General features: G+C 55.0%; 54 protein-coding genes and 6 pseudogenes. 31 read left to right on the plus strand and 29 right to left on the minus strand.

Annotated elements, in window-relative coordinates:
• The first annotated feature begins 978 nt into the window (after positions 1 to 978).
• Positions 979 to 1167: a hypothetical protein gene (locus AC2GXZ_RS30125; RefSeq protein WP_483762946.1), complete on the plus strand. Its 189-nt coding sequence runs from the start codon at positions 979 to 981 to the stop codon at positions 1165 to 1167.
• 601 nt (positions 1168 to 1768) lie between these two features.
• Here AC2GXZ_RS30125 and AC2GXZ_RS30130 read toward each other — a convergent pair.
• Positions 1769 to 2257: an acyltransferase family protein gene (locus AC2GXZ_RS30130; protein WP_483762947.1), complete on the minus strand. Its 489-nt coding sequence runs from the start codon at positions 2255 to 2257 to the stop codon at positions 1769 to 1771.
• A gap of 285 nt (positions 2258 to 2542) precedes the next feature.
• On the minus strand, positions 2543 to 3409 hold the full coding sequence (locus AC2GXZ_RS30135; RefSeq protein WP_483762948.1) for a hypothetical protein: 867 nt from the start codon (positions 3407 to 3409) through the stop codon (positions 2543 to 2545).
• Between the two features lie 284 nt (positions 3410 to 3693).
• On the opposite strand from AC2GXZ_RS30135, the gene AC2GXZ_RS30140 reads away from it, so the two are divergent.
• Together AC2GXZ_RS30140 and AC2GXZ_RS30145 are read left to right on the plus strand one after the other, a co-directional pair.
• Complete coding sequence (locus AC2GXZ_RS30140) at positions 3694 to 3888, plus strand: DDE-type integrase/transposase/recombinase (RefSeq protein WP_483762949.1); 195 nt, start codon at positions 3694 to 3696, stop codon at positions 3886 to 3888.
• Between the two features lie 144 nt (positions 3889 to 4032).
• A complete protein-coding gene (locus tag AC2GXZ_RS30145; protein ID WP_483762950.1) occupies positions 4033 to 4221 on the plus strand; it encodes an IS3 family transposase in 189 nt (62 codons plus the stop codon).
• 271 nt (positions 4222 to 4492) lie between these two features.
• On the opposite strand, the gene AC2GXZ_RS30150 is transcribed toward AC2GXZ_RS30145, so the two are convergent.
• Complete coding sequence (locus tag AC2GXZ_RS30150) at positions 4493 to 5044, minus strand: BA14K family protein (protein ID WP_483762951.1); 552 nt, start codon at positions 5042 to 5044, stop codon at positions 4493 to 4495.
• A 1183-nt stretch (positions 5045 to 6227) separates the two neighbouring features.
• On the opposite strand from AC2GXZ_RS30150, the gene AC2GXZ_RS30155 reads away from it, so the two are divergent.
• Positions 6228 to 6422, plus strand: a complete 195-nt coding sequence (locus AC2GXZ_RS30155; protein WP_483762952.1) for a hypothetical protein — start codon at positions 6228 to 6230, stop codon at positions 6420 to 6422.
• Between the two features lie 1209 nt (positions 6423 to 7631).
• Here the strand turns inward: AC2GXZ_RS30155 and AC2GXZ_RS30160 are convergent.
• From AC2GXZ_RS30160 to AC2GXZ_RS30170, 3 genes are all read right to left on the minus strand, one after another.
• Positions 7632 to 8702: an acyltransferase family protein gene (locus AC2GXZ_RS30160; RefSeq protein WP_483762953.1), complete on the minus strand. Its 1071-nt coding sequence runs from the start codon at positions 8700 to 8702 to the stop codon at positions 7632 to 7634.
• 496 nt (positions 8703 to 9198) lie between these two features.
• Positions 9199 to 9438, minus strand: a complete 240-nt coding sequence (locus AC2GXZ_RS30165) for a hypothetical protein (RefSeq protein WP_483762954.1) — start codon at positions 9436 to 9438, stop codon at positions 9199 to 9201.
• 335 nt (positions 9439 to 9773) lie between these two features.
• The gene (locus tag AC2GXZ_RS30170; RefSeq protein WP_483762955.1) at positions 9774 to 11063 is read right to left on the minus strand and encodes a TadE/TadG family type IV pilus assembly protein; all 1290 of its coding nucleotides are present in this window, start codon (positions 11061 to 11063) and stop codon (positions 9774 to 9776) included.
• Between the two features lie 234 nt (positions 11064 to 11297).
• On the opposite strand from AC2GXZ_RS30170, the gene AC2GXZ_RS30175 reads away from it, so the two are divergent.
• Entirely contained in the window at positions 11298 to 11429 is a 132-nt protein-coding gene (locus tag AC2GXZ_RS30175; RefSeq protein ID WP_483762956.1) for a hypothetical protein, read from the plus strand.
• Between the two features lie 172 nt (positions 11430 to 11601).
• Here AC2GXZ_RS30175 and AC2GXZ_RS30180 read toward each other — a convergent pair whose 3' ends face one another.
• Together AC2GXZ_RS30180 and AC2GXZ_RS30185 are read right to left on the minus strand one after the other, a co-directional pair.
• Positions 11602 to 12297, minus strand: a complete 696-nt coding sequence (locus AC2GXZ_RS30180; RefSeq protein WP_483762957.1) for a Crp/Fnr family transcriptional regulator — start codon at positions 12295 to 12297, stop codon at positions 11602 to 11604.
• Between the two features lie 196 nt (positions 12298 to 12493).
• Positions 12494 to 12670, minus strand: a complete 177-nt coding sequence (locus AC2GXZ_RS30185) for a hypothetical protein (RefSeq protein ID WP_483762958.1) — start codon at positions 12668 to 12670, stop codon at positions 12494 to 12496.
• A gap of 143 nt (positions 12671 to 12813) precedes the next feature.
• Between AC2GXZ_RS30185 and AC2GXZ_RS30190 the strand changes: the two genes are divergently transcribed.
• From AC2GXZ_RS30190 to AC2GXZ_RS30205, 4 genes are all read left to right on the plus strand, one after another.
• Positions 12814 to 13104 carry a hypothetical protein gene (locus AC2GXZ_RS30190; RefSeq protein WP_483762959.1) on the plus strand — a complete coding sequence of 97 codons (291 nt, stop codon included), beginning with the start codon at positions 12814 to 12816 and terminating at the stop codon, positions 13102 to 13104.
• A gap of 224 nt (positions 13105 to 13328) precedes the next feature.
• The gene (locus tag AC2GXZ_RS30195; RefSeq protein ID WP_483762960.1) at positions 13329 to 13538 is read left to right on the plus strand and encodes a hypothetical protein; all 210 of its coding nucleotides are present in this window, start codon (positions 13329 to 13331) and stop codon (positions 13536 to 13538) included.
• Between the two features lie 51 nt (positions 13539 to 13589).
• Positions 13590 to 13868 carry an ArsR/SmtB family transcription factor gene (locus AC2GXZ_RS30200; RefSeq protein ID WP_483762961.1) on the plus strand — a complete coding sequence of 93 codons (279 nt, stop codon included), beginning with the start codon at positions 13590 to 13592 and terminating at the stop codon, positions 13866 to 13868.
• An 889-nt stretch (positions 13869 to 14757) separates the two neighbouring features.
• Entirely contained in the window at positions 14758 to 15078 is a 321-nt protein-coding gene (locus tag AC2GXZ_RS30205; RefSeq protein WP_483762962.1) for a hypothetical protein, read from the plus strand.
• Positions 15079 to 15660: 582 nt separating this feature from the next.
• Here the strand turns inward: AC2GXZ_RS30205 and AC2GXZ_RS30210 are convergent.
• The 3 genes and pseudogenes from AC2GXZ_RS30210 to AC2GXZ_RS30220 all read right to left on the minus strand — a co-directional run.
• Positions 15661 to 16136, minus strand: a pseudogene (locus tag AC2GXZ_RS30210) (cupin); the annotation flags it as partial.
• A 257-nt stretch (positions 16137 to 16393) separates the two neighbouring features.
• Positions 16394 to 16762: pseudogene (locus AC2GXZ_RS30215) on the minus strand (GFA family protein); the annotation flags it as partial.
• Between the two features lie 107 nt (positions 16763 to 16869).
• Complete coding sequence (locus tag AC2GXZ_RS30220) at positions 16870 to 17115, minus strand: hypothetical protein (protein ID WP_483762963.1); 246 nt, start codon at positions 17113 to 17115, stop codon at positions 16870 to 16872.
• Positions 17116 to 17734: 619 nt separating this feature from the next.
• Between AC2GXZ_RS30220 and AC2GXZ_RS30225 the strand changes: the two are divergent.
• Positions 17735 to 18284 (plus strand): annotated as a pseudogene (locus tag AC2GXZ_RS30225) (ImuA family protein); the annotation flags it as partial.
• Positions 18285 to 18400: 116 nt separating this feature from the next.
• Here AC2GXZ_RS30225 and AC2GXZ_RS30230 read toward each other — a convergent pair.
• From AC2GXZ_RS30230 to AC2GXZ_RS30245, 4 genes and pseudogenes are all read right to left on the minus strand, one after another.
• Positions 18401 to 21115 carry an EAL domain-containing protein gene (locus AC2GXZ_RS30230; RefSeq protein WP_483762964.1) on the minus strand — a complete coding sequence of 905 codons (2715 nt, stop codon included), beginning with the start codon at positions 21113 to 21115 and terminating at the stop codon, positions 18401 to 18403.
• Positions 21116 to 22277: 1162 nt separating this feature from the next.
• Positions 22278 to 22581, minus strand: a pseudogene (locus AC2GXZ_RS30235) (pyruvate kinase); the annotation flags it as partial.
• A gap of 227 nt (positions 22582 to 22808) precedes the next feature.
• Positions 22809 to 23012: a hypothetical protein gene (locus AC2GXZ_RS30240; protein WP_483762965.1), complete on the minus strand. Its 204-nt coding sequence runs from the start codon at positions 23010 to 23012 to the stop codon at positions 22809 to 22811.
• Between the two features lie 64 nt (positions 23013 to 23076).
• Positions 23077 to 23652, minus strand: coding sequence for an ArsR/SmtB family transcription factor (locus tag AC2GXZ_RS30245; RefSeq protein ID WP_483762966.1), 576 nt, complete (start codon positions 23650 to 23652; stop codon positions 23077 to 23079).
• Between the two features lie 676 nt (positions 23653 to 24328).
• On the opposite strand from AC2GXZ_RS30245, the gene AC2GXZ_RS30250 reads away from it, so the two are divergent.
• From AC2GXZ_RS30250 to AC2GXZ_RS30285, 8 genes are all read left to right on the plus strand, one after another.
• On the plus strand, positions 24329 to 24547 hold the full coding sequence (locus tag AC2GXZ_RS30250) for a hypothetical protein (protein WP_483762967.1): 219 nt from the start codon (positions 24329 to 24331) through the stop codon (positions 24545 to 24547).
• A gap of 339 nt (positions 24548 to 24886) precedes the next feature.
• Positions 24887 to 25180, plus strand: a complete 294-nt coding sequence (locus AC2GXZ_RS30255) for a hypothetical protein (RefSeq protein WP_483762968.1) — start codon at positions 24887 to 24889, stop codon at positions 25178 to 25180.
• A 678-nt stretch (positions 25181 to 25858) separates the two neighbouring features.
• Positions 25859 to 26035: a hypothetical protein gene (locus tag AC2GXZ_RS30260; protein ID WP_483762969.1), complete on the plus strand. Its 177-nt coding sequence runs from the start codon at positions 25859 to 25861 to the stop codon at positions 26033 to 26035.
• Positions 26036 to 26084: 49 nt separating this feature from the next.
• A complete protein-coding gene (locus AC2GXZ_RS30265; RefSeq protein ID WP_483762970.1) occupies positions 26085 to 26354 on the plus strand; it encodes a hypothetical protein in 270 nt (89 codons plus the stop codon).
• Between the two features lie 79 nt (positions 26355 to 26433).
• Positions 26434 to 26589 carry a hypothetical protein gene (locus AC2GXZ_RS30270; protein WP_483762971.1) on the plus strand — a complete coding sequence of 52 codons (156 nt, stop codon included), beginning with the start codon at positions 26434 to 26436 and terminating at the stop codon, positions 26587 to 26589.
• Positions 26590 to 27020: 431 nt separating this feature from the next.
• A complete protein-coding gene (locus AC2GXZ_RS30275; protein WP_483762972.1) occupies positions 27021 to 27227 on the plus strand; it encodes a response regulator in 207 nt (68 codons plus the stop codon).
• A 485-nt stretch (positions 27228 to 27712) separates the two neighbouring features.
• Entirely contained in the window at positions 27713 to 27910 is a 198-nt protein-coding gene (locus AC2GXZ_RS30280; RefSeq protein ID WP_483762973.1) for a hypothetical protein, read from the plus strand.
• Between the two features lie 207 nt (positions 27911 to 28117).
• Positions 28118 to 28663, plus strand: coding sequence for a GGDEF domain-containing protein (locus AC2GXZ_RS30285; RefSeq protein ID WP_483762974.1), 546 nt, complete (start codon positions 28118 to 28120; stop codon positions 28661 to 28663).
• 170 nt (positions 28664 to 28833) lie between these two features.
• Here AC2GXZ_RS30285 and AC2GXZ_RS30290 read toward each other — a convergent pair whose 3' ends face one another.
• Positions 28834 to 29172, minus strand: a complete 339-nt coding sequence (locus AC2GXZ_RS30290) for a sensor histidine kinase (protein WP_483762975.1) — start codon at positions 29170 to 29172, stop codon at positions 28834 to 28836.
• Positions 29169 to 30077: a histidine kinase dimerization/phospho-acceptor domain-containing protein gene (locus AC2GXZ_RS30295; protein ID WP_483762976.1), complete on the minus strand. Its 909-nt coding sequence runs from the start codon at positions 30075 to 30077 to the stop codon at positions 29169 to 29171. The genes AC2GXZ_RS30290 and AC2GXZ_RS30295 overlap by 4 nt, the downstream gene beginning before the upstream one ends.
• A 112-nt stretch (positions 30078 to 30189) precedes the next feature.
• Between AC2GXZ_RS30295 and AC2GXZ_RS30300 the strand changes: the two genes are divergently transcribed.
• Positions 30190 to 31002 carry an IS5 family transposase gene (locus AC2GXZ_RS30300; RefSeq protein ID WP_483763001.1) on the plus strand — a complete coding sequence of 271 codons (813 nt, stop codon included), beginning with the start codon at positions 30190 to 30192 and terminating at the stop codon, positions 31000 to 31002.
• 113 nt (positions 31003 to 31115) lie between these two features.
• A pseudogene (locus AC2GXZ_RS30305) lies at positions 31116 to 32132 on the plus strand (IS110 family RNA-guided transposase).
• Between the two features lie 329 nt (positions 32133 to 32461).
• Here AC2GXZ_RS30305 and AC2GXZ_RS30310 read toward each other — a convergent pair.
• Entirely contained in the window at positions 32462 to 33049 is a 588-nt protein-coding gene (locus AC2GXZ_RS30310; protein WP_483762977.1) for a BA14K family protein, read from the minus strand.
• Between the two features lie 200 nt (positions 33050 to 33249).
• Between AC2GXZ_RS30310 and AC2GXZ_RS30315 the strand changes: the two genes are divergently transcribed.
• The 6 genes from AC2GXZ_RS30315 to AC2GXZ_RS30340 all read left to right on the plus strand — a co-directional run bounded on the left by AC2GXZ_RS30315 (position 33250) and on the right by AC2GXZ_RS30340 (position 38796).
• A complete protein-coding gene (locus AC2GXZ_RS30315) occupies positions 33250 to 33645 on the plus strand; it encodes a DUF1236 domain-containing protein (protein WP_483763002.1) in 396 nt (131 codons plus the stop codon).
• 109 nt (positions 33646 to 33754) lie between these two features.
• A complete protein-coding gene (locus tag AC2GXZ_RS30320; RefSeq protein ID WP_483762978.1) occupies positions 33755 to 33985 on the plus strand; it encodes a MurR/RpiR family transcriptional regulator in 231 nt (76 codons plus the stop codon).
• Positions 33986 to 34141: 156 nt separating this feature from the next.
• On the plus strand, positions 34142 to 35968 hold the full coding sequence (locus tag AC2GXZ_RS30325; protein WP_483762979.1) for a methyl-accepting chemotaxis protein: 1827 nt from the start codon (positions 34142 to 34144) through the stop codon (positions 35966 to 35968).
• Between the two features lie 29 nt (positions 35969 to 35997).
• On the plus strand, positions 35998 to 37725 hold the full coding sequence (locus AC2GXZ_RS30330) for a methyl-accepting chemotaxis protein (protein WP_483762980.1): 1728 nt from the start codon (positions 35998 to 36000) through the stop codon (positions 37723 to 37725).
• Between the two features lie 269 nt (positions 37726 to 37994).
• The gene (locus AC2GXZ_RS30335) at positions 37995 to 38300 is read left to right on the plus strand and encodes a response regulator (RefSeq protein WP_483763003.1); all 306 of its coding nucleotides are present in this window, start codon (positions 37995 to 37997) and stop codon (positions 38298 to 38300) included.
• Between the two features lie 115 nt (positions 38301 to 38415).
• Positions 38416 to 38796 (plus strand): response regulator, encoded by a 381-nt coding sequence (locus AC2GXZ_RS30340; RefSeq protein WP_483762981.1) that lies wholly within the window; start codon positions 38416 to 38418, stop codon positions 38794 to 38796.
• A gap of 10 nt (positions 38797 to 38806) precedes the next feature.
• Here AC2GXZ_RS30340 and cheD read toward each other — a convergent pair whose 3' ends face one another.
• The 4 genes from cheD to AC2GXZ_RS30360 all read right to left on the minus strand — a co-directional run bounded on the left by cheD (position 38807) and on the right by AC2GXZ_RS30360 (position 43539).
• Positions 38807 to 39361, minus strand: coding sequence for a chemoreceptor glutamine deamidase CheD (gene cheD / locus AC2GXZ_RS30345; RefSeq protein ID WP_483762982.1), 555 nt, complete (start codon positions 39359 to 39361; stop codon positions 38807 to 38809).
• A gap of 11 nt (positions 39362 to 39372) precedes the next feature.
• Positions 39373 to 41409 (minus strand): diguanylate cyclase, encoded by a 2037-nt coding sequence (locus AC2GXZ_RS30350; protein ID WP_483762983.1) that lies wholly within the window; start codon positions 41407 to 41409, stop codon positions 39373 to 39375.
• 97 nt (positions 41410 to 41506) lie between these two features.
• The gene (locus AC2GXZ_RS30355; RefSeq protein WP_483762984.1) at positions 41507 to 41854 is read right to left on the minus strand and encodes an ArsR/SmtB family transcription factor; all 348 of its coding nucleotides are present in this window, start codon (positions 41852 to 41854) and stop codon (positions 41507 to 41509) included.
• The gene (locus AC2GXZ_RS30360; protein WP_483763004.1) at positions 41854 to 43539 is read right to left on the minus strand and encodes a sensor domain-containing phosphodiesterase; all 1686 of its coding nucleotides are present in this window, start codon (positions 43537 to 43539) and stop codon (positions 41854 to 41856) included. Before AC2GXZ_RS30360 ends, AC2GXZ_RS30355 begins: the two co-directional genes overlap by 1 nt.
• On the opposite strand from AC2GXZ_RS30360, the gene AC2GXZ_RS30365 reads away from it, so the two are divergent.
• Positions 43477 to 43677, plus strand: coding sequence for a hypothetical protein (locus AC2GXZ_RS30365; protein ID WP_483763006.1), 201 nt, complete (start codon positions 43477 to 43479; stop codon positions 43675 to 43677). The two genes, AC2GXZ_RS30360 and AC2GXZ_RS30365, sit on opposite strands and share 63 nt — an antisense overlap.
• Before the next feature lie 45 nt (positions 43678 to 43722).
• On the opposite strand, the gene AC2GXZ_RS30370 is transcribed toward AC2GXZ_RS30365, so the two are convergent.
• The 5 genes from AC2GXZ_RS30370 to AC2GXZ_RS30390 form a co-directional block, all read right to left on the minus strand.
• Entirely contained in the window at positions 43723 to 44010 is a 288-nt protein-coding gene (locus AC2GXZ_RS30370) for a hypothetical protein (protein WP_483762985.1), read from the minus strand.
• Positions 44011 to 44715: 705 nt separating this feature from the next.
• Positions 44716 to 45402 (minus strand): helix-turn-helix transcriptional regulator, encoded by a 687-nt coding sequence (locus AC2GXZ_RS30375; protein WP_483762986.1) that lies wholly within the window; start codon positions 45400 to 45402, stop codon positions 44716 to 44718.
• Between the two features lie 68 nt (positions 45403 to 45470).
• Positions 45471 to 47420, minus strand: a complete 1950-nt coding sequence (locus tag AC2GXZ_RS30380) for a putative bifunctional diguanylate cyclase/phosphodiesterase (protein WP_483762987.1) — start codon at positions 47418 to 47420, stop codon at positions 45471 to 45473.
• Positions 47421 to 49370: 1950 nt separating this feature from the next.
• Positions 49371 to 50132, minus strand: coding sequence for an EAL domain-containing protein (locus tag AC2GXZ_RS30385; RefSeq protein WP_483762988.1), 762 nt, complete (start codon positions 50130 to 50132; stop codon positions 49371 to 49373).
• The gene (locus tag AC2GXZ_RS30390) at positions 50104 to 51081 is read right to left on the minus strand and encodes a GAF domain-containing protein (protein ID WP_483762989.1); all 978 of its coding nucleotides are present in this window, start codon (positions 51079 to 51081) and stop codon (positions 50104 to 50106) included. Before AC2GXZ_RS30390 ends, AC2GXZ_RS30385 begins: the two co-directional genes overlap by 29 nt.
• Before the next feature lie 169 nt (positions 51082 to 51250).
• Between AC2GXZ_RS30390 and AC2GXZ_RS30395 the strand changes: the two genes are divergently transcribed.
• Together AC2GXZ_RS30395 and AC2GXZ_RS30400 are read left to right on the plus strand one after the other, a co-directional pair.
• Positions 51251 to 52765 (plus strand): putative bifunctional diguanylate cyclase/phosphodiesterase, encoded by a 1515-nt coding sequence (locus tag AC2GXZ_RS30395; protein WP_483762990.1) that lies wholly within the window; start codon positions 51251 to 51253, stop codon positions 52763 to 52765.
• A 305-nt stretch (positions 52766 to 53070) separates the two neighbouring features.
• Complete coding sequence (locus AC2GXZ_RS30400; protein ID WP_483762991.1) at positions 53071 to 54999, plus strand: methyl-accepting chemotaxis protein; 1929 nt, start codon at positions 53071 to 53073, stop codon at positions 54997 to 54999.
• A gap of 127 nt (positions 55000 to 55126) precedes the next feature.
• On the opposite strand, the gene AC2GXZ_RS30405 is transcribed toward AC2GXZ_RS30400, so the two are convergent.
• Entirely contained in the window at positions 55127 to 55288 is a 162-nt protein-coding gene (locus tag AC2GXZ_RS30405; RefSeq protein WP_483763007.1) for an outer membrane protein, read from the minus strand.
• A gap of 4 nt (positions 55289 to 55292) precedes the next feature.
• Positions 55293 to 55718 (minus strand): annotated as a pseudogene (locus tag AC2GXZ_RS30410) (transposase); the annotation flags it as partial.
• A 179-nt stretch (positions 55719 to 55897) separates the two neighbouring features.
• Here AC2GXZ_RS30410 and AC2GXZ_RS30415 point away from each other — a divergent pair.
• Together AC2GXZ_RS30415 and AC2GXZ_RS30420 are read left to right on the plus strand one after the other, a co-directional pair.
• Complete coding sequence (locus AC2GXZ_RS30415; protein WP_483762992.1) at positions 55898 to 56272, plus strand: hypothetical protein; 375 nt, start codon at positions 55898 to 55900, stop codon at positions 56270 to 56272.
• A 41-nt stretch (positions 56273 to 56313) separates the two neighbouring features.
• Entirely contained in the window at positions 56314 to 56877 is a 564-nt protein-coding gene (locus AC2GXZ_RS30420; protein ID WP_483762993.1) for a hypothetical protein, read from the plus strand.
• Positions 56878 to 56888: the final 11 nt, after the last annotated feature.

Genomic DNA, 56888 nt, shown 5'->3' on the forward strand with positions numbered 1-56888 from the left:
CCGTCGGCCACATGGTCACGCTGTTCGAACCACAAGAATGCGCCAACTACTTCAAATCGTGCGGATATGACCCCGAGTAAAGCGGACGTGCTCTAGAACCGGCCGACATGGGCGACGGAGACGGTTCCAATCATTCAACTACGGTCGTTGCTTTAGGTTCCCGACAGGTAAATCGCGGCGGACGCTTTTACTTCGTAGGGTGGCCGGAATTCTTCGCTTCGCGAGCCAGCCATTCTCTTGTCGGCTGTTCTGGCGGTCGTTGTGCGGAAACCGATCGGCTTTTCCGGCGGTTCCGCAAAATCAAAAATCCGGCTGTCCCAATTGCGGCTACAAGCACGGCTGCGAGTGCGATCATCGGTAAATATGTCATCGTAGTCATTTAGCCCTCTTATCGAACGAACTCATTCCTTTCAACGGGCGCGAAGTGTTCGAGTTCCGTTGATGGAGGCGCTGGGTCGCGCGGCATCGCTTTCGTCATTCATCGCCGCGCCTCAATAACAATTTTTGCCGAGAGAAGGCAGGGGAAACAGGCCTCGCAGCCACCTGTTCCGCGGCGATCGCAACCAATGGCAAGGATACGCCGCAGCTCGACGAACTCGATTGCGCTCCGAACGTCTTCACCAACGCCTTGCGCTCATACACGCCGTGTTGGTCCATAATCGCGGTAATTTCGCAAATGCCTTTTCCCCCACCTATCCGAATGGTGGGTGGCAGGTGTTCTCATAGGGCTCAGTTACGTGCTGACCTTCAACACAGACCTGATGACGGCCAACAAGGCCGGAGCTTAAGACCTGATGCTGATGGTCTTCTCTCAAAAGACGTGGGCGGTTTGCGGCTCTTCGATTGGCTATACTGCTTATCAATGGCGCTTGGCGTCGCAGTCCGCATTTGCGGATGTCGGGGCCTTAGCTACGGCCTTCAGCATCTCCAACAGCTGCTCGCGGATCTCAGTCATTTCGCGAGCATCCTTGATTTGAGGTGATCGCCCGCCAGTTTAACTTCGCGCTGGTTGCCAAGTCTGATGGCATCGACCAGAGCCAGATATTCGTAGAGGTGCTGGTATATCAAGGCTGCTTGCGGCACGTTCTTGAACGGCCCGATCCAGAAAAAAAGCAAAGCGATACCGTGGCAGCAAAGCTGCAGAACGAACAGAATAGAAACGCATGAGCGCCCTCGAAGCGAATCAGAACGTCATTAAAAACAGAAGGATATAAGATGAGGAGTGAAGACAGCCGCAAGACAATTCCGCACTGCAAAATAACGAAATGCGTAATCGCGACATCGAGTCACATCTTTGCAACTGGTGACCAAGATTTCGTTATCCTCTGAAGGGAAAGCCGTCTACAGGCAAAGATCGTTCTATTGAGATTTGGCAAGTCCAACCGGCGCGGAAAATGGATGTCGGGTAAGACTCAAACATAATCCTGCTCTCCGACGCTGATTCTCGACATCGTGTTTCCCGGTTCTAGTGAAGATCAAATAGTAGATCCTCGACGCACCGAGGAATGTTGCGGCGGCGGATGTGACCTTCGAAATTCTACCCTGCAGCTTCGTCGAGAGCGAGAAATGAGCTTTGCCTCGTTTTGGCGGCGATTTCTTTCTGATTGACGCGCTTGAGTGCAATAGCATCGCCTTCGTCATGGCTAGTACGCACTCGGGACTGTTCGAGTATTTATTCAACATATATGCCGACAGCTTCCCCTCGGCCCAAGTGGCAGATTCGTGGCCAAGCGCCTTCGCTTAAATCGGCCTCTTCGATCGTAGGGATTTACCGGCGTCGCGTGTCGCCAGAAGATTGCGGTTTGGTCTGCCTTGCATTGATGGCGGATGATATCTGCGTGTCATCTCTGTGTTCCAACCTTAGGCCCGAGACGACGTAAAATTTCCAAAACTCCCAATAAGATAACTCTGGAAAGGGATTGATGTCGGACAAGGAAATCTGCGGAGGAACGATGAAAAAAATTCCAAAGAAAAATGGCAGTAGAAGCTGCTGCGTTCTGGCTTTGCGGATTTCCGTGACGGACTTTCGCTTGTAGTGATGTCGTACCAGCCCTGATATGAAAAACAGCAAGCTCATGCGCCAGGGATGGGAGCCGATGGCAATCAGATCAATTAACCGGCTACTTTCATCCGAATTAACGAGCCACGTCCCGGTTCCGTGGACCAGGCTCGTGTGATAAATGATGACGGTGCCGAAACAGAAGACGCGCAATGCATCGATGTCGTAACGTCGCCCAGTGAGACTAATATCGTTCATGATTTCGCGCCCCCGCCCGATGGGAACTACACAACCATAAGAATATTTACGCAGTCTTAAAATAAATATTGATGTTTAACCTAGTTTTAGACAGACATGAGACTGTTGTCGGCCTTGCCAGAAGGCAAAACGTGAACGGGATATTGTTCGGTCCAGTGTGCGTTATGATCTCAATACGGATTTGGAAGTGGCAGCTATGAGATGTTTTCGAGGAAGACTTACGAGGGTTGTGAGTTTGTCAGAAGCACGATCATGACATCGCCGGCCGAGTGCGAGGTCCGCATTCTAATTCGCTCGGTCGACTACATCCTTTGGAGCCAGAAAGCCAAGTGCCTTTCTTCCAAAATACCGCGAGACTGCCCCTCTGAGCATTTCGGCATCTTCGGTCGAAATCGGTTTGGGCTTGAATGTCACGGCTGTCATGTCTCGCCCGGAAAAATAGCCGTAAAACATAAGGGCAGACAGATAGCTGCCGTAGATCGAAGGATGATTGCAATCGTCGTAGAGTGTGAAGGGTAGGGGCCGACTTTGAAGCTCTTCCCAGAGTATGCCGACGTTGACGAGGTCCACGCCGGTAAGTTCGGCGAGCCGGATATGTTGCCGCTGGATATTAACATGCATATCCGCGTAGCCAGCAGGCGTAATTCCGGTCGCTGACGAAGGCATTCCGGCATTTCCCGTGCATTTGTCTGTGTAGCGCCACGTCACAAACATGGCAGGTAAAGATCCATCGCTTTGGACCTCGTTGATTAATTCCCGGGCGTCGTTCCAGACTTGAGCGGACTGTTGCGCACTGTACTGGTCGCTACTCAACACCTGCAAAATAACGTGATCCCACTTCTTGGAGATCAAAGCCTGAGTCTGAGGGCTTTTGATGTGATCTGCCAAGCTGACGCCAGGCTCAGCATCCATAACGATGTGCAATTTGCGGGAGTAGCCTGCAGAATCAGCAATCGAACGGACCATGAAGGGCATTCCGTGATAAAAAGTCCGACTATTGCCGACAAACAGCACGTCCTGTTCCGGCCTGCTGTCAAAGTAGTCCTTTACGGAGTTTTCGACGTCGTGCAGCCACGAGCTAAACGGCGGCAAGAAGAACAATGAGCCAGCCAAAATCGCAGTCAGGGCGCTCACTCGATTGAGTTGAAACAATATGCAGCCTCATAAACGCATGTTAGCGACCAGCGATTTAACGATGAAAGTGTAAAGGATGGGTTGCGCAAGCGCTGTTCAAGTCGCTTAACGTAAACCTGCGACGCATTGATTTTCTCGCTATTTTCGGGAAACGGTGTGCGTACTTTTTTCAGGATCCCGATCTATCGAGTTTGTTTCCTTGCGGAACTGCTCGAATTACAAGCGAAATATGTCGACAACTTTTTGCGGGCCCACTTGGTAGATTGTGGTCAGGCGCCTTTGGTTTGATGAGGCCATCTTGGATGGGGAGGGCTTTTAGCGACGTTGCATACCGCGACTTTCATGCAAAGACACCGAACGAGAAATGGCTCACGGACATTACCAAATTCCAGATCCCAGCCGGCAAAGTTTATCTATCGCCCATCATAGATTGCTTCGATGGCATGGTGATCAGCTGGTCGATTGGAACACAACCCGATGCTGGACGCCGCCATTGAGACCGTCACCGCCGGCGAAGGCGGGACAATAGTCCATTCCAATCGAGGAGCCCATTATAGCTGGCCCGGCTGGCTCACTCGGATTAGCGATGCGAAACTGCTACGTTCCATGTCGCGCAACGGCCGTCCACAAGATAACGCCGCGTGCAAGGGCTTTTTCGGCCGTTCGAAAACAAAACCTTCTATCCTCAGGACTGGAAGACCAACACAATCGAGCAGTTTGTGCGCGAGGTCGATGCCTACATCCGATGGTACAATGAGAAGCGTATCAAATTATCACTGGGGTCACTCAGCCCGATCGAATATCGAAGAAGTCTCGGCCTTAACGTCTAAATCAGTCCAACTTTTTACCCGCACCCCCCTATCGGGGTGCACCGGTTCAGCTCTCAGTGGAAATCAACACTCATTCCCCCGAACGGCATCATAGCACTTATCTGCCGTTGGGACAGAGAGAAAGCGATGGCGGATTTGAATCGTGCAGGATGGCCATCCCGATCTACCGGGGTTGATTTAGACAAGCGTACCTGTCGGGGCATTCGGCTGAAACTCGGACAATCCGAAAAGGCGGCACCATGCCGCCCTTTCGCTAAACCCGCTTTCCTAGTCAATTATAAGGCGACACGCACTGGGCTCGGACGCCAGCACTTGGCACATAGGTGTTATCGTAGGCGCGATAGGTGCGATAGCGGTTGGCGCACCACTGTGCATGACTACCGGAGCTTTGGTAGACACGTCGCGGCGGGCTGGCTACCGCCCCACCGATAATCGCACCAGCCCCGAAGGCTGCGAGAGGATACCAGAAACCGTCCGAGTGACGCCTGTAACCCGGGCGATAATCCCGATAGCCTCGGTGACCACCATAATACCAGGAGCGGCGATCCCGCCACTCCCGGCGGTCCCTGTAATCTCCACGATCCCGCCAATCGCGGCGTTCGCCTCGCGGGCGCCATTCCCGTCGCTCATCGAATTGCACAGTTTGCACCGTCGAAATCTGGGGGAAGTTCGAGTTCGGCAGAGGCATCGCGACCGCGGACGCCAAAGATGTCAGTGCAAGAATCGTAGAGATGGAAAGCGCTGATATTGTTTTTGTGATAGTGCGCATTGGTGTCTCCTCAATTAGTTGTGAGTGAACGATCCTGGCCAGCCCCGGTTCCATCGCTCTCCCCTTGTGCCGCCACCATCAATATCGCTGCGACGGCTCGGACGGATGGCATCGATTTTTATCTGAGGCGACCGGAACTGAGGATAGTCGAGGAAAGGGGCCAGCGCGCGAGCGGCTGGCCCCAGCAAGTATCTATCGCCCGGCCGTCATACGAAGCAGGCGGCAGAGATCGACAAGGCCTTGGTCATACGCTCCTGCGCTCACCGATGCACATCGCTTCAGCATCTGGGCACGTTCAGCAGGCGACATCTGCTGTAGTGCTTGAACCTGCGCTTGCGACAGGGCCGATCCTGGTCTGGTTCCCGGTCGCGTACCGGACGTGCTGCCAGTCGTTGGGTTTGTCCCTATTCCCACACCAGTGCCGCCAACGCCAATATCCACATCAGCTCCAAGCCTCGTCTCGCCGCCGATGGAAGCGTCCACACCCGCATTCAGACCACGAGTGCCTCCAACCGATGCGGAAACCCCGGCATTAACGCCACGGCTGCCGCCAACGGATGCGCCAACCCCAGCGTTGACGCCGTTGCTTCCACCCACCGACGCACCGACACCTGCACCGAGGCCAGAACCCCGGCTGGACCCGACGCTGGCGCCTGCGGTAGCGCCCTGACTACCTCCCACCGACGCTCCGACGCTTGCACCAGAGCCTGACCGACTGCTCGATCCAACACCCGCGCCAGCATTGACTCCGCCGCTTCCGCCGACAGAAGCCCCCGCGCTTGCACCAGAGCCGGAACGGCTACTTGAGCCGAGACCTGCCCCGGCATTCACACCTCCGCGTCCTCCGACAGATGCCCCGACGCCGAGGCCGCCTCCGCCTGCACTGACGCCAGCGCCAACCCCGCGCGATCCTCCAATCGAGGCACCGACGTCACGGGCCTGAACGACTGTTTCTAATGGCATTGATATTGCTGCACCCGCTGCAAGAACGGCAATCAACTTATGCATGGCTTCCTCCGAATCTGGCCTGCATAACAAACCACCCAGAGGGCAGTTTTGTTCTGTCATCGCTAATACAGATTACGCTAAGGTAAAGGCCCACTTAACGGCGAAGTGAAAGGACACACCTCCCGTCAACCGGCCGCCAAATCGAGAGTAGCTAAGTATTTTGCTAGGCGGACGGAACCTCGCGACCGAATGAGCATTTTTCGCGCGAAAGAGGCAGTGGAGATGCTTCATGAAAACCGACGCACAATACACGTTCGAAGATTTCAGGGACACCTACGGACTTAGCCAACCCGAAGCTGAGCGGATTTTTCGTATAACCGGACCCGCGAAAGCAAAAATTGACGCCTTCATGAGAGTTCGAGGTGCCAAGCACCGTGCCGAGGAGTGGTTCATGAACGTCAATCCTCCGCCTGAACGTTTGTAAGCCAGCCGTAGGTAGGTAGGACAACGCTGGGATGGGGCTGTGGCCCCCGCGCGTTTTCAGCAATCATTTCACACCTGCGTCGAATGGCGTAGGGACACTTCCCGCCGAGAGTGAGATCACAAAACTTTACAACCAAAGCTCTCGCATGGACAAACGGCCGCTCTTATTGATTGCCATACTGATTATTCTTGCGTGGTCGTTGGGCCTCGCCAGTCTTGGCTATAGTTTTCATCTTCATCTATAGACACTGAGCACTCCCCCCTGTGGTTAACCTTACCGGCTAACCGCGTCACCAAGAACTTGTTGCAGCGATGGCAACGGAAGGAAATGTTCGCCGGAAAGTTGGGGAGTATCATGACGACACGCGTGCACACATTTCGACAAGCCAAAACAACCTACCGGCAGCGTGCAAAAGCGCGCGTTAAAAATGTACCGGCAAGCAAACGGCCGGAGAAACCGGAGATTGTCTCCGTGTGCGCGGATGATGACCTCGATCTCGTTGACGCCAAGCCATCAAAGATAACCGATCTTGGGCGGTTTTTCCGTGAGCGATGGGGTGGACGCTCCCACTCAACGGCACCTTCGTGCCAGAATGGTCGTGTTGGGACCATCACAGGAGAGAGCGTCCACCCCATCGCTCACGTTTTTCCCCGGAACGACATTCAGGATTAATGGTTTTAGGGGGGCGGTTGGCGACGGCTCTAGTCACGCCTCGACGTCAACTGCGCTGAGCCTAGCGGACTGCAGTCCGCTAGGCTCAGCTATTCTAGACGCAGTGCGGGCTGGCCGGTAAGCGATGAAAGAGACGATTGACCTTCTACGCTCAATCTGGGTAGTGCAGCCCGCACACTATCTGAATATCACGGACATATTGTTCGATACCTTCGAAGGTTGCGTCCTGAATAACTTGGGGTCGTGTCCACTCCGGGTCGTCCTCTGCACGCCTATGCCCAATCTCGGCTAGCCGAAGCTCGATTAGGCCGGCCCTAAGACCGTCTCGGATTCGTCCCACTTGCTGCTGCCTGTCGATGCAGGCGGTTTTGCTCGACCAGAAATACTCTGCTGCCCGCCCGCAAACAGCGAAGGGGAGAGAGGCTGCAAGAAGCAAGAGTAAAGTTAATTGAAGGCTCAGGTTCCGCACAGCTTCAATCCTTTAGACGAATTTTTGAGGCTACGCCTTTGGCGTAATTCCACTTAGGAATATGCAGGCTAGGCCGAAGATCGGCTTGCAGTTTTTCCGAAAAAACGAGCGGTAATGCCTAACCGAACAGGCCCGTCCACCCATTTCAAGGCAAGCGATGCGCCGATGATCACACATGGGACGACGAGCGCGTTTAGGATCGAAAAATTCTTGCTCTCTAGAACAGTCTGATATGTCGCATTTACCCAGACGAATATCGGATAATGAAGGGCGTAAATCGGATAGGATAGTTCACCAAGTTTTAGAGCAATGCGGCGTGCAGACGGTCCAAGCCGCATCCGTGAACCTGTCAAAACGAGCAGCGGCGCGAAGATAAGGGACCAACCCCAACCCAGTCCGTGTGGGACATTTTCCGGCCACCAGAAAATGAGGAAAGTGAGAGACAGCAAAGCCCAGAACAACAAGTGGCAACGTTCATTTTCCAGAACGGCGAAGTGCTGTTGAAAGTAGAATACCAATGTGCCGGCATAGAACGCAGCGAAAACCCGAGGAAATCCCGTCCAGAAGGTTCCAAGGGTATCGCCTCCCATGCCGTAAACCGCTGTCAGCGTGTAACCACCGACAGCAAATATCGTGGCGACTGCTATATTCCTACTTGATGGAACCAGCGCCCAGAACAGATTTATGAACAGTTCCAGAAAAAGAGTATATTGCGGCCCGTTCAGTGGAAAGACTTGTGGACCTCCGATTGGAAAGTTAAGCGACAACATCGGAAGGCAAAGAATGCCGAGAACGGTTGCGAAAAGAAGTTCTCGCGGTTGAATCTGAAAATCGTCCAGCCAATAGATCCGTGCGACAAGATAGGCACCGCTGATGAGTGTAGCGACGAACATGAGAGGCATGAGCCGTATAAGCCGGAGGACAAAAAACCTCCATGGCGACATACCGGTATCTAGTTTGCGCGCATAGGCGAACGCCAAAACGTATCCGCTGAGTGAAAAGAAGAAATCGACAGCTAGGCCAGCATTTGCGGCAAACATCGGCCTATGTTGCCATTGACCTAAATGGAATAGCACAACAAATATAGCTGCCAATCCGCGCATGCCGTCAAGTGCTACAAAATGGTTGTTCTGAGACAATAGCTATCCTCGATATAGAGGAGGACGTCTTACACAGAGTTAACTACCCGGAAGCAAGGTTAACCTTTAAACGGCATTTTAATCAAACTTTATTTTCTAAATTGTATAGCTCCTGCCTGTGCTCTTCTTTCACACGCTGCACCAACGGCGTATTGCAGGACCTTGCGGTCAGCAGGTCGTTTCATGACGATCGAAGCTGTCACAGCATCCGCAAATCGCGTGGCAAGTGTGACGAATAGGGCTGACGGGTGAGCTCTTGCGCTTTCACCCACAGAGTTCGCATCAGGCCTCTAGGCAAATTAAAGGGTCGAAGTCGATAGGTCTATTGTGCAGTGCGGAACATTTTCCGCATTAGCGAATTTCTTTGGTAGCCGATGATAATCCTCCAGTCATCTGCCTCTACCCACGGTACCCAGCTCATCCTCCCCTGCTGGTACCTCCACCCTTGTTTTCTGCTATTGACGATCTCAGAGGTCTGTTGTCGCGTCTTTGGAAGCTACGGGACTACTTCCTTCGAGACCGTTTTCGGTTCGGCGGGCAATCCAAGCCACCGGGCATCCTGGCGCTGGTAGAGAAGGTTCATGTAACGTAGCCGCAGTTCACCGATGGTGATTTCGGATTTGATCCATTGCTCGACTGAAGCCAAGAAGTCGTCATCGTCTTCAACCTTCAGGCCTAGTCTCAGCGACTTGCTGCGCGCCGCCTCGAACACGGCCCGTCGAGTTTCTATCGTCATGCGGAACTCCTCTGCGGCGGCTAAGCTAGGGTCCATCTTCCTGACGATCAATCAGTTTGATGCGTATCAACATGCTCATGCACAGCTCTGTTAGCGTTCCGTGATGAGCGAGCCATCAAACGACTTTTTGAAATCTCAGGTGCTGATATACGAGGCTATGATCGCGGAGATCCGCAGGAAGTCTCCGCAGGTCCAAAATATGGGATCCGCGCCCACTCCTGAAATCATGCGTGATCGGCGCCGTATCGCAGGCCTCGAATCGTCCATCCGAACCATACAGGATTTTCTCACAAACGGCTTCTAAGCTTGGTCAGCCAAGCGGCTCTGTCAATCTGTTAGCTCGTAAGACGAGGGGTCGATACAATTTTCAAGAAGAGCGTGTTCATAGCCTGTGAGATGCCCTGCGAAGGGCTGACCTCAAAGAAATAACCCGGCGTTGCACATTCCTCCATTTTCGTCGAAATCTGGCTCTGAAAGGGCTTGATCCAGCTGTTATACCAACTGTTAGTCGGCAGAGGAAGGTAGGTGGTATACAGGACCGCTACCTTGTATCCTTTTTGTTTTAGGGCGGTGCAGGCCTTCACATCTATAGGTTCTTGGCAGCGGCTTCCCGTCAGCATTTTCGTACAACCGGTGGGCTTTTTGCTGTCGCCCACGCCGTCCGAGACGAAGAACAGGATCTTCTCCGGGCTTGCAGCGCTCAAGCCGGTCCCTGGGACACCCATTTTGTCACCAATGTTCTTGAACGATAGGTCGAAATCGGTTTGCTGGTCATTATCGTAACCCTGATATGGGATGGACATCAGATCAATCAATGACGCCTTGCCCTTGGCAGCAGCGAGGTCGTCGGTCAGGGAACTCACTTCCAAGAGCTTCGTGTCTTCCGCCTTCTGTCCAAAAGTATAGACCGCCATACGGAACTGGTTCGGGCTCGTTCGAGTCGAGATCGCGGTATCCATGAGGGCTGAGGTGGCTTGAGCAACAACATTGATGCGGATCGTAACTCCCAGTCTCTTGGCCAGATTATAGTAGCTGCCCGTGTCCTCCTTGCCGTTATTGACGATATGGCATGCGAACGCACACTTGTCCGAAGTGTTGGCAACCATCTTGTTGATATCTGCGGTTGTAGCTCCCACCCCCATTGATGGTGTATTGTCCAGAAGCAGAAAGAAATCCCTGAAAGTCTGAGTCTGAAACAAGGCTGACGCTTGACCAGATATCGTCATTTCCTGCTTGCCTAGAATCCGCATCAACGTGGTCGGCACTATTGCAGAGTAGTTGAAAACCGCCGTCAACTCGTTGTCATTTCGCAGGACTTTTGCGGAGCTTGACTGTAGCTGAAAGCCCGCCGCAGCAACCTGTGATTTGAATATCTTTTCTGCATCGTCGATTCCGATTTGAACAGTTCCATTGCTCGTCATCATCATCGCCTTTACGGTGCCGGGAGACTTCTCGGCAATCGCACCAACGGCCGCTGCGTCCGCCGCAGCCTGCAGGGTCACCTTAGCTGTCATCGCATTGGTTATATCAATTGCGAGACCTGCTGCGCCTATCAATGGAACCATCAACAACGCGCTGATGATGCCGAAATTCCCAGATCGGTCTCTAATAAAGGTTTTCAGCATAATCGCCCCCAAAATTTCGATCAATAAGGGGGCAGCGGAGTGACAAATTCGATAACGCCCAAGTCAGCGCTACGAGAGAGTGTCCTATTATCAATATGACGGTAAACGGTTTGTTTCATAGACATCGGAATAACATTCGATGCCAGTTTATCTTATCCGCCACCTAGGTTGCTGGAACGTTCCAAACGACAGAATGTTAGATACCCGCCGCATCAAGCGGAGGAGGAAATACCAATGCCTGACACGAAAAAGCCCGATCAGGGGAGAGATCCGAAGTCTGCACCGGGCAAGGATCATCCCGACAACAAAACGGGCCAGCAGAGCAAGCCATCCGACGCCAGCAAAGGCCAACAGGATCGCCGATAAATGATGAACCCGGCTGGGCAACGTCCGGCCGGGCCGACTTCAGGTCCACCATCGGAAACTACTGCAGGCTCGATGCCTGTTTTTCACGGGGCTGATCCGCAAAGGCAATCGCCTACGGCCGGTGTCCGAAAGGTTGCATGCGATGCGCATAGGATCAATTAGCTCGCAGGCGTCAGTCTAGCCCGCAATACGCGAACAGCTCCGACGTTTTGAGTTCGAGCTTCCACGGAGACATTCGCTTCACCAACCCTCTCTCCTCCAAAGTTTTGATCGCCCGCGTTACGGTCTCAGAGGATGTGCCGATATGCTCCGCGATATCATGCCTTGAAAGAGGAACCGTCAGGACCTGGTTTCCGCAATCGAAATGTTGCGGGTGGCCGCAACAGTCGAGGAGGAAAACAGCCAGCCGCCTCGTTACGTCCAGCGCCCCCAGGACGATAAGCCGACGCTGAGCGAGGCGAATGTCGTGGCTGGCCTTGACCAAGAGCTTTTGTTGAATGCGAGGGCGGCGGGGCAGGTATCGTTCAAGCTCTCTGACAGAGAATCTATATACTATACAATCAGTTACAGCTTCTGCCGAGTTGAAAAAATGGCCCTTAAGAGGCACCCCAAAGAAATCACCCGGCCAAATTAACGGGACGCTTTGCCGGACACCGTTTCTGATCGTATGCCTTGCCTGTACAATCCCTTGATCAAGGTAATAGAGATGTGTCGCCAGTTCACCTTGCATGAAGATCGGCGCGGCACCTGCCTTTACCTTGAGCGCCTCGCCGAGATTCAAAAGCTCGGCCCTTTCAGTTGGTGATAAATTGACATTCGAGCCATCATCGTCACTCGTTTGCCATGGGTGTTGCGCCCGAAGAGCCATACTTGGCTGCTCGGTTCGTGCTGCACGGGATTTCATTTTGGCCTAACAGTCTAGGTGGCGGCAAAAAGTCAGGGAAACTGACTTTTGTCAGTGCGTCGCACTTCTATCATTGCCAGTTATGGCCCCCTTCATCGCCGGTTTGTTTGATTAGGAACAAGCAGATGAGATTTATCGAATGCCGTCATCATGCAGGGGGTCATGCGTGGAGGATTTCGTTGCGCGCAAAAATATCGAGCGCTTTCAGAAACTGTTGGAGGAAAGGAACTGGACCAAACCCGAGCGGCAAACCCTCCTCGATCTCATTAGAAGGGAAGAGGAGAAACTGTTCAGAAAGCATCGTGATCGTCCCGAGTAGCACGCCGGAAAATCTCACGCGGATGCCCTATGGCTAGCTCGGCGATTGCTTTCCGGCACGATATAGCCATTAAAATAAAGTCACTGTGCCGATGCGATCGAAAGAGCCGACACTGGATGGAGTGCCGTCGCATGTGAGGTGCGTGGGGTCGGTGATGAGATATGGATGATCGCTGGCGGGCAAAATACGAGTGGCGCCTGACGCAGGGTGGGCGCCCTCGCGACGATTGGTCAGCCTACGACGGAAAACTGTTCATCGGTCGTATCTGGCGTGACATCTCTCATAACGGTGAGCCGGGGCAATTCCGGTGGCAAGGCGCTCGGCATCTCCCGCGGCTGTTGACTGACAGTGGTTGCGAAAGCTCCCATCGCAAAGCTGCCAAAGCCGTTGAAGATTACTACAACGGAAATGACAGCGCGAAACTTACACTCTTCGGCAGAATCGGCGGTTGAAGTCTGGGGAGTACGTACTCGTAACAGAATGATTCGAAGCGCACGGCTTCAATTTCCGACATATGATCCTATTATCACGATTGTCGTCGTGGATCGGCCCCTCCGTTCATCAGCAACATGTCTGCGAGCCCGGTCTGCGGCGACACCTTATGGACGAGAAAGTGAGAGCTATTTGCTTCGACAAAGTCGCCTCTGGCGCTCACGCAAATTAATGGGAGCAGTCGATGGATTGGAGAAATCCGGCTTTCCTCATGCCGGAAAGATTGGTCTTATTGAACTTCGACAGCGACGAAAATAACATCGTGATCGGTTATGTCGGCGTCGGCGGAGTGTGCGAATGGCCGGACAACAAGAAGGGCCAGAGGCCGACTGGGTGGAAATCCATGTTTGATGCTCAGACTGGACGTACGCAACTTCCCATGCAAGAGGGGTGAGAATACCTGTCCGCATTAGCGCCAGAAGATGCGGTCGATCCTGCGTTTGATGTGGTTGCAGCGGCAAAGCTCCTGTCAATGATGGGGAACGCAACGCGGCTCAAACTCCTTATCGCCTTATCTGAAAGAGAATGGTCGGTGAATGAGGTAAGCGACCATTTTGGCCTGCCAAGGGTGCTCGTCTCCCACTATCTTGGCCAACTGAGAAAAGCGGCAGTCGTGCAGACGAGGCGGCGCAAACAGACGATTTACTATGCGTGCGGCGATGAGAAAGTTTTGAGAATCCTCGACGCCTTAGAGAAGTGGCACGCCGGTAATCACGAGCAGTGAATTGTCAGATATCTCAGAGCGTCCGAAAATGCCTTTACCGATATCGGTCTGATTATTAGAAGTATGTGGTCAATGCCGGTTTGTTCCCAAAGCCGACCGGTGAGGCAAGTGGGGAAGGTCCGTTAGCCCGACTTTCGGGCCTTCCTCCCAGATCTGAATTGTGTCCGAGACGTGTAATCTGATTGGTGGCGTTCAATGCCTGGAACTCATACAACCCGATACAGCATGAGCAAAAACAGTCATGACGATTTTTGGACCGTTTACGACATTTTCACCGGCGGCCCTGCTGAGTTTCATGGCACTTTCTTGACCCATTGTCGTTTCGATGACGCTTTGACGCTTCTCGGGCTTTTGAACACCCACGACATCGCCCGGCGAAACCGCCACGACGGATGACAGCTCATGCTCGCGTCCGCCGGAACGCGCCCGGCTGAGAATGAAAAGCTTATCGCTGACCGTACCGGTTCTGCTATAGGACGAATAAGAAAAAGCCCGCCCAGAAGAGTGCCGACAGTTCGGCAGCGATCATGAATCCAACCATAGTGTCACTCATCGAATTTCCCCCTTGCGACCTCCATCGCTGGCTAACAATAATCCCGCGCAACAAGATCGGCCAGCCCTTCTTTCGGAGTTGGGCTTGCCGAATGAAGAGACCGCGCAGGTAACCGATCAAGCCATACGCGATATGGAGCCGTCAGACTTTGACATCGCTCAGACTTCAACGCCCGGCGTTGACGTCGTGTCATCAACAAAAACCGGGAAACGGCACTCACCGCGGCGGCGGGAACTATTGGTCACATTGACATCGACTATTCGTCTGAGCTGAAAGTGAACGGCCAATAGTTGTCGGCAATGCGCCGTGACGTTTTGGCGGACCCGAGGACCAGATTTGCCTATTGTTGAAAAAGAGTTCTGCCGAAAAGGCCTTTCGCACGGCAACCACGTCAGTTGGCTTCTCACCTTTAATTCCACCACCGGCGAACTTGCCGTTAAAGAGCATAGAGCATCTGCCAGCGGCTCTGTCCGATTTAAAGTTGAGATGAAGCTCGGACGCCGCGGCAACACGGCAAACCCCTACCATTCGACGATCGGTAAACATGTCGTTTTCCACGTCGAGACCGTGCCTGGCCTCTTGTTGCACAGCGACGGTGTCAAATGCGAATGGGAAGATGTCAGTACCGGAGCAACACTCCCCAATAGTGCCGTTTAAATCTTCCCCAGCGGCCCGTCATCGCCGATACTCCTTCCGATGGTCGGTAGGGGAATGTTGGTGATCAAGCTGAGGGAGACGATTATGATCCTGGACCTGCATCAGCAGGGCCTGACGGTGTCGGCCATTTCCAGAGAAACGAGGCCTCGAGGCGCCGGCTTATCGACCGAGAAAGCCTCTCGCGACGGTTATCGATCCGTTTGTTTCATACCTGCGGGAGCGGGTGAAGACCTGTCCCGGCCTCACAGGCAGTCGGTTGCTTCGAGAACTCCGGGATCGGGGGTATACCGGCGGTTATAGCGCCGTGACGGATTTTCTCCGCGATGTGCGGCCTCCGGCCAACCACGGTTTCGAAGTTCGTTTCGAGACGCCGCCTGGCGAACAGGAGATCAGCGCGTTCAGGTCTACCCCGGCCCAATCGACCGAGGACAGCAGATCCTGAGAATGTGGGAGGCCGAATGCATTCGTGTACTCGGCGTTCGAACGATGTGACATCCTGTTTGCGTGCGGCGATCTTGGCAATGGTCGAAAGGCTAGGGAAGCTGACGAAGGCGGTCGCTTGATCACGCGCGTAGTCGGTTTACGCCACAGTCCCGTGAGAGCTCCGGAGGTCCCTGGACAGGATCAGTGTCGGGCAGGGGCAGGCCTTCGATCCTGGCCAACATTTGCTCGGTCGCGGCCGAGGTCTGGATATCGGCGTGCTGTCCACGCGGATAGGCGCCCACAACCTGAAAATCTGCGGAAGATCCGAGGTTTTGGTGGCCTGTTCCTGCGGGCAGGATAAGGCAGGAACCTGCATTCACGTTAAACTGGCGGCCGCCAGGGCCGCCGATGAGCAAGGTTGCGGTGCCGGCAGCGACACCCAGCACTTCGTGGGCACCCGAATGGGAATGCTGGTAAGTGAAGACGCCGTTCGTCCAGATGCCCGCCCATCCATTTCTTGCAAACAAACTTTCGAAGCCAGCATCAGGCAACAGAGCGTTATAGATCAGGACTGGAAGCTACTGGTTGTTGGGAACCCAATCGCTAGTGTGGAAGGTTACCGCTTCGACGTCCATGGACTGCATCCCTAGTTCGCCGGTTCATCACTTTCGTCATTCAAAGACGGAAGGAAGGTCTCGACATCTCGCCGCTCCCGGTCGGACAATGAGGCAATTTTTGCCTTCCAGAGTGCGTCGGCTTCAGGCGGATCCCCGCCCCAGTCGCGCGAGGATCCAAGATTGTCGTCAATCACCGCGATACGGCGCCCACCAAGGCGCCTGTATTCATCGGCGAGTTCTTTTGATGCGTTTCCCATTTGATTTTCTCCCTTTGTTCGGTCCTCGTCGAATTGTTCAGCTCCCGGCAGTGCGGGCAGCCATGGCTCACGGCGCTTGATCCAAAGCTCGTAGGTGGGCACGAGACCGCTTGGTGCATCCTGTAGGCTTCCGAGCTTGATTTCGGCTTCCTCGGCATCATAGGCAAACAGCCGAGAGCCGCAGGATCGGCAGTATTTGCGCCCGGCGTATTGATCGGTCTCACCGGACGTCTCAAATGCGGAAGCGGGCCAGATGCCGAAATAGGTGAATGCCGAACCGCTTTCCTGCCGGCAGTCAGTGCAATGGCAGATTCCAACACGTATTGGCCTGCCTTCGACACTGTATGTCACCCTGCCGCAAAGGGATCCGCCTAGTCGTTTGACCATCACTGCGCTCATTAGAATTGCCTCGGATGCTGATAACCATCTCCTTTTAGGTGTTGGTTTCGTGGCCGGCAGCGAAAAGGGCAAACAATGATTGCCGGCGTAAAACCTCAAGGTTCCTCGTCGATTTTCCGCTGGAGCTCGACGTCGGTCATCGCATTTTGCTGATTAAGCAGATATCGTTCGACATCTCCTCCGCAAGCGTCCTTGATCTGGGCAACTGTAAAACCTTCAGCCTCGCCGCTTTCGACCAGGATTTTTGCCTGATCGCGAAACTCTGCCTTGTTCTCATGAAACCCCGGTGAGTTGATGATCTCTTGGATGCGATCATCCAACCAGTCGTTGACTTCGGCCATCCCAATACTCCTTACATCGAATGGGATCTGGCGCGGATGAGCGTCATGACAAGCGGGCAGACGCTTATATCCGCTGGTAGACCGACCCTTTACTCGTGATCGGGTGGAAGCACTGGCGATTGGATACCGGGAAAGCACGTTTGACATTGATCGCCATCTGCGCTGATCGGACGATCGCACCCCATAGCAGCCATCCGCCGCAACCGGGCAAAAGTCATCCCCGCGCCATGCTTGCGGACAAGGACCTCCCGCTCGAGCGCGTCTAATCGTCCACATGTCCGGCACTCGACCTCAATCATTGGCTCCTTTACCTGCCTCAGCGTCGTGGCCAGATCGAAAACCGGGAAGTGATTACGTTTCAAATGTGTGCCCTGCCAGATTCGGGGAGTGGACGTGGTCCTCTCAAATTTTCTTTTTGGCTGCCATGTGGCCGACCGCCGGCCGTAGCCAACTGATTCAAAATCGGAATATACAGAATCTCTAAAATCGTGAGACTCTATTCCTATTTTTCACCCGCTTGACACTTTCCAGCTAACTGAACAGATACAGAACATCAAGTGTTCTGGCGGCACGAAGCCGCTCTCTCCAACCACCGCGACCCGGAAGGATTCCGCGAACGATGTCGGCTGTCCGCACTAAAGTCCTCGCAGATCTGCGTGACCGCATCTCTTCGATAGAAGGAGAGGGCACGAAGAAGGCTGGCTGTCTTCCATTCGGCGTCGCGGAACTCGACGGAATTCTTCCTGGCGGTGGACTGGTCCTCGGCGCTCTGCACGAGTTTGCGGGCGGCGGCTCGGGAACGGTGGATGGAGCCGCGGCTGCTTTATTTGCCGCGGGAGTTGCAGCCAGGACCAAGGGACCAGTGGTCTGGTGCTTGACCCGCCCGGATCTTTTTTTCCTGCGCTGGCTCAGGCTGGGCTGCATCCAAAGAGAGTAATCTTCGTCGAGAGCGACAAGGAGGAGGACGTTGCCGCCAACATGGAGGAGGCGCTGTCCTATGGGGGGCTGGGTGCCGTCGTCGGGGAGCTGGTGCGGCTACCGATGGTCGTCACTATAGACGGCTTCAGCTTGTGGCCGAACGAACCGGGACTATCGCTTCGGCAGTCCGGCGATGGCGGCGGGAAACGGAGGCAAACGACTTCGGGCAAGCGAGCGTTCGAAGCCGTCGAGGCTTTGGTCGATTTCAATACTCCCAAATTCCGCTTCGGCAGTGCTTAGCGGCGGACCACGAAAGCTTCTACATTCACGATGCTCAAATACGGCGCTGATTTAGACGTCGCTGTCGTTATTCTCCCAACCCGCCTCTGACTAGAGTAACGCTTGGTTGGGTATCCTCCATGGGAACGAGTATTTGGCCAAAGCACACCACTGCTAACCGGTTACCGGTCTTTTTTGCGAGGTACATGTACTCATCTGCGCGGTCGACGTACGAGCACGACGTATCATCGGCATGGAGAAACGTCACGCCAACCGCCGCTCCAGTAGAGGTTACTTGACCTCGTATTGGGATAGGTTTGAATACACGCTCCATGCTTCCCAAGAGATTTGACTGAAAGCTGCTAGACAGCCGACTATCGATATCGAGAATTACAGCGAATTCGTCACCACCGATTCTTGCTATGAAATCGGTCGCTCGAAAATTCTCACGCAAGCGGCTTGCAACCGTTCTAAGGATTTCATCTCCGGCGGAGTGACCAAAGGTGTCATTGACAGATTTAAACCCGTTGAGGTCGATATAGGCCAAAGCAAGCTTTCGGTCATTTTGCATGTTGCGTCCGATAGCCTCGGACAGAAACTCGTCGAATGCGGCCCTGTTTGGTAGTCCCGAGAGCCAGTCAATCCGGGCCGACGCCTTCAATGCACTTTCGATTTCACGTTGCTGTCTGACTCGCGCAGACACGTCCAAAATGACCTCGACATCAAATGAGACGCCGTCAATAATAGTTCTTTGCGCAGAGATGAGAGTGGGGATGACCGTGCCGTCCGCGTAGGCGATGTCGACGTCTTCTAGCTGGTAAGAACCCTCGTCTGCCAGCAGCCGATGACGGCGATCGCGTGCTGGATTGTCGATGGCTGCACCACTGCTGGTCAACTTCTGTCCCCTTATATCCTCCCACTTGCGTCCAGTCAGCCGCAGATAAGCATCGTTGACCTTGACGTAGCTGGAAGTCCTTGAATCGCTGGTGGTGATCGCCATTGCGATCGGCGCGAACTCAAACATCCTCATCAGCATCGCAACAAGATGCTCCGCAGGGAGGTTGTGCTCTTTCACCGTCTCATCGTTAAAATGTTGGATTGTGTCCGACGAACGACTGTCATCAATATCCGGCGTTTCAGATTCAGAAGGAGTGGCCGACAGTTTCGATTCTCGTTCGACAATGTCAAGGATGGACTGATAACGAGTAAGCTTAGTGCTCAGCTCTTCCTGAATGGAAATCTCGGTGATAACGCCGAACCAATCTGAGACGGCGCCCGACGGATCGAAATGCGGCTTGGCGCGGCTTAGCATCCAGCGCCAAGTTTTGTCCATCAACCTCATCCGAAACATGGTCTCGAAAGGTTTCTTGCGGGGAAGCCAGGCAAGCCACTCTTGTCTAACGCGAGCACGATCATCGGGGTGCATGCGTGCGTGCCAATCTTCGATACGGTCAGGTATGGCCTGCTTCGAGCCATCGGGTGTCGGGCCCATGAAATTGATGACACCATCTGCGTCGGTCGACCATGGAATATTTGGACTGAGTTCGATAGACCAGCGCGCATTCTCCTCGGCCTTGTTCAAAGCAGTCTCTATAGATTTACGGTCAGTGATGTCGATGGCCGTCACGGATACGCCGATAGCAACTCCGTCATCGTCGTCCACCCGCTGATTGATCACATAGTATGAGCCGCTTCCGTTTGGGGGCCGGTAGTCCTGGACGATTACGGTCTCCCCGTTGAGGACACGTTTCAAATCTCTCGTTACGTGCCTAGCCTCTCTGCCGGGCATGAAATCGTGGACAGTGCGGCCGACCATGTCTGCCGGACTGAGTTTGAACATGTCGGCGAAGCGATTGTTGACGCTGATATGGTTCAGCGCTGTGTCCAGAAAGCACAGCCCGATCGGCGCCGCTTTATACAAGGCCTCTAACTGATGCACCCTCTGGAACATGGAAATCGACGAGGAATGCGCGGGTATTGTTTTCCGACCGCTGGCATTTAAAAGCTTTTCAGTCTGCTCGCCATCAAGAGGCTTGCCGAATAGATAACCTTGTCCGAGGTCACATCCCAAACGTCTGAGTATTGAAGCCTGCTCTTCCGTCTCAACGCCTTCAGCAACGACCGTCATGCTTAGGCTTTGGCCCAGGCCGATTACCGACGCCACGATTTTGCGGCTCCCAGCGTCATTCTGCATGGAACGCACAAAACTCATGTCGATTTTGAGCTTGTCGAAAGGAAAGTAGTGCAAGCTGGTCAGGCTTGCGAAACCAGTGCCAAAATCATCTAAAGCAAGCCCCATTCCGGACGACTTGATAGCCCAGATGTTTGACCGCACCACTTCCTCATTCTCTAGAAGAGCACTCTCGGTAATCTCGATATGAATCCTGTTCAGAGGAAAACCGCTTGCCTCCACCGTCTTGGTCAGCGACGCGGAAAGCGTCGGATCACGGAACTGCTTTGGCGATATGTTGATAGCAAGGACGAAGCTTCCAAGCCATATGGCTGCTTGACGACATGCATTGAAAACAATTCTCGCTGTCAGAGCATTGATCAGGTCATCTCGCTCCGCGATCGGGATAAATGTCGATGGCGCGACTGCAGATCCAGTTGCGTCCGTCCAGCGGGCTAGAACTTCAAATCCGACAATCGCCCCACTTTTCAAGTCCACTAGAGGCTGAAATGCTGGCCATACTTCGTTATTCTCGATGGCTCTTCTCAGGGCGCATGCCATTTCGTCGCCTGGCGGCGATGAAGAGATCAAGTTCCGAGCAGATCTATCAACTTTTCTTCGGTGGCTGATCATGGCGTCCCCTTATTTTGGGGGGATCTTGCCAGCGCCAAATTAAAATCGAATTAGCTTTACAAGCATGACCGAAATTTCGAACAAGGCCTCTCGATGTGAAATCAGTTGGTCGTCATGATCTTCGTGACAATCCGCGCAAGCGAGTGCCCTCTTTCCTTTCACAGGGTCATCACACGTGAATATATCTCTTCAGTTGCAAGCCACGCCGGAAGATCAACAACTTCCGTGATGGGGTGCAGTTAAGCGCGTGCTTGGGGATAGTTCTGGACGCAGGGGCCTTCAGCTTTGCGCCGCCTCACTCCAGTGGGGAACGCGAGATGCTTTCATCAGTTCGAAGTCTAAACGGGAGCTGATTTGATGGACCGGCGAGATGAAGTAGGTGATGAATACGGCTCGTCGAACGAGGCGACAGAATATGACGGTCAGGGCAAAAGGCACCGGAAACCGAGCTTTGTTCGCTCCGCGTGGTGTCGGCGTGATCGCACTCAGAGCGATGCTTTTTCTGGCGTGGGTATACACGACGTCCCCGACCACTAGCCTTACTCCGTGAACTCCACCCCGCGTCCTACAACAGTTAGTTCTGGTCATTGTGACGGTATTGCGCTGAGCTCGACTGCAGCCGTGGACGCTATTGCGATAACAGTCGGTTTTTGTAGCAACTTCGAGGACGTATGCTTGAGCCTGAACCGGGTCGCGCTCAGCCGTCCTCTTCAAGCGTTCGCTCTTCTTCTCATAAACAAAAATTCGGGAGGGGTGATCCAGGAATTGCATTCGATAGATCTCTGCGCCCCTGGGACTTTAGATCCGACATTCACAATAAGAATTACGTTCGCGGTGTAAGACGCTAGAGACTGACAAAGGGGCCAAGTCGTGTCGGAAACATCAGAGCATTGTGCCAGGGCTAATCTGGTTGTCAGGTCGGAAACACTGCGAACCAGGATTGCCGAGAAATATGCAGGTGACGCAAAATTACTCGCCGCTACCGAAGAGGTTCGCGCAGCGATCAACGACTATTTCGAAACGATAGGCTGCCGAACGAGTTGCCGAGCGCATCGATTGACGACGACCATCAACGATCATCACCTGATGACGCCGCTCTGCATGGTCATGTCCGCTATGACAAAATTTGAAGATGCGGCGGACGCGATAGAATATAGCCAGTCTACCAAGTCCGTATTGGACGAAGCGAAGGCGTTTTCTAAATGATGCCCATCCATGCGTCCCAGCAATCTATCAAGCAAGCTCACGGCATCATTAACTGCCGGACCCTTGTTGAGCATAACGCATTCTGCGCGTGCCGCCATGGCAGCATCAGTCATCTCGCCGCGAGACGGGATACCGGTTTTGACGAGATCTTGAAAAACCTTTGTTGCCCATATAGCGGGAACAGCGGCCGCTTCGCACAGCCAAAGAAGTTCTTCCTGCATCTCGGCCACCCTCTCAAAACCGATCTCTGCTGCAAAGTCCCGATGAGATCGTGGCCATGCGGGGTCTGCAACGATCCAAAGGCGACATTTCCCGCGTAACTCATCTGGAGAACCTTCGCCGACGATACTCGGTGCCGTACTTCAAGTGTTTCAATGATCAGGCTGACATCGTCTATCGCGCGCACCATTAGATATCTGATCCCGGCGGAATGGGACCGATGCCTTTCAGTGCTTGCTCCGCCATGCTGCCTTTACGTGAGCAAGGACTACACGAGCCGAAGATCGGCTTGCTTCGGCTTCGCGGCGGAAACGGCGACGACCGCGATGAGGAGCGGCCATGCTATCGCCAGCAGCAGGCCCGATAGCCTGGCCACAGACCATGACAACTGCTTTCGTCGACCCTCAAGGAAGGTGGAGGCGACGGCCGCAGTAGCAACGATCAGATAGAACACGAAGAGAAGCGTCAGCATCTACCAATACGAAAAATTTCGGCTGGCTTTATTAGATCGAAATCAGCGAGATTGTCGAGTGTGATTAATGACGAATGTCGAGGGTAGCATTGCTCAGGGTGAATACCTCAGTTGAAGCGCAGCGATAATAGATCGTCTGGCTGCTTCTCCGGTTTTCGACAAGCTTCGCTTTGCGAAGCTGCGCGAGGTAGTGGGAGACGAGCGAGTTCGTCATCGCGGTTGCTTCGCTGATCGCACCAACGCACATCTCGTTTTCGCATAATAGACGAATGATACGGTAGCGCCCTTCATTCCCCAGCAGGAAAAAAAGCTTGGAGGCCTCATCGAAGTCGAACGTGTATGAAAACTCAGGGAAACGCACCATCCGGTTCGTTCGCAGGTCGGAAAGAAAGCAGTCCGCCGAAGCGGACTGAATTAAGTGCCATTCTGTGAAGTAGGTGTCGCTCTCACGACAAGCGCCAAATGTGCGCCGATTAAAACTCTCGCGGGCAAATGTGACAGATTTGTGGGGTACCGAAGCTCTCTGAAGAACGGCGCTCTGAACGACTATCCGAACTGTCTGAAATCGATACGCATTCACCGAGAGTTGCAGGTGTTCGACCGAAGGTGGCACACTATGGCTGTGTCGGGAGTAAGTCATGCGTATCCATGGGGTCAGAGTTCTTTTTACGATCCCGCTTATGGCGGTCGTTTTGTTTGGAATAGCCGAATCCCTCGAACGCTCGCCCGCAGTGGACACCGTCCGCACCGGGTCGATAAGATAATGCTCTGAGAAGCCCGTGTTCTGGGTACGGCAAGGTGGCTGCTGAACGTTCTGACTATCCTCAACGGAGGCATTCTTGCGAGAAATTCAGCCGATTGTGTTCGGCGTGATTGCGCTCTTCTTGATGACTCTCGGGTTTCTCGTTTTCGAGGGCGCCTTCTTTCCATGGGCACTGATGCCTCCAGCATTGTGGATCGCGATCGTCGTAATTCGAACCCCTAGAGCGTCGTCAATTCGTCAAACATCAGCGGTCCCATCGGCCGCTTGGGCCTGGCCGATACAAGACCTGACTGCCGCGCGTTAGGAGTTGGTTAGCCACACCGTCGGAATCTGTATTCACTAGCGGAGATCACCATGGCGTACGATTGGGAAGACGAGACCTTGCGGCAAGTACGGCGTAACGGTTGGCGATATCTGCGACCGCGGCGGTTTTAACATTGTGTTGTGTCACGTGGGCATATGCAGGATCGGCATCAGAAAGCGAACATCTCCAGCCGATGCCTTTGACAGAGTTGCGCGGTAAGCTGCATCCGTCATCGGGAGAGAAGGTCGCATGATCGGTCCACGTTATCAGAAACGTCAGGAAATTGATCGCTCCTGGTCTATCACCGACACCACCGTGGACGACAGCCGACGCGAACACTTGATCATGATGGGGCTGACAAGGAAGCAGGCTCGCATGATCCTGAGTACGCTCAACAGACCCATGATGGGGAAGGATGGCGTTGATGACCGTCAGTTGTGTGGTCGCGTGCAGGCAGGCTACGGTTGACCGCCCCGTCAAATTCGATAACATAAGAGCAGTCTCAAATTTGCTCCTTCAGTCACCCGCCTCGGCGGGTTTCTTTTTGTGTTACGAATGGGAAGCGAGGAGCTGGTCGTCTTGGACTTCACAGCAAGCGCAGGTTTTCGGAAGCGCGTTTTAAACCTCTCCAAGATCGGGTTTGGCATGGCACGCGCCGCTAACACGGCACAACGCCGGCACGCAAAGAGACAGACGCCTTGTTAGCGACCCTTCGCGCTGAAAGCGATCAACAACGACGTTCGATGGGAATGCATCTTTTATTGTTCTCAGGCGTTAGCGAGACCTGAGACAAAGGAGACTCCACGCATGAATGCGACTGCCGCCCGACAGACCGCCCATTCCTTTGGCGAGGAGGCAGCCCTTGACGAAGTCCGACGACTTCGTTCAGAGCTTGCCGACTTGAAGGAAAAGCTCGCCGCGATCCATAGCCAGTCCGATGTCGAGGTCACACCTGAGAAGGAAAACGCCTGGCTCCGAGTAGCGGCGACGGTTGCAGTAACCTTCGCGGTGGGAAAATTGTTCAAGGCACTTAGGTTGCCGACCGCCACTGCCGTCGCGATCCCCATGATCAGCAGCGAAGTCAACCGGCGCTTTCTGTGAGCCAATTCGGGAGGATATGGGATATCGGAGGAAGACAGCATCAGAGAAGATGCCTATGCGAGGCGGAAGGCCGACCGGATGGACAGCACGAGCGCCATTGGCGTGAAGCAAGCGAAGCTAGCGAGAACGGTGGCCTGCCGCAGACCTGGTCCGCGGACCATGGTGGTGGTGTAGGGTCGTCCAGCGGACAATCTAGCGAACCGACGGACATTGGCATCAAGCCACAGGACCTGAATTCGGAGAACGATCAGGGCGCGGGATGACCGAGCGGTCGCTCGCCGACAGCCGATCATTGATCCAGCGCCGCGTACTAATCGGCATACGGCGTGTTAGCCGCCAGATGTCGGTTGTAGTCTGGTGAGCCGTCGGTCCACCACACGGGCCCCCGTTCTCCCAACGCGTTTTTCGCTTCATCAACCTGTCGGCGCGCCTTTCTTGTCTTCGTCGCGTCTCCTTTCGCCTGATGTACCGCTCGGCGCACTGACATGAGCTCGGACACGAGCCGCTGGCGTGCGTACTCTTCGAGCGCAGGATTGCTCGCGACCTCCATAGTCGGCCACGTACCACGAAGTATCGTCCGTCGGGCGTGGTGGGATATGAATTTGACGTTCTCGACATCCGTCCTCGTAACCTTTTTCCGACCCGAGCGTTTGCTGTGGAGGAAGATAGGAGGCTGCAATGTCAAAACGAGAGCTGATCGATACCGGGACCGATAAGCGGTATGTGCGCCGCGACGAGGAAGGCAAGTTCAAGCACTCCGTCGATGTCGGTAGGTCATTGTCCGCCGATAATCGCCACGATGCGAAGAATGTCACCAAACCCGGAGAAGGCGATAAGGGCGATCACAAGAAGTAAACGGTGAAGATCGCGACCTACAGCGTCAACGGAGTAAACCGGCGCATCGATGTTCTGCTTTGCTGGCTTAATGAAGCAAAACCAGGGAATGGGAGGAAGCGAAATGGGGGATTGTCGCAACGAAGTTCGCGATAGCGTTGAAAATCTGGTTGACCGTGCGGTTACGTCAGGTGCGAGGCACCAAGACGTGTTCGCTGAGGTAGCCAAGGTAATCGAAGAGCTCAAGTTCGCCAATGACCGTGATCCCGACCCTGCCGACAGGCCTTTGAAAACGGCGGTCGATAAACCCGCCAACGAGTGGTCAGGCGCCGAGCGCTGATTGGACGGTAGCGTACCGGAGGTTGAGGTCGAACGCTCCCGCGCTATGTCAGCCGTGGGGAAGCAACGAGGAGATGCATATGGCACTCGCCGACAGAATTGCAAAAATCAAGGAAACCGATCGGGTTGCGTACGAGATCATCAACGCGGAGGCGACCGCGCGTGAGAAGAAGACAGAGATGCTGCGCGCGCTCCGACTGGCACGGAAGCAGTCCGGGAATACTACCCCCGGATAAACCTTAGTGGCAGGTATCAGTCAACGGCTCGCCATTATCGAAATTGCCGTTTGTCGCGGCATCGTATACGCTTTCGCTTCGGCCTCCTCCTCGAGTCCAAACAGTCGTGAGTTGCACCATCATTGCGTGCGCCCCTTCCGAGGCGGCCTTTTGATAGATTTGTTACTGCTACCAGTGGCGTGTTGAGCGTGTTGAACGTGATACGGTTCGACGTGGAAGCTGCGGGGTGCAGCTCCGCTCCATAGGGAAAAATAGGAAATCATGGGCTTGTGAGCGGTCGCTGAATCAGATTGTCGACCTGTCCGCAGAAAACCTGCTATGCTGCTCCGAATAAGAAGCCCGCCCTGTTCAGGGCATCTTAAGAGGGACGCATTGGGGCCGGAGAATCTGATCGTCGACGACGAGCCGCTTATCTCTCTCACGGCGATCGTATGGTCGAAAGTCTAGGGTACGAGGCGATCGAGGCCAACTCGGGCGCTGCGGCGTTTGAAATCTTGGGCAGCGGAAAAACCGTCGACCCTCTTATAACCGATTATTCGATGCCTGGCATGTCCGGGGCGGAACTCGCCAGACGGGTGAAATTGCTTCATCGCGCAGGAGCTGGTTGTCGACTTTCAGTCGGGTGTTTTCGATCCTGAGCAGGTCATTCTCGGCGCGAAGCTTTTGGTTTTCGGCCTCGAGTTTCTCGATCCGGATGTCTGCCCGATCAGCCCGCGTCACCAGACCAGTCACAAGTTCGCGCAGCGCTTTCAGCGACAGCGTATCGGCATGCTCGGCCATGGGCAGGCGGCGCTTCGTCATAGATGGAGTGAATCATGATTTCCGCAAAACAGGAATCCCTCCTGCCACCAGATTTGCTCCGGTTACGCTCCATCTAGCCGCCATACCAGCAACCACAACCCAATTGTTAAGCCCAGATGTTCCCAGACCTGCGCGCAATCTACCTGATTTGCGGCATCACTTGCCTCATCCTCGGCCTACTGCAATTTAGCGTTTTCACCACTCGCCGTTTCGGAAGATGGCCGATGTGGTGGAGTATTAGCAATCTGTTGACGGGGTTGGGGGCATCGCCATCTCACTTCGGGGCTATATGCCGGATATCTAAACCGTTATCATGGGAAATATGGCTCAGTTCGCAGGTTATCTGCTGATGATCGTCGCGGTCAAAGCACTGACCTCGCAGAAGATTGACTTCAAGATTTGGGCTTTGATTATTCTGGTTGCGGTTTTGCCCGTTCCGCTCTTCATGAACGGATGGGTTTCGACTATTTCCCGGATTGTCTTTGGGTCCATCGTCTGTTTCTGTGGCGATGGCGCATGAAGCGCGATCTATCGCCCGCCGGGAACGGCTGTTTGCGGCATGGTTTCTCGTGACGCTTTATGTTCCGACAGCACTGATATTTGCTGGGCGCGCTGCAGCCGCATGCATGGGTTACATTGGAGGAAATGGTCTCTTCGGGCTGGGCAACCAGTATCATGCCTCGAAGCCATGTTTGCAGTCGTCCTCGTTCTCCTACGCAGCATCGCTATGGTTCTGATCGCCGCAGAGCGCGGGCAAAAGGAGCTCGCCTATCTGGCCCACCACGATCCCTTGACCGGAGCTTTCAACAGAGCCGGACTGACAACAGAACTGAACAGATCGTTGGCGACACGCCGATCGCTGATGCTCGTCGATATTGATCATTTCAAGCGCCTCAACGACACAATGGGGCACGCTGCTGGCGACGAAATACTCAAAACTTTCGTGAACTGTGCGCGATCAAGTGTTGGGCCCTTAGACCTTATTGGGCGTCATGGTGGCGACGAATTTGTGATCGTCGTATTCAACAGAACCGAAGAGGACGTCTGCGCGCTGGCGGAGTCGTTACGTTTGTCGTTTGTACAACAGATGGCGCAGTTCGATCCATTGGTCCGACCGACCTTGAGCATTGGTGTGGCGTCAGCTTCTATAGAAGGAGCTGAATTCTCTCGCATGACGCATGCAGCAGATAAAGCTCTCTACTCCTCGAAGGCGCAGGGGCGCAATAGATCGACCCTGATAACAATGAGCAGAACGCCACTCGCCTGCGCATGACGTAAGAGTACAACGCCAGTAAAGGTGGCTAGGCTATGTTTTGCTTGCCGCTGATGAAGCACCTCCAAAAGGCTCGCTTTCGTTCGAAAGAGATTGCAAGGGAAGCCGCAATTATGGAGCAAGTGGCATGATGAAGGTAAAGCATGTATCGGATTGGTCCGATCGTACCTTCAAAATTCCGCCATGGGCTTTGGCGATCTCGCTGGCGATGTAAAGGCCGAGACCCAGTCTTGCTGGCTTGCACGCACTTCTCCTCGATAAAATGGCTGAAACAGCCGGTCCATTGCTGCTTCCGAAATCGGATTGCCGCCATTACAAATAGAGAGTTCAAACACGCCATCTTTCACGGCCGCGGACACGCCGATCGGTTGCTCATGGGAGCCGTGAGTGATCGCGTTTCCAGGCAAGTTCGAAACTAGCTGGGCGATGCGGGCATGGTCGACGTCGATCGGCCGGTTGAGCTGGAACTGGATTTCGATCTCGATCTGGGTGGGCCGACTTGATCTCATTGGCGATCTCTGCAAGCATCGGCTCGATGCGGGCGGACACCGCTCGAAATATCCAGGCCGATCCCACTGCCAAGCCGACTTTTTGCGAGATCGAGGAGATTATCGATCAGAGCACTCATCCGTCTCAGGCTTTCATTCATCAGGCGAAGGACGCGAACACCTTTCGGATCGATAACGGTTTTCTCAAGAACGCGAGCGCCAGAAATCACAGAAGCGACCGGATTACGAAGATCGTGTCCGAGGACGGCGATAAACTGCTCGCGCAGATCACCCAACGCAAGCGCGTCGGTAAGCTGTTCCTGGCTGCCAGCGAAATCTGCTTCACTCGCGGCAAGTTTCGCCTGGCTGACTGCAAATTTTGCCTCGCTTGCCGCCAGGTTTTTTTCACTGGAGGCGTGACGCGCCTCACTGACATCCAGTTGCGCCTGTTTCGCCACGAAGCGATCGTTGGAGTTCAGGTGGAAAGCGATCAGTTCGGCGAAGAGACGGAACACGTCTTCCGCAGCAGTGCCTTTGAGCGAGCGCGGCTCGCTATCCACGGCGCAGAGCGTGCCAAAAACCGATCCGTCAGCCAGGATGATCGGGAAGGAGATGTAGCTGCGGTAGTTATAGATGAGCGGCGAACAGTGATTGGCGTAAGCGGTATCTATGGCTGTATCGTCGATGACGATTTCTGCGATCGACGCGCGTACATCGACACATAGCGTGGTTTCGAACGGAAGTTCGTCGCCGCTTTTAACACCGAAATCGCAGAGGTCGAGCACATCGCACGCAACCCAACGTGAAGCCGTGACCCTGGCCGCGGTCACAAACCGCATTCCTGTCGTCGATGCGATGACGTTCAGAATCCGCGGGATAGCGACTATATCTTTGACTGCCTCAATGTCTTCATCAAGATTATCCATAAGAACACAGGAATGTTGACGTTAGTGACTAAGAGGCTGTCCGAGAATTGAGTTGAGTGATCGGGTCGATGATGATTCCAAGACGGTGTTCAAAAACCAGAATGGAAGCGCCATGTGGAACCCGACCACCCGGCGGCAGTATAGTCGCAACCAACCCCGATATGAAACCGATCTGACGGACAGCGAATGGGACGTGCTCTCGCCGCTGTTTCCTCCGCCCGCGCGCAGAGGTCGCAAGCCAGTTTGGCCCGTGCGTGAGATCGTCAATGCCATCTTCTATGTTTTGCGCGGCGGCATCCCCTGGCGGCTTATCCCGAAAGACCTGCCGCCCAAGAGCACCGTGTTTGGTTATTTCTGCCGCTGGCGTGACACTGGGCTGTTCACGCGGATCAACCGTCGCCTCGTCACAATGGATCGCGAGCGGATCGGACGGCAGGCCTCGCCGAGCGCCGCTGTTCTGGACAGCCAGAGCGTCAAGACCACCGAGAGCAGTGGCCCGCGCGGCTATGATGCAGGCAAGACGATCAAGGGCCGCAAACGGCAGGCAATGGTGGACATGGATGGCCGTGCACTTGTTCTCGATCCTCAGCCTGCCGACATTCAGGACCGCGACGGAGCGATCCCTGTTCTGCAGGTATCCCGCAGGTCCTTTCCCTTCGTGGAGAAGGCGTTCGCCGACATGGGATATTCAGGCGACAGGCCGCAGAATGCGACGCTTGTCGATGTCGAGATCGTCCGCAAGCCCAAGGATCAGGTCGGCTTTGCCGTTCATCCCAAGCGCTGGGTCGTAGAAAGCTTCTTCGCCTGGATCAGTCGAAATCGCCGATTATGGAAAGATCCGGAAGCAACCATCAAGTCCGCCAAGGCCTTCCTTTATGCCGCATCCATCATGACCCTTGTCAGACGGATCGCACGCCGATCATGAATTCTCGGACAGATGGGGTGATTGGGGTCTACGCCGAGGGGGTGGCTGCTCCCTTCAGGATGTAGCAACGTGGTCCCTGTCGAAACGGCCACACGCATCGAGAGGAAGCAGTCATGATGTACTATGCCGGAATGGATGTATCTTTGGAAGAAACATCGATTTGTATCGTCGACGAGACGGGCCGGATCGTGAAGGAGATGCGGGCGACCAGTGAGCCTCCGGCGCTGGTCACAGCACTCGAGGAGTTCGGTTTGCCGATGGAGCGCATCGGCCTTGAAGCTTGCTCTCTGGCGGCTTGGCTGCATGACGGGTTGGCAGCCGTCTGCATCGAGACGCGCCAGGCCAATGCGGCGATGAAGACGATGCCGAACAAGACCGATCGCAATGATGCGCGCGCATTGGCGCAGATCATGCGCACGGGCTGGTTCCGGCAGGTGCATGTCAAAAGCCGCCAATGCCGGCCATGGCGATCGCTTTTGGTGGCGCGGCGGACAGTAATGAACGAGATGCGCTCAATCGAGAATGTCGTGCGGGCTATTTTGCGGGAAGGCGGTATCAAGCTTGGGACACCGAGCCGTGCGGACTTCGTGGGCAAGGTGCAAGATATCATGGCCGGGGAGCAGTTGTTGATCGCCCTGGTGGAGCCGCTGTTGGCGGTGCTTGCCACGATGCTCGAGGAGTTCGCTCGTCTCACGAAACAGGTGCTCGACGTTGCCAAAAATGAGATGACATGCCGCCAACTGATGAGCGTACCGGGCGTCGGGCCGATCACCGCGCTGGCGTTCCGTGCTACCATCGACCGACCCGATCGCTTTTCGCCGATCGCGCGATGTCGGTGCCCATCTTGGCTTGACGCCGTCCCGCTATCAATCCGGCGAGACCGACATCCAGGGCAAGATCAGCCGATGTGGTGACGAGATCGCACGAACCGCGCTTTACGAAGCAGCCCATTCGCTGCTCACTCGGTCGAAGAAATGGTCCAGCCTCAGGGCTTGGGCATCGCCAAGCGTCGGGGCATGGCGCGAGCACGCGTCGCAGTGGCCCGTAAATTAGCAGTGATCTTGCATCGGATGTGGTGCGACGGCTCTGAATTCCGTTTCGGAAAGCAGATCGACCTCGCAGCAGCCTGATAATGGACAATCTGGGAGATAACACACAAACAGCAGGTTCTGCCTGAAAAGGCAAATCGGATCGTTCCCGTGGGGACGATGGGCAAGGTGATCTCGTTTAGAGTCCTGAACCTGAGGCAACCCCTTAAGGTCGTGAAACAGATTGAGACACTTTGCCTACCTGATCCCATCATGCGGCAGCCATGCGCCGACCGCGAAGAGAAGCGAGTGGCCCGCGCGGCGGTACGATCCGAAATTCAAATTGGAGCAGCTTGACTTCAACGACCCCAATCAGAGAGGGCTCTGAGATAGCCGAGCTTTTCCGCACTGTCACCAACCAGAATCGGACTTTACATCGAAGCCTGTAGATTCGAAGCGGGGCGGTTGATATCAAGCGTGCAGACACGCCGTGCGCCACCATAGGGCTGGTAGGTGTTGTCGGAAGCGCGGTATGAACTGTATCGGGCGGCGCAGCGCCGCGCGTGGTCATCGCTGGTGTCGATCTGCCCACCTTGCGAGGCCTGAGCAATTTGCTGAGGTGTCGCGATAGGTGCCTGGCATGGCTTACGGGGTCCACCTGTCAACGGTTGGTAGCTATTGTCGGTGTCAATGTATGATCGATATCTAGCGCGACACCAGTTCGTTGCTTCCCGGTCCACCTTGGCGGCAACGGAAGCTTCCTGAGCTGCCGCAACATTCTGGACAACGACGTTTCGTGAAGAGGATGGCTCGAAGTACGCGACGGAAGACGGAAGTCTCTCGTAGTTTTGCGCCAGTTTGTCGACACGGACTGGATCTGTTGTCCAGAGTGGCCCGCTATCCGTTCCGAACTTATGGGCTTCGTGGCTCTCCATGAGGCTGGACGCAGCAGTCGTCGCGCCTGCGACGATCGGGAGCATGCAACCGACCAGAATGGCCGGGACGATAAGAGATCTCATGGAAAGTGCCCGCGTTGAATTGTGCTGGAAATGCGTCAGGGCATTTCAGGTTCCGTCGCCTATCAGAAACAAAGAACAGCTTAAATAGCGTCTGCTGAATTACTCACAGATCTGGTTAATACGACAGTTTCCCATGTGATGGACCGGAACAAAAATGACGGAAGCGCTTTATTGGCTCCGCTGATCACAACAGGAGTGAGATCATGAAGAAAGTTTTTGTCGCAGCAGCCCTTATCACGTGCTCTCTTTCCGCTTCGGCATATGCTGACGGCGCGGTGACTGGCATGGTCGGCGGCGCAGCCACTGGTGCCATTATCGGCGGACCGGTCGGCGCAGCAGTTGGCGGTGTTGCCGGCGCAATTACCGGTGCTGCGATCGACCCGCCGCCGCGTGAGGTGGTCACCTACGTGCAGCAGCAGCCGATGCCCCAGCAGACGATCGTCGTACAGGAGCCGGTGACTGTAGGCCGCGCGCTACCGGCAGATGTCATCGTCACGCCTGTCCCGGAAAATCCACACTACGGCTACGTCGTCGTCGGCCAGCAGCGCGTTATCGTCGAACCGCAGACCCGCAAGGTCGTGCAGGTCATTCAGTAACTCGTGAAACGGGGGCAGCAAGCGTTGCCCCCGTTTTATTTCTGCCTGGGCTCCTGCCAACCCTCGGATCATCGGCTATGCTACCTGCCATCGCAGCGATGGATTTTGAATGAAGCACGCCGACATCGTTATCAAACTGCAAGAGCGTTATGCTCAGCTGACCCCTTCAGAGCGTCAGGTTGCGGACGTGTTCCGTTCAGATCCGGATTTTTTCAAGGAATCATCGCTGTTCGACATCGCCGTTCGCGCTGGCGTCAGCGAGCCGTCGATCGGTCGGTTCTGCAAATCGCTCGACCTCAAAGGTCTGCGTGATCTCCGGGACGCGATAGCTTCCGACTAATAGTGTAGGGAAGAAGGCTTAGTAACTATATCGGGGACGAATTTCATCTCGCGGTAACAACAGCTTGCTGGTTAATCCCCCGTTGTTTGTTTAATTACAAATTTACCTTTTGACCCCATTATCGACGGCCAATCAACTCCGTCACAGGGTCGCTGCATGTTTGATTTTCTCGGCTCCAATTCCAACCAGATCCTTACGGCGCTGGACTTATCCTTTGCCATCATCGAGTTCGACACGGAGGGCAAGATCCTGCGCGCGAACAAGAATTTTTGCGATCTGATGGGCTATTCCGAGAAGGACATCATCGGTCAGCATCACCGGATCTTTGTTGAGAAGGATTATGCCGGTTCTCCCGAATACTCTGCCTTCTGGCGCAAGCTTCAGGGCGGCACGTTCGAATGTAGCGAGTTCAAGCGCATTGCAAAGGACGGCAAGGAGATCTGGATCCGCGGCAACTACAATCCGGTCAAGAGTGCCAGCGGCAAGGTGCTGAAGATCATCAAATTCGCCAACGACATCACTCAAACGAAGATGAATGGCCTCGACAGCGCCGCCAAACTCACCGCCGTCTCCCGTGCCCAGGCGACCATCGAGTTTAGCCCCGACGGTCAGATCCTTACGGCAAACGAGAATTTTCTCTCGGCTCTCGGCTATTCGCTGAGCGAGATCGTTGGCAAGCATCACCGGATCTTCATCGACCCGACCGAGGCCAACTCCCAGCGGTATCTGGAATTCTGGACCCGGCTGCGTATGGGCGAATACGTCGCCGATGAGTTTCTGCGGATCGGGAAAGGTGGCCGCAAAGTTTTCATCCAGGCATCCTATAACCCGGTCTTCGATCCGAATGGCAAGGTGATCAAGGTCGTCAAGTTTGCGACCGACGTGACTGGCCGCGTCGAAAACGTCGAGCAACTCGCCCAAGGCCTCACCCGGCTCGCAGACGGTGATCTCTCGCAGCGCATCGACAAGCCGTTCATCCCGTCCCTTGAGCGCCTGCGAACGGACTTCAATGCTGCCTCCAACAAGCTCAAGCTGGCAATGGCAACCGTGGCCGACAATGCCAAGGCGATCTCTGCCGGCTCCAACGAAATACGCACGTCTGCAGATGACCTCGCCAAGAGGACCGAGCAGCAGGCAGCCTCCGTCGAGGAGACAGCCGCGGCCCTGGAAGAGATCACGACGACGGTCAAGGATTCCAGCCAGCGCGCCGAGGAGGCTGGCCATCTTGTTGCGCGGACCAAGGACCACGCCAACCATTCCGGTGAAGTGGTTCGCGAAGCGATCGGAGCTATGGACCAGATCGAGGCATCCTCTAAGGCTATTTCCAACATTATTGGCGTCATCGACGAGATTGCATTCCAGACGAACCTGCTGGCCCTCAATGCCGGCGTTGAAGCAGCCCGAGCTGGCGAGGCTGGCAAGGGATTTGCTGTGGTCGCGCAGGAAGTCCGCGAGCTGGCACAGCGCTCTGCCACAGCGGCAAAGGAAATCAAGACGCTGATCACGGCATCCAGTGGACATGTCAGCAGCGGGGTAGCGCTGGTCACCAAGGCCGGAACAGCCCTGCAGGAAATCGCCTCGCACGTCCAGAATATCAACGGAGACATCACCGCGATCGTCGAAGCATCGCGAGAACAGTCCACCGCGCTCGGCGAAATCAATCGGGCGATCAACACTGTCGATCAGGGCACACAGCAGAATGCAGCGATGGTAGAGGAACAGACGGCAGCCAGCCACGAACTGGCGAAAGAGGCCAGCGCCCTGTTCCAACTTCTCGAACAATTCCGCTTTGACGACGCCGGTCGCGCGCCGGCGGCAAGGTCTATCGAGGCCAGCCGACAAGTACCTGCGAAGCCGACCGTCTCACAGCCGATTGCTGCGCGCACGCCACCGGTCAGGCATACGCCCACCTTGGCTGCTCGACGGGTTCCCAGTTCGGCTTCTGCTGCTGTAGCGGCAGAAGCGAACTGGGAAGAATTCTGAGACACGTCCCGAGAAGACAGGACTTCACTATGGCAAGCTTTCCCACGATGGGTTTTGACTCCACGGCAGTGCTCAATGCGATCGGTCGCTCGCAAGCGATGATCGAGTTCGATCTGACCGGCAAAATCCTCAGCGCCAACGAAAATTTCTGCAAGGCGCTTGGCTATCAGGCCACCGAGATCGTCGGCAAACACCACTCGGTGTTCTGCGAGAATGACTATGCCGCATCTGCAGAATATCGGGAATTCTGGCCAAACCTCGCCAAGGGCGAGTTCGACCAGGGCCAGTACCGCCGCATCACCAAGAGCGGCGAGGAGATCTGGATCGAGGCATCCTATAACCCGGTGTTTCGACGTGGAAAGCCGCACAAAGTGGTGAAGATCGCCACCAACATCACGGCGGCCAAGAAGAAAAGCACCGAAGACAATGGCAAATTGTCGGCGCTATCCCGAGCTCAGGCGGTGATCGAGTTTACACCGGATGGTCGTATCCTCGAAGCGAACGAGAACTTCCTGTCGGTGCTGGGTTACACCGCCGACGAGATCGCCGGTCAGCATCATTCAATGTTCTGCGAGCCCGGCTATGCAGGATCACCGGAATATCGTGCTTTCTGGAAAAGCCTTCAGGCCGGGCAATTCTTCACTGACCAGTTTCTTCGCATCGGCAAGCGCGGCAAGCGCGTCTTTATCCAGGCGTCCTATAACCCGATTTTCGACGACAAGGGCAGGGTGTTTAAGGTCGTCAAATTTGCCATCGACGTGACGGAGCGAATGTTCGCGGTCGAAGAACTTGGAGCAGCGCTCAACCGACTGTCCCACTGCAACATCCGCATTACGCTGGACTACCCTTTCGTTGGCGAGTTCGAACGTCTGCGCACCGACTTCAACACGGCAATCGCCGAGTTTCAGAAGACATTGAACAACGTGCTTGGCCAGACAGGGGACCTCACCAAGAGCAGCCAGGACATGCGCGACGCATCGCTACAGCTCTCCGATCGGTCTCAGCAGCAGGCTGCTGCGCTTGAACAGACCTCGGCGGCGCTTGATCAAATCACCGCGACCGTAAGGTCTTCGACAGAGAACACCCAGGAAACCCGCAAACTGGTCCAAACCGCACGGGCCTCGACCACCGCATCCACCGCCGTCGTCGCGGAAACTGTCGATGCGATGAATGGTATCGAGACTGCATCGGCCGAGATTACACAGATTATCGGCGTTATCGATGAGATCGCTTTCCAGACCAACCTGCTGGCACTGAATGCGGGTGTTGAGGCAGCCCGCGCCGGCGAAGCCGGCAAGGGTTTTGCCGTCGTCGCCCAGGAAGTGCGCGAACTGGCACAGCGCTCGGCCAAGGCTGCGAAAGAGATCAAGACCCTGATCAGCAATTCCGGCGAAAAGGTTCTCGATGGCGTGCGCCTGGTCGGCAAGACAGGTGAGGCACTTAAGGAAATCGAGCAACTGGTGAAGGCGATCGACCAGAATGTCGATGCAATTGCGACGGCCGCGCAGGAACAATCAGTCGGGCTTCGGGAAATCAACAAGGCCGTCAATGAGCTCGATCGGATGACGCAGGAAAATGCGGCAATGAGCGATCGCACCACCCAGATCAGCGCAACGTTGCAGCATGGGGCGGACGCGCTCGCAGAACTCGTCAATCTCTTCAAGCTCAACCGCCGCAAGATGCAGCGTGACGGCTCGTCTTATCCGAATGGCCAGCGCTCAACGATCCATCTCGAGACTGACAGCTACGCTGCATGATCAAAGGAATTCCGGGGTAGTGTGTTGCGTACCCGGTCTTAATTCGGCGAAGGGCTCAGCATTATCCGCCGTAAGCTAAGCCCTTCGCCGTCAGGTCCGCCCTGCCGCCGTCAAGCGCTCGCCCCGTAGACTCCCCGGAGACGGCGAAAACAAGGCGAGGGGGGGCTCCAGTTCCAATCATCTCAAACGGAGAGCGCAGGATGCTTAGGGAAGACCAGTTGCGGCCCGCGGTCCTTATTGTCGAGCATGCCACCCCAATCCGCATGAATATGGTCGATCTCGTCGATCAGGCCGGCTGCAGGGCGATTGAGGCCATCAGCGCCGACGACGCGCTCCTCCTGCTCAGACAGCTCGGCGACATCAACGTCATAGTCGTCGATCTCGACACGTCTGGATCGATTGACGGGCTGCAGCTTGTGGCGACCGCAAGGGCTCTCTGTCCGACGATCGGCGTAATCGCTGTGTCTGGTTACGGGCGACCAGCAGCGAGCGAATTGCCAACACAAGCCATATTCTTCCCAAAACCCTTTGACGGTTCGCAAGTCATCAAAGCCTTACGGCAAATGAGTGTTTGAGCGGATCAATCGCAAGATCGGTCGGAACCCTAAGGCGGGTTTAGCATTAGTCGACAACCTGTCGCAAACTGTATTCTACACCCGTATAAATTGGTGAATGTGAAGGCTCTGTTGCATGCTTGAAACCAACGAAAAACCTGCAATTCTGATTGTCGAGGACGAACCGCTGATCCGCATGACGGCGGTCGATTTCGTCGAGGACGCGGGTTTTAAGGCAATAGAGGCCTGCAACGCTGACGAAGCACTGGCTCTGCTTCATGAACATGACAATGTTTGCGTGTTATTCACCGATGTCGATATGCCGGGATCAATGGATGGCTTGCAGCTTGCAAACCTGGTCAGCAAACATTGGCCCCCGATCGGCATTGTGATCGTATCTGGTCATCGACGCGCCACCACGAAGCAGTTGCCGGAAGGCGGGCTGTTTTTTCCTAAGCCCTACGATATCGACAAGGTCACGGAAGCGCTAAAGAGTATCGCCGATCAGGTCTCCTAAGCAGAAACTGTCAAAAGAACTCGATGCTGGACTCGGCCGGCTTCGGCCGCGAGACAGGGCGCTGCTCGAGCGCAACGGTTTTCTGGGTCTCCACCCCACTCAGGGGATATTGCCTTGCGCGACCAGAAACGGGCCAGAATTCCAGCTTGCGCCCGTGGTCGCCACCCGTGCTGGATCCAACAATCGGAATGCGCTCGTCTTTCAGAAACTGCGTCGCGAACAGGGCATTCTGTTCCCCGACGTTGGAAAAGGACGCGATCGTCTTTGCCCCTCCAAATATCTTGGCCTCAAGCCGGTTACGGTGGGCACCCTGTTTCAGCAGCCCGTTGATCAGCAGTTCCATTAGATGAACACCGAAACGGGTGGCATCTCCTCCATTGTTGTTGCCCGTCCCCGGCAACAGGAAGTGGTTCATTCCGCCAATGCCTGCGACCGGGTCACGAAGACAGGCTGCGACGCAAGAGCCGAGGATCGTGGTAAGAACGGCATTGGGATCGTTCAGCACTTTCCATTCGCCCTGGATGATGTTGACGCGGCGAGGGTTGGTCGGGATATACAGATCCATGTCTTGCGCGCCTATCGACGATCGTCGGATTTGAGGGATGTGATTGTGGTATCGTCAGACGCCACGACGCGGTTTCGGCCAGATGCCTTCGCCGCGTAAAGCGCATCATCGGCACGCTTGAGGATTGCTGGTCCGGCAAGCTGGCTGCGCTTGGTGGTGGAAGCGAGACCCACACTGATGGTGACATGGCCGGTTTCGCTCGCCTCGTGGAGGATGTCCAGGCCTGCAACGGCCTGCCGGATCTTGTCGGCGCGATCACGGGCACCATCCTGCGATGTGTTCGGCGAGATCACGACAAACTCCTCGCCGCCGTAACGGGCACAGAAGTCACCGGGACGGCGCAACGCTCCCGAGATCGCCGCCGCAACCCGGGCGAGACAGGCATCGCCTTCTGGATGGCCGTAGATGTCGTTGAACGGCTTGAACCGATCGACGTCGATCAGCAGCAGGCACAGGTCCGATCCGTCTCGATGGCTACGTTTGGTCTCGATCTCCAGCATGCGGTTGAATTCGCGCCGATTGTTGAGGCCGGTGAGCTCGTCCGTGGTCGCCAGGCGGGATAGCTGATCGTTGGCAGCTTCCAGTTCCGCTTCGACAGTCTTGCGCTTTGAGATGTTGCGCATGGTGAACACCGTGCCGCTATCGTCCGCCATGCGACGGCCACTGACCTCGACCCATAAGATCACGCCGTCGCGCCGGCAGACGCGATATTGCTCGTTCAGGCCGGCCTTCGCCGTCTTCAATCGCTCGAAGAACGACGCAGCGAGTGGCCGATCTTCATTCAGAACCAGCGCGAGGGGATTTTGACCGATCAGTTCATCTGGCTCGTAGCCGAGAATATCTCGGCATGCTCCAGAAACGAAGGTCCGATTTCCGGACTGATCCACAGTGGTGATCATGTCGGCGGTATTGTCGGTCACCAGCCGAAAACGCCGTTCGCTCTCGATGGTCTTGCGCTCTGCCTCGTGGGCAGCGGCCAGCTTCTCGGCGCTTTTGTTCAAGCTGTTTGCAAGCCCGCGAAACTCCATCGCCTGCCAGCGTTCCACGGATACCGGTGACCCGAAGTCGCCATTTCCGATCCGCTCTGACATCTGTGACAGGCGGCGGATCGGGCGTAGCTGCGTAAAGTAGGCAATCGCGGCCGTCAGGCCGAGTGCCGTGAGGAAAGCGGCAAGTGAGATCGAGATCGCCCACTCCGAGCGATGCTGCACATCCTTGAATGCTTCGCCTTCGGGAAGGCCAAGGCTGACCGCCAGACTGCTTCCCGTCGCGTCAACCACAGGTGCGAATCCAAAGAACCTGGGGACTTCATCGAATCCGATCGAAAACGTCGTGCCACCCTCCGGTTTGTGGAGGATCGCCTTGATGAGCGGATGCTCCGGGAACGCTGTGCCGAAGGGCACGATATTCGGCCAGCGGACGAGCACCCGCTGGTTTGACGTTTCGATCAATGCGACCGTATGGGCGGTCTCGCCAGCAATCGATTGCGCCAGCTGTTCGAATTTCTGGAGATTGAGTGATCCAAACACGCTCAGTTTCTCACCCGTCGTCGTGTCGGGTAAGCGCATAGCGACTGCAACGGTTGGCTTCTTGCTGACCGGCCCGATCATGAAGCGACCGACAACCAGATCGTCGGGGAGGGCGCTTTCCATCTTGGCGGACAGATCCTGATCGCCGAATTTTCCGTTCGCATCGGGCTTGTTATGACAGACAACGTTTCCGTTGGCGTCGATAATGCCCATCGTTACGAACATCGGCTGGTTCGATAGAACTTTCTGCAGGAAGGCATCACATCGTGGCCGGTCTTGCGTCTGCAAGGGCGGCATACCGCGCAAGGTGCCGAGAACAACTTTGGCATCGAGGAAGATACGGGAAAATTTAGCCGCGCCGAGTTGAGCATCATAGGCCACCGTCTGACGTGCATCCTTGTCGGCTTCGTCATAGGAATAAACGATCCCTGCGCCGATCACAGCAGCGAAGGGCAAAATTGCAGCCGAGATCAGAGCAATCATTCGCGATCGCACGCCCATATGGCGCAATATCATCATTCCGGCCTCCGTCTAAGCATGCCTACCTTCGCTAATACGATTGGGTGCTATCGAATTGCGCTTAATATGTCGCCAATGCGTTGGAAAATATGATTTCTCACTTCATGATCCAGCACGCAGCGGCAGTTCCAGGCTGAGGCGGTTCGTTTTCAATGGCGTCGAGGCAGTCGATCAGCATCCGGACGGCACGGTGGCGACTGGAGTAGTACACGGTCTGCGCATCTCGTCTGGTCTGGACAAGATTGAAGGCACGCAGCTTGGCCAAATGCTGTGACAGAGCCGACTGCGACAGGCCAATCCTCTCAGCCAGATCCCGCACGTTGATTTCCTGCTCCAGCAACAGGCGGAGGATATCGAGCCTGTGTTCGTTCGCCATCGCCGTCATCAAATCGACTGGCTTCAAAATGCCGGATCTGGGTATCATAGATATTTTCTCGCTCTTCATCACGAGGCTAGGCACTGCGCGTGCTCGTTACACGTCTCGACCCATCCAACGATGACCGAGGCTTCGAGTGGGCGAGAGAAGAAGTAGCCCTGCACCTCGTCACATCCCATCATCCGCAGCATGTCACAGACGTCAGCCGTTTCGACGCCTTCGGCGACGATCCGATAGTCGAGCTGATGGGCCATGGTTATCACCGACGATACAACCGTGGCATATTTGGGTTCGCTGATGATCTGGCTCGCCAGCGAGCGGTCGATCTTCAGGTAGGTCGCCGGCAGGCTCAGCAGGTAGGACAGGTTGCTGTAACCGCTGCCAAAGTCGTCGATAGCAAGGGTGATACCGAGAGAAGCGATCTCGTGCAGCCGATCTCGGACACGGTCAGTGGTCCCGAGAGCGGCATCTTCGACGATCTCGATCTCCAGAAGCTTTGCGGGTACGCGGTAGTGCTCCAGCAGCCGCGACAGGCGTTCGACAAAGTCGTCTTCCTCAAGGTTGCGGGCAGATATGTTAAATGAGCAGCGCAGGCTCAGACCCTTTGCCGACCAGACCGCCACAGCGGCAATCGCAGCCTCCATCACCCATTGGGTCGTCTGGCGAACCAGGGCCGTTTTTTCGATGATGGGGAAAAGCTCGCCCGGCGAAATCGCACCCAGTTCGGGATGTTGCCAGCGCAGTAATGCTTCGACACTGTGGCAATTCCCGGTTTTTAAATTGACCCGTGGCTGAAACACCAGCCGGAGTTGATCTGGCACTTTGAGTGCCGTCGCGAAATCCGTCAGAATCTGGAAAGAGCGCTTGTGAGCATCGTCGCTTGCACCATCGTAGATCGCCAGTGTCTCATCGGCAGACCGCGCATCCTTGAGCGCCGATAGGAGGCTGCGCAGCACGTCGGAGATTTCGGTATCGCCGCCGGCGATCGAACGCAGGCCGATACAAGGACGCAGCGTAACCGGAATACCGATCGTGGTAGTGAATGGCTCCGCAATTCCTCTCGCGACGACCTCGAACTCTGGTGACGTCTGGTCTGTGGTGCCGTCGATGTAAAGACCGAGGTGAAACGCGCCGACCTGGTAGAGGACGGTGCGCGGCAAAGCGCTATAGATGGCATCGGCTGCCTGCTTGATCTGCTGGTTAAAGAAGCCAATCCCGAAGGCCCGTACCGCTTCAGCGGCTTCAGTCAGATCCATCAGCTCGATCAAGGCAACCGTAACAGGTCCAGTTGCTTCCAGTCTCAATCGCTCTTCGAGGTCACTAAGGAATTGTAGCCGGTTTGGCAACTTGGTCAGCGGATCGACATAAGCGAGGTCGCGATCGCGTTTGATCTGCGCCATCACCATGGCGGCCAGATCCTTGAGGATGACTCGCTCGTTTTCGGACACAGTGCGGGTCTTGGTATCGAACAAGCACAGCGTGCCGACGGCATGGCCGTCGTCGGTCATCAACGGCTCGCCGGCATAAAAGCGCACGCCTGGATCATTGACGACAAAGAGGTTTTCCGACGATCGGGGATCCAGGAGCGTGTCCTCGATAACGATCGTGGTGCGCTCGCGAATGGTGATATCGCAGAACGCATCCTCCCGCCTATTGTCGGCGAGATCCATGCCGATATGAGACTTGAACCATTGGCGCTTATCGTCGATGAACGTGATGGCGGCGACATCGGTCCCGAACAGGTGCTTCGCCAACCGCGCGATCCTGTCATATGCCTCTTGCCCGCGCGTGTCGCCCATGAGCGCCAGGTCTCGGACAGCCTTCAGGCGTTCTGCTTCAATCAATGTCGTCTGCATGATCGTCTTTCACCCCAAAATATTGGGCAATTCTAGCAAGAAGGCGTGAAGCTTCCGGCGTTGGTTTCGCTCGAATTCGTATCAACCGGTTTGCCGGCTGTTCATAGCTTCGATTTCTGCTTTGAAGCTCAGGCCATGGGCTTGCAGCCAGTCGCGGATTTCAAGCGCCGTCGCTTCTCCCACACCTTGTTCGTCAAGCAGCTCCGCATACGAACAACTTGCAGCGATCAACAGTAGCTTCTTGCCCCGCGACCGGCGCGTTCTGCCGCCTATATCGGCATGGCTGCCGTCGAGGAGAACATCGATGCAGCGGCGGGAAAGGTGCGGAATGCCATTCGTCATGATGATTTCACTCACTGCTTTAGGCATTTTTAAATCAGCAACCGCCAGACAGCGTAGCCAATCAAGACCTGGAAGGCGATCGAAGTGATGGTTGCGAGCAGAAAGTAGACATTGCCTTTGTTCATCACAGGCGCGGTCTCTTCTTCATTGCTGAAGCACTGCAACAGGAAGAGGGCAGCGCTCTCCGCGCCGCCCTCGTTCGATCATGGACGCTTCAGCAGATCACCGATCACGGTAATCCGGATCCATGACATTTCCACGGGCGATGAAAGATTTGAATTCGATGAGCATGGTCGACACAGTCTCATTTGAACAGACGATACAAGAATAGGTGCTGATCTCAAGCAGACCCTAGATCGATGGACCGGCTGAACCGGGATTTCAGATCCACATTTCCTTCATCGAGGCAGATCGGAACCCCCACCCCAGAAAATGGGGTAAAGCAGTTAAGATAAGCCTAATTAAGGAAGGAAAATCACCTTTTCGGGATGAAAAAGTCGTTGGATTGATCGTGCGAAGTCCTGAGCGATTGGCCGCCGGACCCCATCAATGGTGTCCTAAATAACCAGCACTTATTAGCGCTATGGCAAAGTCCCAAATCCTATGCGACTTTTAATGGCTCACCGAACACGATAACACGTTCGCGTCCATGTTCTTTCGAGCTACAGAGGGCTTTGTCGGCACCGGCGCGCACTTGCGAAGCGCCTCATGTGGAGTTCATAAATATACGCGTTAATCGATTATCTTTTGCCGGATTGCTTCAGCAACCGCTTCGACGCGATTGGCCACATGCATCTTCTTGACCACGCTTTTGAGATAACTGTTGACCGTTTCTACGGTGTAGGCACTGGCGCCGGCAATCTGCTCGCTCGTCAGTCCGCGGCTGGCATGTCTGAGACATTCGATCTCGCCAGACTTCAAATCATGAAGGTCGATCGCCAATTCACGGGTCGTCTCCGTTGTGAGCTCGTCATGAATTGGTCGGGCCATCAGCGACAGGAAATGGATTTCCCCGGCCGTAAAAGGCTCCTGCCGTGTGATCGTGAAGCCTGCGAAAATTTTGCCACTGGAACGAAGCGGTATGATTGTCCGATTGCGGACACCAACGGAGTTGAACAGGTTCACCACCCGAGGGTCAGGCTTCATGTCGCCGTAGACCGTCTCTTCAGTCACGGGAATTTCTGAGGTCATAGCCACCTTGACGAAGATATCCGCCAGATAGAGCTTCTCCGCATAATAGCGTTCAACCGCAGCGCTCGGAAAATCGGTCTGGATATAGCGGGCGGCGCCGAACCGATAGCCATTTAGATTAAGGCCCGCCATCGCCCAATAGTCGAAAGGCACGGCCCCACGCGCCCGCTCGAAGATTTCCGATTTCGTGGGCCTTATGTGTATGGGTAGTGAATCCGTTTCGCTCATCAACCCGATCGCCCCCGCGCCCTGAAAACCAGCTGGCGGCTTTTAGCAAGTTTCGACGGCCGCCTCAATCAGCCTCTGATCACTTTTCTTGTGTTTTCATAGGTATTTACCCGTTGCAACTGCTTGAATGCTTCATTGCCCGAGACTGGTTTGGAGAAGAAGTAGCCCTGGACCAGACTGCCCCCAAGCTCACGGATTGTTTCCAACTCTTCTTTGGTTTCCACCCCTTCAATCACCGAGTCCAGACCCATATCCCGGCACATCGTGATCAGTGACTTTACGATCTTCAAGCTGGCCGGATTGGTGTCTATACTGGTTACGAAGCTGCGATCGATCTTGATCTTGTCGAGCGGCATCTGGTGGAGTTGGGTGAGGCTCGAATATCCAGTTCCGAAATCGTCGAGTGAGATCCCAAGGCCAGTGGACTTCAGGGTTTCGACAATGGCGCGGGCCTTGCCGATATCGCCAAGCATAGCGGTCTCGGTGATTTCCAGGTCGACGCGCTTCGGATCGAAGCCGCTATGGATGATGATCGACAAAATTTGCAAAGCCTGCTCGCTTGAGCCGATGTCTTTAGCCGAAAGATTGAACGACAGCCTGACATCATGAGGCCAGCGGGCCGCCTCTTTTAGCGCCTTGCGCAAAAGAACTTTGGTGAGCGTGCCGATGAAACCGAGGCGTTCGGCGGCCGGGATAAAGACCGACGGCGAGATGAAGCCGAAATGCGCGTTCTCCCAGCGGGCAAGCGCTTCGAAGGCGACAATGCGGCCCGAATGAATGTCCATGATGGGCTGAAACGCGACCGAGATCTGATCCTCGTAGGACTTGCTGCGGAACGCCTGTTCAATCGTCGAGATCACGCATAGAGCGTCCGAATGCGCATTTGAGAAAACGACTGTGCTACCAGTTAAGTCGCGCTTTGCCTGGTAGAGTGCATAGTCTGCGCGCTCGTAAAGCTGCATCGAAGAGTTACCGACTTCTGGATAGACTGCAAACCCTACCGATCCGGAGATCTGCACAATTGCTTCGCTGACCAGGAAGGGCGCGCGCATCAGAGCACAGATATCCTCGCCGAGTGAAAGCAAATCGCGGTTTTCGGCGTCAGGAACGATGAAAGCAAACTCATCACCGCCAAGGCGAGAGACAAACACCTTGTCGCACACGCGGGTGAGGCGCTCACCGACTTCAATCAGCAACTGATCTCCGACTGCATGACCGTAGATATCATTGACCGGCTTGAACCCATCAAGGTCGAGGAGACCAACGGCGAAGGTTTTTCGATTTGTGTGCGCGTTGGCGAAAGCGATATCAAGCTCGGAAAAGAAGCAACGCCGGTTCGGCATGCCGGTAAGGCTGTCGATATTGGCCAGCCGGCGGTTTTCGTCGCTCAGCGCCTGAGTTTCGTTTTGCTTCGCGATCAGGTTGGTGAAATCTCGATATTGAACCCAGAGCACCACAAGCATGGCCACAGTTACAAGCGCGACGTCCACGGCCATCGCCACGAACACTCGATTCCCGGTCGCCGCGAAAAATCCGATAAAGGCAAGGTTTACGACGAACGTGACGATGAACGCTGCTGACCGCAGATGCGAAAGGCAGAAGATGCAGCCAATGACGGTGATGCCCATGTAGAATGCCACGTGGCTTTGCATGTAGGCGTTGCCGTAGGCAAACAGCATAAGGCTCCAGCTTGTGAAGGCCGCCGCAATGACCCAGGCGAGGCGGTTGGTCCGCTTCAGCGTTCGGATTGCGACCTCTGCGGTGCAGTCGCGATTGATCGAATACCACCAGGTCAGGATCCGGTAGAAACACAGGACCGTCAGGGCAAGAGGGAACCATAACGTCAGGACGGGAGGGGCGCTGTCCAAATGCGTGAACGATACACCCCACGTGTTGGTCAGGAGAATAAAGTACATCAGTGGGAGTTGTTTGGAAAATGCACGATACTGAGCTATGGCGAGATCGGGATTATCGTCAGGTACCCGGAAAATCGACATCAGCTTATAAATGTGAAGCATTGGCTGCCTTCTACGAGGTGAGATCATCTCGGGTTTCAGCAGCAACGTCATGTCGCTGTATTTAGTTCGGACTGAAAGAATTAAAGGTCCGAAATAAAGAACCCGCTTACATTCTTAATGAACAACAGATTAATTGCCCCCAAAAAATGGGTTTTCGGCGTTGTGAGCTCAATTACCTAGCATTTTCCTGCAGAAGTGACCAAAGGTGATGCAGGGTTACGTAAATGCCGACTGAAAATTATCTCGGGACGCATCACTGACTTAGGTGGTGTTTTCTTGCAGAGCGCGAACCCCAAGGCTTTCGCGGATTGGCTATCTGGTGATATCGATAAAATTCTGGATGGTCTGCTGATTGCTTGTCAGATTGTATAGGTTACACAAGCATTTGCCCTCGCTAATATCAAAACAGATCATCCAGTCCGAGTAAGTTGTGTATCGCCCGCCTGTTGCATTTTGTCTTTCAAGCGCATCAATGCAACGAGCGACAGTTACGGCGGCAGCGCATCGCATTGGCCCTGAAGTGTGAAATCCTGACTGGCATCTATGCTGTCTGGCCGGTGCACTTGGAAGGACATGAACAGCGCTCACATCATATCTGACGGAAAATCTTGCTTCTTTCTGTCGACGGTGTTTTATAATTTATGAGCGGGACTCATTGCAGCCGGCCCTCAAAACGAAAGATCAGGGCGACTGCCTCATGCCAAATACCATAATCCTCAACCCGAATACTGGTGCGCCTTCCTTCGGCCTGGTGCCAGGGATGAATACCCGGGGCACCGTGATCGTGTCGGGAGAAATCCGGCTACTGCGCGGCAAACACTTAGGCCCCAATCGGGGGTTTGGTGCCTGCCACATATGGGCCGAGCACACCAAGGAAACGGAAAAGCTCGGATTTTGCTGGAATCCGATGTGCCGAAATACGTCGCTCACATCATTCGCACCGGAACGCCATTGTTCTACAGTGGGGATAGCTTCACAAAGATACGTCTCATGGCGGTGAGGGCAGTGGCGGGTACCGCCATTCTGGAAGTGAGAGATCAACGTGAGCTGACGTTCTGGTCTGTCGTAACGGCATACTCAGGGACCAAAAACCACGGTTCCAGAGTGGGAACCGTGGTTTGAAAACTGGTGTGATTGCAGCAGCAGCGCCGCCTTAGCTCAAGGGTTCGGAGACCAACCTAATGTCCTGCAAATAAGCTCCCTGTAAAGCTTACCATCCACATGAGCGGGCCAATTCACAGGTGAAGCCGACTCAAAATGCTCTTTATGCCACAGTGGATATATAGGTGAAGATGACGGCTCCGTCGAGTTCAGCAGGGTAGGACATCGTTCGAGAGCCTGTGCGACCCGCTTCAGAATTCCTGCCAATGCTGCGGCATATGGGAGCAACGCAACACCTTTCCAGTCATTTCCCTATAAGTCGCCATATTGCCTCGGCGAGGATTTCCCGCATCGCGCGTTTGCAGGTGAGCATCAGGGCAGTCGATCTGCGTAGTAGGTTTTGGCCTGTTCGAGGTAACAAACAACCCTGAAAGTTCTGTACATCGGGCCAAACTTACTACAGCTTGACGCAGGATGCCACTACGACATGAACATGAATTTCTAATTTTTTAATTTAATATCAATGGCTTATTTCTCTGTAGCATGACGGCGTAAGGGTTCGTATCTTTTCACATCAACAGATCTAATATCGTGGATGTGGTTTACAGTTCAAAGAAACATCGGAGCGAAATGCGAACGCCGGCTGGCTTGCGCCCACATTCCCGCCATCAAGCCCTAAAACGACTGTTCAAAAGCTGACGGGCTGCTCTGTCGTAACTCAATATTTGGGACGTAGCGGCTTCATGAATAATGCAGTCAGTCGGAACCTTTATTTTTCGCCTCCTTAACTCGCGTAGGTTTCTCGATCCAGTCCTCGAATTCTGACACCTCCTGCGGTTTCGAAAACAACTAACCCTGCAGAATATCGCAGCCGAGAGCGACGAGCTGATCGCTTGTGTCCCAGTCTTCTATTCCCTCGGCCACAATTTTGTAGCCAAGTTCGTGGCCCATGGCGATGACTGCTGCGACTGCTGTTTTATAGGAAGGCTTAGATGTGACGCCGGCGACGATTGACCGATCCAGCTTGAGAACCGTTGCTGGCAGTTGAAGTAGATAGGCGAGATTGCTGTAACCGCTGCCAAAGTCATCAATTGCGATCGTAACACCCAGGTCGCGAATTGCCTTCAACAGCTGTAGAGTTTCCTCATCCTCCATGACGGACAGATCCTCGACCAGTTCGATCTCGACTTGCGATGGCTGCACTCCATAGGTTTTGAGTACAGAAGCTAGGCGACTGACGAAATCTCCTTCCTCTAGATTACGTGCACTGATATTGAACGAGCAGGAAATGGACAGGCCGGCAGCGTTCCACGCCGCGATCTGTTTGCAAGTGTTGCGCATTACCCAATTTGTGACGTCTCGGATGAGCGGCGTTTTGCTAATCAGTGGAAGAAACTCGCCCGGCGAGACCGTACCAAGCATCGGGTGACGCCATCGCAACAAAGCTTCAGCGCTGGAGAGTTTACCTGATCTAGCGCTAATACGCGGCTGGTAGACCAGGAACAATTCATTTCTTTCCAGGGCGCGCGGCATGTCTACGACCAGCGAATATGCCCGTCGATGCGCAGCGTCGGCGGCAGGATCATACAGCGCGACCCCGGCGGCCACCATCCCGAGCTTCGCGCGCAGCTTGTAGCAAGGTACGCAAGACGTCGGGCGAGCCGAGCTCTTCGGAATTTAGGACCCGGGCACCGCAACCCGGATCGAGCTTCGCCGGTATCCCAGATGTGGTCGTAAATGGCGCGCCCAGTTCGCCTGAGATAGCTTGCAAGGACTTCTTTACATTCCTTCCAGTGCCGAGAAAGAAAGCAAGATGGGTGGGGCCGACATGATAGATCGTGCGATTGTCGAGCTTTGACCGCAAGATTTTGGCAGCATGGGCAATCTGGTCGTAGAGATAACCGAGGCCAAAAGCACGCACCGCTTCATTGGATTCATGCATGCCGAGAAGCTCAACGACCACGACCCATTGGCTTTCACCTCCATGGGACCGCGAAAAGTCCCGTAGATCGCCGAAAAATTGGATGCGGTTGGGCATCTTGGTGGCGGCATCGCGGTACGTCAAATCTCTGTCGACGCGAACCTGGGTCATTACCATTTCAGCCAGATCACGAAGAGTATCCCGGTCCTCCTGCGAAAATCGCCGTGGCCGATGGTCAACGAGACAGATCGTACCGACGGGATGGCCTTCGTGCGTGAGAAGGGGTTCGCCTGCATAAAATCGGATACCTGGGGCACCCAGGACAAAAGGGTTCTGTTGGAAGTTGGGATCGACGCTCGTGTCCTCGACGACAAGCGATCTCCGTTTTGCGATCGTATGAGTGCAAAAGCTTTGATCCGTGAGGTTCTCACTCATATCGGTACCGAGGTGCGACTTAAACCTCTGCCGCTCGCTATCGATGAAGGTGATCAAGACGATGTCGGTCTCGAATATGCGTTTGGCGAGACGAGCGATGCGGTCGTAAGCCTCCTGGCTGTTATTGTCGTCCATCAGGCCAAGTTCCTGAACCAAGGCGACTCGCCTTCGTTCATACGTTTCGGCCGAAAGCTGTTCCGGCATTATGCTATTCCGCTATGAAGAAGTCTTAACTCTATTCGACGTGAGACAAACAACGAAACTCCTGATCTATTAGAAAACCGTTAAGCTCGCTGATCATTAGACGAGGACGCGGATGAATTCGCCACTAGGAAGCACAGCCGCACTTCATCGCGGCTTCAGGAGTTTTTACATGCGCCACCGCGTCAGCATCAACGACCTGGGAATTTTAGCCGCTTTCTTATGTGTGCTCACATATGTCGCCTACGCCTTCGATATATTTGTGACTGAAGGGCAGGTGTCATCCGCCGAGCAAACGATTGAGCTGGACGAGGTGCTTCTGCTTGGTGTTGCGCTGACTATCGGCCTTCTGATATTTGCGGGCCGTCGATATATCGAGCAGAGACGAGAAATGCGACGCCGGCGGGAAGCCGAACGCCACGTGCGTGAACTGGCGTTTCAAGATCCGTTAACGGGGCTAGCCAATCGCCGACAGTTTGAAGACGCGCTGCGAATCGCCGCCGCCTCTCCACCAGCAAGCGGTTCATCTCACGCGGTTCTGATGCTCGATTTGAACGGCTTCAAGAAGATCAACGACAGCTATGGTCACGGCATCGGCGATGAGACGCTTATTGTTGTGGCTCAGCGATTGTTAGGGGTCGTACGGCCGCACGATCTGGTCGCCAGACTAGGCGGCGATGAGTTTGTCGTGCTTGCTCCCCATGTGAACGGCCCGGAAACTGCGTCCGCCATCGCGCTACGGATCATGGAGGCGCTGGCGACACCAATCGTCATCAACGCAGTCGAGCACACTGTCGGGACCGGTATCGGAATTTCTCTCCTTCCAAACGATGCGGACACGCCTGCGGAGGCACTGCGTAAAGCCGATGTCGCGCTTTATCGAGCCAAAGCTGAACACCGCTCGGCCATGAGGTTCTTTGAGACCACTATGGACGACAGAGTACGAGAGCGGGATGAGCTTGAACGGGCGCTGCTGGCGGCGATCGAAGGCGACCTGATTGTGCCGCTTTTCCGGCCGACGATCAACCTGGAGACCGGGACTGTTGTTGGGTTTGAAGTGTCGCCCTCGTGGGTAGGAGCAAGCATCGGGGCGATCGAGCCCGATCGCTTGATGGCGATCGCCGAAGAAACCGGTGTCATCCACACGATAGGATTGCGACTGCTGGACAAGGCCTGCGCGGCAGCGTCTTTTTGGCCACAAACTGTGAAATTGTCGATCGATTTGTTGCCTGGCCAGATACAGGATCCCAAGTTGGGCGATGCTATCGGCGAAGTCCTCAGCAGGCACTCGTTTGCTCCGGAGCGACTGGAGCTTGAAATCGCAGAAAACATTATCGTCGCGGATCTCGAAGGCGCGAAATCTGCTTTGGCACCGCTGAGGGCCGCTGGTGTCAAAGTCACGCTGGACAACTTCGGTACCGGTTATTCCAACCTGTACCACATGCAGGAGTTTGCCTTCGACAAGGTGAAGATCGACAGGCGTTTGACAGACCGCCTGGGTGAGGATGACGCCGACAAAGTTATCAAAGCGCTTGCGGGTCTCGGACATGGGCTGGGACTGATCGTCAGCGCTGATGGGCAATCAGATTTTGCCAATCGGGAAGCATTGTTAAGGTCCGGAGTCGAACAGGGTCAGGGCACGGGGATCCTCGTCTCGTCCAGGGAGGCTACCGCATTCTTTCAATGACAGAGGATACCAGATTGGCAGCCTTAGCGCGCCTCCTGCGTTACTGGGATGGCGAGCCTGCCATGCAGAACTCCACGCCCCCGACCGATAAAGATTCCATCGGTCGCAGCGTTTGCTGACACCAAGGATTGCAACCTGCTGGTTTGTCGGCGGGATGTACATGGGTCATTCGCAACCTTGAATAGGTTAATGGGAGATTAAAAGTTTCATGCAATATCTAGTCCACTGATATCGGCAGTGGCGTCCACGGTGGGCGGGGCGCGTCCCCTGACGAAGCAGGGTCAACCCATTTGCCGAGGACGAACATGTCAGTTCTACAAAATCTGAGCATCGGAAAGAAAATCTTGTGCCTACTTGTGCCGGTCTGCGTATCAGGGATCGGCGGCGTCAGCTATGTTTCCGTAAACTATAAGCAGGCTGATACGGCCTATTCCGAGTTCATTGCTAAAGACACGCGTGCAGAGATCAATGTCGCGATCGCCAGTCAGCGTCTGGTTGCTCTCACATATGATGCTTATCAAATCCACCTTCGCGAAGCTGGCACAGCCGATCTCAAACGTGCCGACGAAGACTATGTCGCGAGCAAGGAAAGGTTGTTCGATCTGCTGAGCTCGGCACGTGAGGCGTTCCCAGATGAAGCGGAAGCTCTCGCCAGTTTTGACACTGCGGCAAAGCAAATTGTCACTATCACGGATGAAGCTGTCGCTGCGGGTCGGATCGATCGCGATAACGACGCAAAAGTCTCGCTTTTGAAAGCTGACGAGCTGATCGCTAAGCTTCTTCCGCAAATGCGTGACTGGATTAACAAATCGAGTGCAGAGATCGACGCAAAAAGCGATCGGCTGACTGACCAAACCAACAATGCCATCATCGCTTCGCTCTCCGTTTTAGCGATCCTTTTCTCGGCAGGCATCTGGGCATCTATGGTGATTAGTCGACGGGGGATCACCGTTCCGTTGGCCCGGCTCCAGGACCGTATGCGCTGTTTGGCAGAAGGAGAAAACGAGGCTCCAATAACTGGCACCGATCGCAAGGACGAAGTTGGAAGCATGGCCAGTGCCGTCAGCGTATTCAGAGAAAATGCGCTGGAACGCAAGCGGCTGGAAGCGGAGGCTGACGCAAACCGAAGTGCATCGGAACAGGAGAAAGCTCGACGCGAAGCCGACAAAGCTCGTGATGCAGCCGACAACAAAGCAGCCGTCGATGGACTGGCGCGTGGTTTGCAGGCGCTTTCTGCAGGAAAGGTGACGTATCGGATTTCTGATCCGTTTGTGGCGAGCCTCGATGAATTACGGGTCAACTTTAACCAATCTGCAGAAACACTGCAGACAACTCTCAAAGCTGTAGGCGAGAACGCGCGTACGATCGATGCGGGCGCAAACGAAATTCGCTCGGCTGCTGATGATCTCTCTAAACGAACGGAGCAACAGGCAGCCTCCGTGGAAGAGACCGCAGCTGCACTTGAGCAAATTACGACTACGGTCAAAGACTCAACCAGACGAGCAGAGGAGGTCGGTGTTCTTGTTGCAAAGGCACATAAGGCCGCCGAAGAGTCAGGTGTCGTGGTAGATGGAGCGGTAGCCGCAATGGGGGAAATAGAACGATCGTCTGGCGAGATCACCAACATTATCGCCGTGATCGATGAAATCGCATTTCAGACAAATCTTCTGGCGCTTAACGCAGGCGTCGAAGCTGCCCGAGCTGGTGAGGCAGGCAAGGGATTTGCCGTCGTGGCACAGGAAGTCCGAGAGTTGGCACAACGCTCTGCCCACGCAGCAAAAGAAATCAAAAATCTGATCAGCACATCGAAAAGCCACGTCGAGAAAGGCGTATCCTTGGTAGGCCAGACAGGATCGTCTCTCAGAATGATCCTGGGCGAAGTGCAGGAAATCAACCGCCACGTCGTTTCAATCGTTGAGGCGGCGCGTGAGCAGGCCGTAGGTTTGCAGGAAATAAATACAGCTGTGAATACGATGGATCAGGGAACGCAGCAGAATGCGGCCATGGTCGAGCAATCGACGGCTGCGAGCCACAGCCTTGCAAAGGAGGCTGCCGCGCTTACAGCTCTTCTAGGCAAATTCGATTTCGGAGGGGCAAACAACCCGCGGAGTAGCGACGTCGGAAGGAGTATGGAAGGCCAAAATGCTGCGTCACCAGCTCAGGCGCTGATACGCAAGGTGTCGCGTAGCTTTGGAGGTCAAGCTGCAGCACAGAATGATTGGCAGGAATTCTAGATGAGCCGACCGTATTGCTCGGTAGCAGCGCTGTAAGATGCAAAATTTGTAGGTGAGCCGGTTTTTTCCCGGCTCACTTCTGATCCGCCGATGGACTGGAGTTCTTCTCGCCGCGGATGTGATGACTTCAGAATTTGTAGCTCGCGCCCACCAGCACCTTGTGCTGGGTGGCGCCGAAATCACCGATTTCAGATCCGAAATCTTTGTTGCCGAAGGCCGAATATCGGTATTCGCCGCGGACCAGAATATGATCTGTGAACGCGTGTTCAAGACCCGCACCCGCGGCCATGTTTGACCGGCAACACCAAAAGCCTCGCACACAGCCATCATCGGAAACTTCCCTTTGGCAATGACAGCGAGCGCAACAGGTGTTTTTTTGGGCCTGTGGCGATCTCAAGCGCCTCTTTGAGAATCTCGACTTCCATCGTCTTCTTGCCAAGCAGACGCTGCAACTCTTTTACCTGGTTTTGAAGGGCGCGATATTCGGACGCCGGGACAACGTCCTCCTCCGCAGCCGTGGCAGTCAGAGCGCCTTGAGTGGCGAGCTTACGCCAGGTGAACAACTGGTTCGGCTGAATGCCGTAACGCCGAGCAACGATGCTGACGGTCGCGTCCGGCTCGTATGTCTCTTGAATGATGGAAAGCTTCTCGGCCGTCGACCAGCGACGGCGGCGCTCAGGACCGGACAGGACTTCTATCTTCGGATTGTGACTAGTCATAATGGGCACATTACCTCGCACACTTGTTAAGTGGGAGATCCTGTCCGGATATTTATGGGGCCATTACACATCACGAAAGGCCACGCAATATTTCTGAACATTATCGAACACTACCCAATCTGCAAACCGGTAGTTTCATCTCAATGCAGACCAAAGCAGCGACGTTGCTGGAGCGGAAGATGAACAGGTTGTCGGAAACATTTCTGGTATTGGCGATTGCCGCCGGCGGAATCCTCTTGGCGACGGCCGTGAGTGGCGCGCGCTCCTCGCCTGTCGTTGAGCCGGGATCGGTCTCTAACGCAAAGCCGATCGAGGTCGCCATGGGCGATCGCTGGCAATCGGATCGTTACCGTGACGATCGATATGAACGGCGGGAATATGTCGGCAGTGGCGTTTGCGAGCCCGCTGACGCGCTTCGTCAGGCCAGGCGCGCAGGGTTTCGTGACGCCGGCGTCAAGAACGTTTCGCCCGATTACGTGGTCGTCGGCGGTGTCAGACGCGGTGGCTACGACGAAGTGGTGCTGATCAATCGCTCCGGGTGCCCGTTCGATTAAGTCGCAGGATGTCGCCCGAGATAATCAAACAGGAGTTTCGCATGACAGAGCTTCCCATGACGCCATACGAGCAGTCGCAAAGAGCGAGGAAGATCGCCCTTTATGCCGGAGGTGCGGCAATGGCGTCTTTCATCATCTATGGCACCGTCACTGCCGAATTCGATCAGACACCGGCTCCTGAAGCTGGAAACCTGGCCGCTTCTGAGACGAAACCGGCCCTCGATCGCCCTTCGCGTGACGATGCGATTGTCATAGGCTCGATCCCGCCCAAAATCGAGCAGGGCGGCATGATTCCGGCATCCAGCCTTCAGGTGAAGCGCGTCCAATTGCCAAGCCCTGAGGCAATTCGTGCCAGCCTCGGCGCGGAAAAGAAAGTCGCGGGCCGCCAGGATAACCTCGATCGGGACTTCGAGACCTGCCTTCCCAAATGCGAGACACGCGATCCGCTGGTGGAGGCGCGCGAACCTCCCAGCGCTTGGATATTCAACGGCCGGCTGAGGGCGAAGCGCATGCTGTTGCCCAGCCGACGCCTCTTCCGCCTGACCGCTCGCTGTTGCAGCGGGGCGGCGACTTCCTTGGATTGGTCGCGGATGCGCCAGGCCTAACGATCGACAAA

This window comes from Aliirhizobium sp. YIM B11859, from assembly GCF_057163345.1.

Excerpts from the sequence above, each read along its gene's own strand:
- AC2GXZ_RS30130 (WP_483762947.1), bottom strand. The coding sequence starts at position 2,257 with ATGAACGATATTAGTCTCACTGGGCGACGTTACGACATCGATGCATTG.
- AC2GXZ_RS30140 (WP_483762949.1), top strand. The coding sequence starts at position 3,694 with ATGGGGAGGGCTTTTAGCGACGTTGCATACCGCGACTTTCATGCAAAG.
- AC2GXZ_RS30150 (WP_483762951.1), bottom strand. The coding sequence starts at position 5,044 with ATGGAACCGGGGCTGGCCAGGATCGTTCACTCACAACTAATTGAGGAG.
- AC2GXZ_RS30155 (WP_483762952.1), top strand. The coding sequence starts at position 6,228 with ATGAAAACCGACGCACAATACACGTTCGAAGATTTCAGGGACACCTAC.
- AC2GXZ_RS30165 (WP_483762954.1), bottom strand. The coding sequence starts at position 9,438 with ATGACGATAGAAACTCGACGGGCCGTGTTCGAGGCGGCGCGCAGCAAG.
- AC2GXZ_RS30170 (WP_483762955.1), bottom strand. The coding sequence starts at position 11,063 with ATGCTGAAAACCTTTATTAGAGACCGATCTGGGAATTTCGGCATCATC.
- AC2GXZ_RS30175 (WP_483762956.1), top strand. The coding sequence starts at position 11,298 with ATGCCTGACACGAAAAAGCCCGATCAGGGGAGAGATCCGAAGTCTGCA.
- AC2GXZ_RS30180 (WP_483762957.1), bottom strand. The coding sequence starts at position 12,297 with ATGGCTCTTCGGGCGCAACACCCATGGCAAACGAGTGACGATGATGGC.
- AC2GXZ_RS30190 (WP_483762959.1), top strand. The coding sequence starts at position 12,814 with ATGGATGATCGCTGGCGGGCAAAATACGAGTGGCGCCTGACGCAGGGT.
- AC2GXZ_RS30195 (WP_483762960.1), top strand. The coding sequence starts at position 13,329 with ATGGATTGGAGAAATCCGGCTTTCCTCATGCCGGAAAGATTGGTCTTA.
- AC2GXZ_RS30220 (WP_483762963.1), bottom strand. The coding sequence starts at position 17,115 with ATGGCCGAAGTCAACGACTGGTTGGATGATCGCATCCAAGAGATCATC.
- AC2GXZ_RS30230 (WP_483762964.1), bottom strand. The coding sequence starts at position 21,115 with ATGATCAGCCACCGAAGAAAAGTTGATAGATCTGCTCGGAACTTGATC.
- AC2GXZ_RS30240 (WP_483762965.1), bottom strand. The coding sequence starts at position 23,012 with ATGCTGACGCTTCTCTTCGTGTTCTATCTGATCGTTGCTACTGCGGCC.
- AC2GXZ_RS30245 (WP_483762966.1), bottom strand. The coding sequence starts at position 23,652 with ATGACTTACTCCCGACACAGCCATAGTGTGCCACCTTCGGTCGAACAC.
- AC2GXZ_RS30250 (WP_483762967.1), top strand. The coding sequence starts at position 24,329 with ATGATCGGTCCACGTTATCAGAAACGTCAGGAAATTGATCGCTCCTGG.
- AC2GXZ_RS30255 (WP_483762968.1), top strand. The coding sequence starts at position 24,887 with ATGAATGCGACTGCCGCCCGACAGACCGCCCATTCCTTTGGCGAGGAG.
- AC2GXZ_RS30260 (WP_483762969.1), top strand. The coding sequence starts at position 25,859 with ATGTCAAAACGAGAGCTGATCGATACCGGGACCGATAAGCGGTATGTG.
- AC2GXZ_RS30265 (WP_483762970.1), top strand. The coding sequence starts at position 26,085 with ATGTTCTGCTTTGCTGGCTTAATGAAGCAAAACCAGGGAATGGGAGGA.
- AC2GXZ_RS30270 (WP_483762971.1), top strand. The coding sequence starts at position 26,434 with ATGGCACTCGCCGACAGAATTGCAAAAATCAAGGAAACCGATCGGGTT.
- AC2GXZ_RS30275 (WP_483762972.1), top strand. The coding sequence starts at position 27,021 with ATGGTCGAAAGTCTAGGGTACGAGGCGATCGAGGCCAACTCGGGCGCT.
- AC2GXZ_RS30280 (WP_483762973.1), top strand. The coding sequence starts at position 27,713 with ATGGCTCAGTTCGCAGGTTATCTGCTGATGATCGTCGCGGTCAAAGCA.
- AC2GXZ_RS30285 (WP_483762974.1), top strand. The coding sequence starts at position 28,118 with ATGGTTCTGATCGCCGCAGAGCGCGGGCAAAAGGAGCTCGCCTATCTG.
- AC2GXZ_RS30290 (WP_483762975.1), bottom strand. The coding sequence starts at position 29,172 with ATGAGATCAAGTCGGCCCACCCAGATCGAGATCGAAATCCAGTTCCAG.
- AC2GXZ_RS30295 (WP_483762976.1), bottom strand. The coding sequence starts at position 30,077 with ATGGATAATCTTGATGAAGACATTGAGGCAGTCAAAGATATAGTCGCT.
- AC2GXZ_RS30300 (WP_483763001.1), top strand. The coding sequence starts at position 30,190 with ATGTGGAACCCGACCACCCGGCGGCAGTATAGTCGCAACCAACCCCGA.
- AC2GXZ_RS30310 (WP_483762977.1), bottom strand. The coding sequence starts at position 33,049 with ATGAGATCTCTTATCGTCCCGGCCATTCTGGTCGGTTGCATGCTCCCG.
- AC2GXZ_RS30320 (WP_483762978.1), top strand. The coding sequence starts at position 33,755 with ATGAAGCACGCCGACATCGTTATCAAACTGCAAGAGCGTTATGCTCAG.
- AC2GXZ_RS30325 (WP_483762979.1), top strand. The coding sequence starts at position 34,142 with ATGTTTGATTTTCTCGGCTCCAATTCCAACCAGATCCTTACGGCGCTG.
- AC2GXZ_RS30330 (WP_483762980.1), top strand. The coding sequence starts at position 35,998 with ATGGCAAGCTTTCCCACGATGGGTTTTGACTCCACGGCAGTGCTCAAT.
- AC2GXZ_RS30335 (WP_483763003.1), top strand. The coding sequence starts at position 37,995 with ATGGTCGATCTCGTCGATCAGGCCGGCTGCAGGGCGATTGAGGCCATC.
- AC2GXZ_RS30340 (WP_483762981.1), top strand. The coding sequence starts at position 38,416 with ATGCTTGAAACCAACGAAAAACCTGCAATTCTGATTGTCGAGGACGAA.
- cheD (WP_483762982.1), bottom strand. The coding sequence starts at position 39,361 with ATGGATCTGTATATCCCGACCAACCCTCGCCGCGTCAACATCATCCAG.
- AC2GXZ_RS30350 (WP_483762983.1), bottom strand. The coding sequence starts at position 41,409 with ATGATGATATTGCGCCATATGGGCGTGCGATCGCGAATGATTGCTCTG.
- AC2GXZ_RS30355 (WP_483762984.1), bottom strand. The coding sequence starts at position 41,854 with ATGAAGAGCGAGAAAATATCTATGATACCCAGATCCGGCATTTTGAAG.
- AC2GXZ_RS30370 (WP_483762985.1), bottom strand. The coding sequence starts at position 44,010 with ATGCCTAAAGCAGTGAGTGAAATCATCATGACGAATGGCATTCCGCAC.
- AC2GXZ_RS30375 (WP_483762986.1), bottom strand. The coding sequence starts at position 45,402 with ATGAGCGAAACGGATTCACTACCCATACACATAAGGCCCACGAAATCG.
- AC2GXZ_RS30380 (WP_483762987.1), bottom strand. The coding sequence starts at position 47,420 with ATGCTTCACATTTATAAGCTGATGTCGATTTTCCGGGTACCTGACGAT.
- AC2GXZ_RS30385 (WP_483762988.1), bottom strand. The coding sequence starts at position 50,132 with ATGGTGGCCGCCGGGGTCGCGCTGTATGATCCTGCCGCCGACGCTGCG.
- AC2GXZ_RS30390 (WP_483762989.1), bottom strand. The coding sequence starts at position 51,081 with ATGCCGGAACAGCTTTCGGCCGAAACGTATGAACGAAGGCGAGTCGCC.
- AC2GXZ_RS30395 (WP_483762990.1), top strand. The coding sequence starts at position 51,251 with ATGCGCCACCGCGTCAGCATCAACGACCTGGGAATTTTAGCCGCTTTC.
- AC2GXZ_RS30400 (WP_483762991.1), top strand. The coding sequence starts at position 53,071 with ATGTCAGTTCTACAAAATCTGAGCATCGGAAAGAAAATCTTGTGCCTA.
- AC2GXZ_RS30405 (WP_483763007.1), bottom strand. The coding sequence starts at position 55,288 with ATGGCCGCGGGTGCGGGTCTTGAACACGCGTTCACAGATCATATTCTG.
- AC2GXZ_RS30415 (WP_483762992.1), top strand. The coding sequence starts at position 55,898 with ATGAACAGGTTGTCGGAAACATTTCTGGTATTGGCGATTGCCGCCGGC.
- AC2GXZ_RS30420 (WP_483762993.1), top strand. The coding sequence starts at position 56,314 with ATGACAGAGCTTCCCATGACGCCATACGAGCAGTCGCAAAGAGCGAGG.